Annotated in this window: 53 protein-coding genes (1 of these 53 only partly in view); 19 read left to right on the plus strand and 34 right to left on the minus strand. The window is 39.8% G+C overall.

Going from position 1 to position 57,671, the window contains the following annotated elements; translation table 11 throughout:
- Positions 1-284, minus strand: the beginning of a protein-coding gene (locus ACH30E_RS08650) for a hypothetical protein (RefSeq protein WP_490824471.1). The gene continues 2,551 nt to the left of window position 1, outside the view; only the first 284 of its 2,835 coding nucleotides appear in the window; its start codon is at positions 282-284; its stop codon lies off the left edge, out of view.
- Positions 285-415: 131 nt separating this feature from the next.
- Here ACH30E_RS08650 and ACH30E_RS08655 point away from each other — a divergent pair, with 131 nt between their 5' ends.
- The 3 genes from ACH30E_RS08655 (at position 416) to ACH30E_RS08665 (ending at position 3,413) form a co-directional block, all read left to right on the plus strand.
- Positions 416-892: a hypothetical protein gene (locus tag ACH30E_RS08655; RefSeq protein WP_490824472.1), complete on the plus strand. Its 477-nt coding sequence runs from the start codon at positions 416-418 to the stop codon at positions 890-892.
- A 167-nt stretch (positions 893-1,059) separates the two neighbouring features.
- Positions 1,060-1,440: a BlaI/MecI/CopY family transcriptional regulator gene (locus tag ACH30E_RS08660; RefSeq protein ID WP_294995332.1), complete on the plus strand. Its 381-nt coding sequence runs from the start codon at positions 1,060-1,062 to the stop codon at positions 1,438-1,440.
- Positions 1,440-3,413 carry a M56 family metallopeptidase gene (locus ACH30E_RS08665; protein ID WP_490824473.1) on the plus strand — a complete coding sequence of 658 codons (1,974 nt, stop codon included), beginning with the start codon at positions 1,440-1,442 and terminating at the stop codon, positions 3,411-3,413. The genes ACH30E_RS08660 and ACH30E_RS08665 overlap by 1 nt, the downstream gene beginning before the upstream one ends.
- A gap of 148 nt (positions 3,414-3,561) precedes the next feature.
- Here the strand turns inward: ACH30E_RS08665 and ACH30E_RS08670 are convergent, their stop codons facing one another.
- The 3 genes from ACH30E_RS08670 to ACH30E_RS08680 all read right to left on the minus strand — a co-directional run bounded on the left by ACH30E_RS08670 (position 3,562) and on the right by ACH30E_RS08680 (position 9,324).
- A complete protein-coding gene (locus tag ACH30E_RS08670; RefSeq protein ID WP_294995338.1) occupies positions 3,562-4,593 on the minus strand; it encodes a PorP/SprF family type IX secretion system membrane protein in 1,032 nt (343 codons plus the stop codon).
- A 332-nt stretch (positions 4,594-4,925) separates the two neighbouring features.
- Positions 4,926-8,603, minus strand: a complete 3,678-nt coding sequence (locus ACH30E_RS08675) for a PKD domain-containing protein (RefSeq protein WP_490824474.1) — start codon at positions 8,601-8,603, stop codon at positions 4,926-4,928.
- A 100-nt stretch (positions 8,604-8,703) separates the two neighbouring features.
- Positions 8,704-9,324 (minus strand): WbqC family protein, encoded by a 621-nt coding sequence (locus ACH30E_RS08680; RefSeq protein ID WP_490824475.1) that lies wholly within the window; start codon positions 9,322-9,324, stop codon positions 8,704-8,706.
- Positions 9,325-9,611: 287 nt separating this feature from the next.
- Between ACH30E_RS08680 and ACH30E_RS08685 the strand changes: the two genes are divergently transcribed.
- A complete protein-coding gene (locus ACH30E_RS08685; protein WP_490824476.1) occupies positions 9,612-10,181 on the plus strand; it encodes an LEA/WHy family protein in 570 nt (189 codons plus the stop codon).
- 404 nt (positions 10,182-10,585) lie between these two features.
- Here the strand turns inward: ACH30E_RS08685 and ACH30E_RS08690 are convergent, their stop codons facing one another.
- Positions 10,586-10,990 (minus strand): copper chaperone, encoded by a 405-nt coding sequence (locus ACH30E_RS08690; RefSeq protein WP_294995349.1) that lies wholly within the window; start codon positions 10,988-10,990, stop codon positions 10,586-10,588.
- 135 nt (positions 10,991-11,125) lie between these two features.
- On the minus strand, positions 11,126-11,758 hold the full coding sequence (gene pyrE / locus ACH30E_RS08695) for an orotate phosphoribosyltransferase (protein ID WP_294995352.1): 633 nt from the start codon (positions 11,756-11,758) through the stop codon (positions 11,126-11,128).
- 70 nt (positions 11,759-11,828) lie between these two features.
- Between pyrE and ACH30E_RS08700 the strand changes: the two genes are divergently transcribed.
- Complete coding sequence (locus tag ACH30E_RS08700; RefSeq protein WP_490824478.1) at positions 11,829-12,242, plus strand: NUDIX hydrolase; 414 nt, start codon at positions 11,829-11,831, stop codon at positions 12,240-12,242.
- A 54-nt stretch (positions 12,243-12,296) separates the two neighbouring features.
- Here ACH30E_RS08700 and ACH30E_RS08705 read toward each other — a convergent pair whose 3' ends face one another.
- From ACH30E_RS08705 to thrS, 6 genes are all read right to left on the minus strand, one after another.
- Complete coding sequence (locus ACH30E_RS08705; RefSeq protein ID WP_490824479.1) at positions 12,297-12,749, minus strand: hypothetical protein; 453 nt, start codon at positions 12,747-12,749, stop codon at positions 12,297-12,299.
- Between the two features lie 85 nt (positions 12,750-12,834).
- The gene (locus tag ACH30E_RS08710; RefSeq protein ID WP_294995374.1) at positions 12,835-14,265 is read right to left on the minus strand and encodes a type III PLP-dependent enzyme domain-containing protein; all 1,431 of its coding nucleotides are present in this window, start codon (positions 14,263-14,265) and stop codon (positions 12,835-12,837) included.
- 148 nt (positions 14,266-14,413) lie between these two features.
- The gene (gene rplT, locus ACH30E_RS08715; RefSeq protein ID WP_133475825.1) at positions 14,414-14,758 is read right to left on the minus strand and encodes a 50S ribosomal protein L20; all 345 of its coding nucleotides are present in this window, start codon (positions 14,756-14,758) and stop codon (positions 14,414-14,416) included.
- Between the two features lie 87 nt (positions 14,759-14,845).
- Positions 14,846-15,046 carry a 50S ribosomal protein L35 gene (rpmI, locus tag ACH30E_RS08720; RefSeq protein WP_133475824.1) on the minus strand — a complete coding sequence of 67 codons (201 nt, stop codon included), beginning with the start codon at positions 15,044-15,046 and terminating at the stop codon, positions 14,846-14,848.
- Between the two features lie 247 nt (positions 15,047-15,293).
- Positions 15,294-15,884, minus strand: a complete 591-nt coding sequence (gene infC / locus ACH30E_RS08725; protein ID WP_294995377.1) for a translation initiation factor IF-3 — start codon at positions 15,882-15,884, stop codon at positions 15,294-15,296.
- A gap of 61 nt (positions 15,885-15,945) precedes the next feature.
- Positions 15,946-17,883 carry a threonine--tRNA ligase gene (gene thrS, locus ACH30E_RS08730; protein WP_294995379.1) on the minus strand — a complete coding sequence of 646 codons (1,938 nt, stop codon included), beginning with the start codon at positions 17,881-17,883 and terminating at the stop codon, positions 15,946-15,948.
- A gap of 228 nt (positions 17,884-18,111) precedes the next feature.
- On the opposite strand from thrS, the gene ACH30E_RS08735 reads away from it, so the two are divergent.
- Positions 18,112-19,371, plus strand: a complete 1,260-nt coding sequence (locus ACH30E_RS08735) for a hypothetical protein (RefSeq protein ID WP_294995381.1) — start codon at positions 18,112-18,114, stop codon at positions 19,369-19,371.
- A 19-nt stretch (positions 19,372-19,390) separates the two neighbouring features.
- On the opposite strand, the gene ACH30E_RS08740 is transcribed toward ACH30E_RS08735, so the two are convergent.
- The 3 genes from ACH30E_RS08740 to ACH30E_RS08750 all read right to left on the minus strand — a co-directional run bounded on the left by ACH30E_RS08740 (position 19,391) and on the right by ACH30E_RS08750 (position 23,854).
- Positions 19,391-20,710 carry a DUF389 domain-containing protein gene (locus ACH30E_RS08740; protein WP_490824480.1) on the minus strand — a complete coding sequence of 440 codons (1,320 nt, stop codon included), beginning with the start codon at positions 20,708-20,710 and terminating at the stop codon, positions 19,391-19,393.
- Positions 20,711-20,836: 126 nt separating this feature from the next.
- A complete protein-coding gene (locus ACH30E_RS08745; RefSeq protein WP_490824481.1) occupies positions 20,837-23,188 on the minus strand; it encodes a TonB-dependent receptor in 2,352 nt (783 codons plus the stop codon).
- Between the two features lie 84 nt (positions 23,189-23,272).
- Positions 23,273-23,854, minus strand: coding sequence for a DUF3347 domain-containing protein (locus tag ACH30E_RS08750; protein WP_490824482.1), 582 nt, complete (start codon positions 23,852-23,854; stop codon positions 23,273-23,275).
- Positions 23,855-23,939: 85 nt separating this feature from the next.
- Here ACH30E_RS08750 and ACH30E_RS08755 point away from each other — a divergent pair, with 85 nt between their 5' ends.
- The 3 genes from ACH30E_RS08755 to ACH30E_RS08765 all read left to right on the plus strand — a co-directional run bounded on the left by ACH30E_RS08755 (position 23,940) and on the right by ACH30E_RS08765 (position 28,463).
- Positions 23,940-25,904 (plus strand): ABC-F family ATP-binding cassette domain-containing protein, encoded by a 1,965-nt coding sequence (locus tag ACH30E_RS08755; RefSeq protein ID WP_490824483.1) that lies wholly within the window; start codon positions 23,940-23,942, stop codon positions 25,902-25,904.
- 353 nt (positions 25,905-26,257) lie between these two features.
- Entirely contained in the window at positions 26,258-27,364 is a 1,107-nt protein-coding gene (locus ACH30E_RS08760; protein WP_490824484.1) for a hypothetical protein, read from the plus strand.
- 136 nt (positions 27,365-27,500) lie between these two features.
- The gene (locus ACH30E_RS08765; protein WP_490824485.1) at positions 27,501-28,463 is read left to right on the plus strand and encodes an Ig-like domain-containing domain; all 963 of its coding nucleotides are present in this window, start codon (positions 27,501-27,503) and stop codon (positions 28,461-28,463) included.
- A 19-nt stretch (positions 28,464-28,482) separates the two neighbouring features.
- On the opposite strand, the gene ACH30E_RS08770 is transcribed toward ACH30E_RS08765, so the two are convergent.
- From ACH30E_RS08770 to ACH30E_RS08785, 4 genes are all read right to left on the minus strand, one after another.
- Positions 28,483-29,583, minus strand: coding sequence for a Gfo/Idh/MocA family protein (locus ACH30E_RS08770; protein WP_490824486.1), 1,101 nt, complete (start codon positions 29,581-29,583; stop codon positions 28,483-28,485).
- Between the two features lie 137 nt (positions 29,584-29,720).
- Positions 29,721-30,176, minus strand: a complete 456-nt coding sequence (locus ACH30E_RS08775) for a hypothetical protein (RefSeq protein ID WP_490824487.1) — start codon at positions 30,174-30,176, stop codon at positions 29,721-29,723.
- A 381-nt stretch (positions 30,177-30,557) separates the two neighbouring features.
- Positions 30,558-31,448 carry a hypothetical protein gene (locus tag ACH30E_RS08780; protein ID WP_490824488.1) on the minus strand — a complete coding sequence of 297 codons (891 nt, stop codon included), beginning with the start codon at positions 31,446-31,448 and terminating at the stop codon, positions 30,558-30,560.
- Positions 31,449-31,652: 204 nt separating this feature from the next.
- Positions 31,653-32,810 carry an acyl-CoA dehydrogenase gene (locus tag ACH30E_RS08785; RefSeq protein ID WP_490824489.1) on the minus strand — a complete coding sequence of 386 codons (1,158 nt, stop codon included), beginning with the start codon at positions 32,808-32,810 and terminating at the stop codon, positions 31,653-31,655.
- A 334-nt stretch (positions 32,811-33,144) separates the two neighbouring features.
- On the opposite strand from ACH30E_RS08785, the gene ACH30E_RS08790 reads away from it, so the two are divergent.
- The gene (locus ACH30E_RS08790; protein ID WP_490824490.1) at positions 33,145-35,709 is read left to right on the plus strand and encodes a TonB-dependent receptor; all 2,565 of its coding nucleotides are present in this window, start codon (positions 33,145-33,147) and stop codon (positions 35,707-35,709) included.
- 141 nt (positions 35,710-35,850) lie between these two features.
- Here ACH30E_RS08790 and ACH30E_RS08795 read toward each other — a convergent pair whose 3' ends face one another.
- Positions 35,851-36,660: an N-acetylmuramoyl-L-alanine amidase gene (locus tag ACH30E_RS08795; protein ID WP_490824491.1), complete on the minus strand. Its 810-nt coding sequence runs from the start codon at positions 36,658-36,660 to the stop codon at positions 35,851-35,853.
- A gap of 181 nt (positions 36,661-36,841) precedes the next feature.
- Here ACH30E_RS08795 and ACH30E_RS08800 point away from each other — a divergent pair, with 181 nt between their 5' ends.
- The 3 genes from ACH30E_RS08800 to ACH30E_RS08810 are packed head-to-tail and all read left to right on the plus strand — an operon-like array spanning position 36,842 to position 39,447.
- A complete protein-coding gene (locus ACH30E_RS08800; RefSeq protein WP_490824492.1) occupies positions 36,842-37,447 on the plus strand; it encodes a hydrolase in 606 nt (201 codons plus the stop codon).
- Positions 37,448-37,498: 51 nt separating this feature from the next.
- Complete coding sequence (locus ACH30E_RS08805) at positions 37,499-38,839, plus strand: M24 family metallopeptidase (RefSeq protein WP_490824493.1); 1,341 nt, start codon at positions 37,499-37,501, stop codon at positions 38,837-38,839.
- Between the two features lie 5 nt (positions 38,840-38,844).
- Positions 38,845-39,447 (plus strand): methyltransferase domain-containing protein, encoded by a 603-nt coding sequence (locus tag ACH30E_RS08810; protein WP_490824494.1) that lies wholly within the window; start codon positions 38,845-38,847, stop codon positions 39,445-39,447.
- Between the two features lie 131 nt (positions 39,448-39,578).
- Here ACH30E_RS08810 and ACH30E_RS08815 read toward each other — a convergent pair whose 3' ends face one another.
- The 10 genes from ACH30E_RS08815 to ACH30E_RS08860 form a co-directional block, all read right to left on the minus strand.
- Entirely contained in the window at positions 39,579-40,616 is a 1,038-nt protein-coding gene (locus ACH30E_RS08815) for an agmatine deiminase family protein (RefSeq protein ID WP_490824495.1), read from the minus strand.
- A gap of 60 nt (positions 40,617-40,676) precedes the next feature.
- Positions 40,677-41,552, minus strand: coding sequence for a carbon-nitrogen hydrolase (locus ACH30E_RS08820; protein WP_490824497.1), 876 nt, complete (start codon positions 41,550-41,552; stop codon positions 40,677-40,679).
- Between the two features lie 113 nt (positions 41,553-41,665).
- Positions 41,666-42,394, minus strand: coding sequence for a bacillithiol biosynthesis deacetylase BshB1 (gene bshB1, locus ACH30E_RS08825; protein ID WP_490824499.1), 729 nt, complete (start codon positions 42,392-42,394; stop codon positions 41,666-41,668).
- A gap of 133 nt (positions 42,395-42,527) precedes the next feature.
- Positions 42,528-43,325, minus strand: coding sequence for a hypothetical protein (locus ACH30E_RS08830; RefSeq protein ID WP_294995427.1), 798 nt, complete (start codon positions 43,323-43,325; stop codon positions 42,528-42,530).
- Positions 43,326-43,416: 91 nt separating this feature from the next.
- On the minus strand, positions 43,417-44,223 hold the full coding sequence (locus ACH30E_RS08835) for a hypothetical protein (protein ID WP_490824500.1): 807 nt from the start codon (positions 44,221-44,223) through the stop codon (positions 43,417-43,419).
- Positions 44,224-44,376: 153 nt separating this feature from the next.
- Positions 44,377-44,628: a type B 50S ribosomal protein L31 gene (locus tag ACH30E_RS08840; RefSeq protein WP_294995432.1), complete on the minus strand. Its 252-nt coding sequence runs from the start codon at positions 44,626-44,628 to the stop codon at positions 44,377-44,379.
- A 193-nt stretch (positions 44,629-44,821) separates the two neighbouring features.
- Positions 44,822-45,313: a YajQ family cyclic di-GMP-binding protein gene (locus ACH30E_RS08845; RefSeq protein WP_490824502.1), complete on the minus strand. Its 492-nt coding sequence runs from the start codon at positions 45,311-45,313 to the stop codon at positions 44,822-44,824.
- Positions 45,314-45,673: 360 nt separating this feature from the next.
- Entirely contained in the window at positions 45,674-48,121 is a 2,448-nt protein-coding gene (locus tag ACH30E_RS08850; RefSeq protein WP_294995438.1) for a TonB-dependent receptor domain-containing protein, read from the minus strand.
- Between the two features lie 318 nt (positions 48,122-48,439).
- Positions 48,440-49,591, minus strand: a complete 1,152-nt coding sequence (locus ACH30E_RS08855; protein WP_490824503.1) for a prolipoprotein diacylglyceryl transferase — start codon at positions 49,589-49,591, stop codon at positions 48,440-48,442.
- A 151-nt stretch (positions 49,592-49,742) separates the two neighbouring features.
- Complete coding sequence (locus tag ACH30E_RS08860) at positions 49,743-50,159, minus strand: BrxA/BrxB family bacilliredoxin (RefSeq protein ID WP_294995443.1); 417 nt, start codon at positions 50,157-50,159, stop codon at positions 49,743-49,745.
- A 228-nt stretch (positions 50,160-50,387) separates the two neighbouring features.
- Between ACH30E_RS08860 and ACH30E_RS08865 the strand changes: the two genes are divergently transcribed.
- The 4 genes from ACH30E_RS08865 (at position 50,388) to ACH30E_RS08880 (ending at position 52,972) form a co-directional block, all read left to right on the plus strand.
- Positions 50,388-50,816 carry an Hsp20/alpha crystallin family protein gene (locus ACH30E_RS08865; RefSeq protein ID WP_294995446.1) on the plus strand — a complete coding sequence of 143 codons (429 nt, stop codon included), beginning with the start codon at positions 50,388-50,390 and terminating at the stop codon, positions 50,814-50,816.
- Between the two features lie 130 nt (positions 50,817-50,946).
- Positions 50,947-51,819, plus strand: coding sequence for a TraB/GumN family protein (locus ACH30E_RS08870; protein WP_490824504.1), 873 nt, complete (start codon positions 50,947-50,949; stop codon positions 51,817-51,819).
- A gap of 9 nt (positions 51,820-51,828) precedes the next feature.
- Positions 51,829-52,329 carry an RNA polymerase sigma factor gene (locus ACH30E_RS08875; protein WP_490824505.1) on the plus strand — a complete coding sequence of 167 codons (501 nt, stop codon included), beginning with the start codon at positions 51,829-51,831 and terminating at the stop codon, positions 52,327-52,329.
- Between the two features lie 10 nt (positions 52,330-52,339).
- Positions 52,340-52,972: a DUF8845 family protein gene (locus ACH30E_RS08880; RefSeq protein ID WP_490824506.1), complete on the plus strand. Its 633-nt coding sequence runs from the start codon at positions 52,340-52,342 to the stop codon at positions 52,970-52,972.
- 405 nt (positions 52,973-53,377) lie between these two features.
- Here ACH30E_RS08880 and ACH30E_RS08885 read toward each other — a convergent pair whose 3' ends face one another.
- From ACH30E_RS08885 to pyrR, 4 genes are all read right to left on the minus strand, one after another.
- On the minus strand, positions 53,378-53,815 hold the full coding sequence (locus ACH30E_RS08885) for a hotdog fold thioesterase (RefSeq protein WP_490824507.1): 438 nt from the start codon (positions 53,813-53,815) through the stop codon (positions 53,378-53,380).
- Between the two features lie 2 nt (positions 53,816-53,817).
- A complete protein-coding gene (gene coaD / locus ACH30E_RS08890) occupies positions 53,818-54,285 on the minus strand; it encodes a pantetheine-phosphate adenylyltransferase (protein WP_294995461.1) in 468 nt (155 codons plus the stop codon).
- Positions 54,286-54,417: 132 nt separating this feature from the next.
- On the minus strand, positions 54,418-55,338 hold the full coding sequence (locus tag ACH30E_RS08895) for an aspartate carbamoyltransferase catalytic subunit (protein WP_294995464.1): 921 nt from the start codon (positions 55,336-55,338) through the stop codon (positions 54,418-54,420).
- A gap of 123 nt (positions 55,339-55,461) precedes the next feature.
- Positions 55,462-55,983: a bifunctional pyr operon transcriptional regulator/uracil phosphoribosyltransferase PyrR gene (pyrR, locus tag ACH30E_RS08900; RefSeq protein ID WP_294995467.1), complete on the minus strand. Its 522-nt coding sequence runs from the start codon at positions 55,981-55,983 to the stop codon at positions 55,462-55,464.
- An 81-nt stretch (positions 55,984-56,064) separates the two neighbouring features.
- Here pyrR and recF point away from each other — a divergent pair, with 81 nt between their 5' ends.
- Both recF and ACH30E_RS08910 read left to right on the plus strand, forming a co-directional pair.
- The gene (recF, locus tag ACH30E_RS08905) at positions 56,065-57,156 is read left to right on the plus strand and encodes a DNA replication/repair protein RecF (protein WP_490824509.1); all 1,092 of its coding nucleotides are present in this window, start codon (positions 56,065-56,067) and stop codon (positions 57,154-57,156) included.
- 118 nt (positions 57,157-57,274) lie between these two features.
- Positions 57,275-57,556: a DciA family protein gene (locus ACH30E_RS08910; protein ID WP_294995475.1), complete on the plus strand. Its 282-nt coding sequence runs from the start codon at positions 57,275-57,277 to the stop codon at positions 57,554-57,556.
- The last annotated feature ends 115 nt before the right edge of the window (positions 57,557-57,671 follow it).

Genomic DNA, 57,671 nt, shown 5'->3' on the forward strand with positions numbered 1-57,671 from the left:
CTCACCCGGTCTAATAAAGGATATGGTTTTTTTAATTTTTCTAATAACTGATCATACAAATCGCCTTGTGCATCCTGGAGGTCTGCATACCAGATCAGGCTACCCAATAATTGTTGTCTTACCGAGTCTGACAGCTTTTTAGGAGAAATATCCGCTGCATATAATGCTTTGGCTGTTTCATAAGCATTTCTTAGTGGCAGAGCGTTTCCCCGTGAATTTGCTGATTGAGATAATCCGGACGATGCTATGCAAAGCAGCAGCATCCATGTAATTAAATACTTCATGGTAAGGTTTTACGGCTAATTAAAATCGGGGGGAGAAATCAGAGGGGTGTAATAAAAGTATAAAGCCATTTTGAGAAATACAAGCAAAATATATTAATTTACCAATATATAACAATAAATACCGGAAAATCGTGAATGCAAGAATCGCCAATTACTTGTTATTAATAGTAGTTGTTTTTACCGCTTGTGAAAATAAACCAGTAGAGTCTGAAGTGAAAAATCCACCTATAATTCAGAAAGCTGATACCATCAGTGAAACCAGATCGGTTGTTCAAAAATCGCCAGTGGCCAGTCATTACCAGAAAGTGCCGGATGAACTCAATAACTGGAAATTTGCCGTTGAAGTATACGAAACCAAAAACCGGTTTAAGTACCTGGTTAGAATACAATACAAAGAAATCCGAATCACCGATTCCATCAACATACCTAATATTGGTATTGAACCATCCGTTCAAATACAGGCCGATAACCAACCTTTCTCCTGTACCCTTGGCTTCCCCGACAAAAAAGGAAACTTCAACCCATATTACAGGGCAAGTATAAAAAATGAGCAATTAAGGTTTAAGAAGATTGCGAGTTATGGGGTGAGTGTGAGGGTAAAGAGTTAGGGGTGAATTGTCAATGGTGAATGGTCAATGTGGTTGTTAAGGTAAACAACCACCAAAACAATCTATTCACTATTCACCATTGACAATTCACTCCCCCCGTTTAACAAATTTTTCACCCCTCGTATACGATTTCTGTCGTAAATTGCTTACGAATAAAATCGTAAAGCATGGTCAAACATATAAAACCAACGGAAAGTGAACTTGAAATTTTAAGGGTTTTGTGGGATAAGGGTACCGCTACAGTCAGAGAGGTTCATGAAATTCTGAGTGAACATAAGGATGCGGGCTATACAACCACCCTCAAACTCATGCAGATAATGTTTGAAAAAGGTATCGTTAAACGCGATGATAGCAGCAAAACACATATATATCGTGCTAATATCAGCCGGGAAAATACCCAGCAACAAATCGTCGGAAAAATGATCAGTTCCTTATTTGGCGGCTCTTCCAGTCAACTTGTGATGCAAGCGCTGGGTAACCAAACGCCAAACAAAGAGGAGTTGGATGAAATCCAAAAAATGTTAGATAACCTGAAAAAGCAATCCTGATGCAATCTTTGTTTCAGTCGGCCTTTTTACAAGCACTGGGGTATTCCATTGCCAACAGTTTATGGCAAATGGCATTCTTATGGCTTCTTTATTTACTCATTTCCTCTGTACTGAAACCTTCCGCGGCCCACAAATACCTGCTCGCAGTATGCCTGCAATTCATGGGATTTATATGGTTCGTCTTTACGCTACAATTCTATCATAACCAATATAGCCGTTTACTTCTGGTTGAAGGAAGCGGATTAGACAGTAAAACGATTGCAACACTTGTGCCTCAAGGACAAGGCATACGTTCTCAGGTTATTGAATGGATGTTAAGGGGTGAACAGTTGCTCCCCTATCTCTCTGTTGCCTATCTGCTTTTAATGGTGGTGCTCTGTACCCGTTGGTTTATCGGATATCGATATACTCTTCAGATCAAACAGCAAGGGCTCAGTAAAATACCTGTTGACTGGCGCTTATTTGTAAAGAATACTGCTCAACAATTAGGTATCAAAAGAGAAATCTCCATCTTTCTATCTGAAAAAATAAGCACCCCACTTACTGTAGGATTCTTAAAACCTTTGATACTTGTACCAATTGCAAGCATAAATCACCTAACCGTTTCACAACTTGAAGCCGTGATATTGCACGAAATGGCTCATATCAAGCGTTACGACTATCTGGTGAATATTATACTATCATTGGCCGAGATCAGCCTTTTCTTCAATCCATTTACCCAATTAATGAGCAAGCAGATCAGGAAAGAAAGGGAGAATAGTTGTGACGATTGGGTATTACAATTTCAATACAGTGCAAGCACCTATGCTGAAGCCTTATTGCGTATTGCTCAATTGCAGGCAACACCAGTATTTGCAATGGCAGCCAAGGGCTCAAATGAAAATGAATTACTGACAAGGGTAAAAAGAATGATTGGAGGTCGGGATCAGGTTTTTAATTACCGCAGACAATTACTTGCCTTTTTACTGGTAACCGGAATATTAAGTTCAATCGCCTGGCTAAATCCTGAACACGCACCTAAGCAAGCAAATATTTCGCAGGTTAATGACTCATTACAACAACAAAACAATGCAGTAGATATTCAACCCGTTACGGTTGAACCTATGGCAGTAAAAGTTACCAATCCCCTATTCAATCCTGCTTTTTTCCTTTCAAAAACACTCAAAGCCGAAATGCAGGATAACCTGCAAAAAGCAAAAGAAGAAATTCGCGCTTCACTTAACAGTAAAGAAGTACAGCAGGCTATTCAGGATATACCAGTGGTTTTAAATGATGCTTATACCACATTGAATACTGAACTTTTCAAAGATAAAAACGAATGGAAAAAAGAACTAGCCGAACTGGAAAAAGCAAAAACAGAAATGAAAACGGCTATTCAATCTATTGATACCCTTTCCATTCCCCTGGCAGAAAGGAAACAAGCCAAAGAAGAAATGAAACTTTCCCTTAAAAAGATGGAGCTTGATTTCGAGGAAGCCAAAGATGCCATGAGCAAACTTAAAACCGCCATTCCTTTTAAGCAGGGTCAGGAAGAAATGAAAAAAGGAATTGAAAAAGCCATCACAGAAATTCAAAAATTAAAACTCGATAAAAATTTTAGTCAGATAATAGAGTTATCTGGTCTTTTAAACATCATTGATGGACTTGATATTAAAATTGATGCTGCAGAAGAAACAGAGAATTCGATTGAGAAAAAGAAAGAGAAAAAGCAGGTTGAGAAAAAGAAAATTAAGGTAGAAGAACAAAAAGAAATAGTAGAAGAAGAAATTACTGCAACCCCATTAATTCCTGTGAACCATTTAGAGATAGATACGGAAACACTCTATAACCAATGGTTAGCGGACCAGGTAAAAAAATTACTCATCCGCAAACTGGAGCTTGAGCAATCAAATCAAACAGACAGCAGCTTTAATAAACAACTGGAAAAATTCAGGGAACTATTACTCCAACAAAAAAAGAAAGCCAGGATTTGAGGATCATTATCTTAGCGAGGATGGAACGCAGATTATCATGATTATCAAGATAAATCTTGATAATCTGAATTCAATTAATAGCAGAAAGCCTTTAAAAAGCACAAATCAAGTCTTGCAGCTTGCGGCGTGCAGCCTGAAGCCTCTTTCCTTACCAAAGATTCCTCGGACACCAATCGCCATATTTATTGCCCAACTGAAAGCCGATAAGAATTTCATGAGTTCCTTTACTAACCGTATTCAGACGGGAAGTTTGTAGATCGTAAGAATACCCGATATTAATATTGTGGCTCACATTGATGCCTACCATTCCTGCAAAACCATCCTGGTAGCGATAAGAACCTCCTACCCATAAGAGATCCTGGTACATGAATTTTGCATTTACATCAAAGCCTACGGGTAATGGAGATACGTAGCGGATTAAAGTTGAGGGTAACAGACTAACATCGTCTGATAATTGCATCCGGTAACCTGCGCTAAAGAATAAGTGTGGTACCAGTTTCCCCTTCTCTACATAAACGGTATTGTTAGAAAAAGCTACATTTTGTGGGACGATCTGTTGCGCAGCTAATCCTAAAAAATAATCCTTTGAATACAACCACAAACCTGCACTTATATCGGGTCTGATCTGGTTAATCATACCACTGCTCGCCACTGCAGGATCGACAACGGTGGTGCCAAAATTTAATTTAGATGCATCCAGACTCATATTGGAAAAACCGGCAGAAATACCTGCCGAAAGACTGGTTGTATTTGAAAGTCCCAGGTGATAAGAATAGGTTCCGAAGGCTGCAAAACGATTCAATGGTCCGGTTTTATCGTTCAGCATAGTAAACCCAACTCCATGGTGCGGTTCTGCGGCACGATAACTTTGCCAGTAAGCCTGTCCTCTCGGATTTTCGCCACGAGCGCGTATGCTAGTAGCCGTTTCCCAGCCGAAATCATCTTTTTTAAGTGGACCATGAATGGTGAGGTAAGTAGTTACCGGAGCATCCTGAATACCCACCCATTGCATACGGTGTGATGCTTTTACATCCCAATAATTTTCAATACCTGCCACAGCCGGGTTAATGATATAATTATTCATGATATACTGCGTATAGTAAGGACGCTGTTGCGCCTTTACCAATATTGGTAATACCATTATGAAAAAACCAAGCCAATATCTCACTTTACAGTTCATATTATTCTGTGCTATTAACAGTTGTATGGAGGGTTAGGGGTTAGGGATTAGGTGTTAGGTACTAGGTAATAGGTGCTGGGTAAATAATAAGGTACTAAAACCCAATACTATCCCTTATACCTAACACCTAGTCCCTAGTACCTAACACCTCCTCATTCCCTCCATAAAAGCCGTTATTTATTTTAAAAATATACTAATAAGTCTAATTCACCACCAATCGACATCCGGTTTAACATACTGAACGTTATCAATGGTACAATTCCTTTCTCAGCCGGCACCATCCCTACAAATCCGACATCCACCATCAGCTATCATCCATCTTTATTCCCCTCTTACCGTATAATGGTAATTGATCCTGTTACCTGGGGTTTATTGTTTTTCGGATTGATGATATAATAGTAGGTGCCTATCGGCAAAGGCGAACCAGACACTTTACCATCCCAGGGTTTGCTATATCCCTGAGATCTGAATACAATTTGTCCATACCTGTTATATACTTCCACTGTTGCACCAGGATAACTTTCTAAAAACCTTATGTTCCATGTATCGTTAATGCCATCACCATTCGGTGAAAATGCATTGGGTATTTCCAATGACTTCAACAGTTTTACAAAAATGGTATCGCTTGTTGTACAGCCACCTTCTCCGGTAACGGTTAAAGTGTATCTGATATCTGCCAGTGGTTTTGTTATGGGAGAGAAAGCAGTGTCTTTATTCAGGTAATTCGGTGGAGTCCATAAATAACTCAATTGGTTACCATAAACAAAGGAAGGTTTCAACTGGGTTTCTCCCCCTTCCAGCACTGCGGTACTTTTAGTACCCATTATTAATACCGGTAATGGATATACGGTAAAACTTGCTGTTGCAGTATCACTCCCACAACCTGCGGCACTAAAGACATACAAGCTGGTATTGAACACACCAGAATCCTGATAGGCCCTTACGGGGTTTTGGATAGTAGAATTTATTCCCTTTGCAAGATCCCACTCCCATCGAACCGGTGGAGCTAATGATGCATTAGCTGACAGATCGGTAAAAGATACAGGCTCATCAAAACAAACGGTTGCTGGATTAACACTATATGCCGCTTTTGGATTTGGATGTACTTTTATCGTTTTACTTACCTCGCTCACACAGGTATTACCTCCCGAATAAGAAACCATTCTAATGGTAAAATCCTGTCCGGCTGCATTATTCGATACGTACTTATGCGTATAAGCTTTATTGGTTGTAGGATTATCATCTGTTTGCACCTGTGTTGGCAGGTTAACACGATCCCAGTAAATTTCAGATTTGGTAACGGATCCGAAATCTACGGTTGATTTATTTTGAATAAGAATAGGAACCTTATCGCAAAGCACTGTATTCTGCTGTACTTCAAAATCTGCTTTAGGAACAGAACCATTTACGGTAAATGTTTGTGAAGCAGTATTGATACATCCGTCTTTTGAGGTTACCTGCAGCAACACGGTATAATTATCTGATTTATTATACTTAACGGATGGATTTTTCAGGGTACTACTGGAGATATTTGGTCCTGGACTAACCGAAGGCGAGGCTGCATTAAAGTTCCAGAGATAGGTAAACTGCGCTTCTGAACCGTCTGCTATCTTACTGGTATCAATAAATTGGGCTGATGCATCGTTCAGGCACACTTCAGGCAGTATGAATCCAGGTTGTGGTAAAGGATGAATGAAAACTGCCGTAGAAGGTTTGAATACATCACTTTTGCAGCCTGTACTTGTTTCTACTTGTAAACTAACATTTTTAATACCTGTACTATTGTATTGAATAGTTTGAGCTGCATTACTGTTTACCGTTATCGGCCCTGCCCCATTATCGAGGTCCCAAATCCATTTGGTAATGGTACCTACCTGTGAGGTAGAAGCATCTGTAAAGCCCACACTTGTATTCAGGCACAAAATGGGAGATGCAGTAAAAGAAGCTATCGGTTTTGAGGTAATAGATATTGGTTTGGTTGTTTCTTCCGAGATACATCCGATATCTGAAATCGTTCTGAGTTTCACATTGAATACACCTGCTTGGTTAAAAACTGCACCTAATAAACTGGTCGTTATATCTAGATTCGAACCGTTTCCAAGGTCCCATAACCATCGTACACCCGAGTTGGCGGGAGTTGAAAAACTCACCGGATCATTCACGCAACCGGAATGTGTCCAGGTAAAATCTGAACTGGGCTTTCCGTTTACTTTAACAGGAATGGTATAAACCTGATCAGTGCTGCCACACCCATCAGGTGTTGAGGAAGTAGTATATAATTTAATCGTATCACGCACTGCAGCGGTATTGGCTGTACTAAAAGTGAATGTTTGTCCGGTGCTGTAATAATATACCTGTTGTCCATTTACTACCGGCACGCTATCGGCTACCGGAGCATTGTTTGGACCGATGCCTGCATTTGGACTAATACCCGGTGCAGCAGAAAAATCCCACCGGATGGAAGTTGGTTGAAAGGATAAAGGAATGGAAAACTTAACCGGTGTATTTACGCAGGTAACAGCCGAATCGATACGTGAATATGGATTTACAAATGTAGCCTGACGACTAAAATCTTTCACGTTAGTACCTCCATTATATCCATAAGATTCAACACTTCCATACCCGTATACAATTGCCGAAAAGCCAGTATCTGCAGTAACCCTGTGCACAGGATTTACTCCTGAAGAAGCCGATAGGTCTTGTTGCAGATAACTGTAATTAGTACCAGGAATATCTATAAACCCCGACACAGGGGCATTATCAATTTTTACTGAACTGATATAATTTTTACTGATGATTATATTTACGTAATGTAGTTGTACCTGAGTTTGACCAGAAGGCACAAAATTTCTGTGCGCCGAGAAGAAGGTAATATCATTCAGGGTTTGTTCAACCGGATTAAGGATAACCATTTCGGGGTCAGCCAAACAACTGGTTGCTGCACCCGAGCCAGTAGTACAACCTGTTTTACAGGATTGTGAACTGATATATTGAACTACTGATATAGGCTCTGAAGCCTGAATCTGTATAGGGTTAGCACTATTATAGCTGTAAAAATTTCCAAGTGGATTAAATGTAGCAGCAGTTAAAGTAGTAGTAACACCATTATCTGTAACCTGCACTGTGGTAGATGCATTTTGGACAAAAATCCGGTAAATATCATAAGGCCTGTTGATGAATGGTGCCGTTACAAACTGTTTACCCCAGGCCCGTGTGGGAAATATTTGCTGATAAATATTATCGCCTCCGCTTGCACCCGTACAATCGAAAGTACTCCAGGTAGAAGAAGAGAAAACTGCAATAGGCTTACAGCCACTACTGCCACCTGCTGCCACGGATCTGATTTTAGTTCCCGATAAATCTGTTAGTACTGTTGCCTGGTACTGGTATACATCTCCCGCAGAAGCCAATGTTATTTGGAATGGAACACCAACCGCCCTTGAACCACCTGCTGCAGTGGGTGTAATTTCAATAGTGGTATTATCCTGGGTAGCAATAACTGTAATCTGTCCAACTCCTCCAACCGTACCACCACTATTTGGATTACTACTTGAGGTTGATCTATAATTAGGTGCTATATATTCAGCCCCCAGAACCTGAGTGGGAATAATAAGACTGGCCCCACTTCTTGCACTTCGGATGATATGCGCATAAACCACTACCGGATCGTTACTGTTTACCTTAATAGCGGCATTAGCTTTTATTCCGTCTGACATGTTCAGGTAAACATCTGAATTGCTGGCATCAACACCTGCACCAGAACCTAAGAAGACACGAGTAACCTGATTAGCGGTAACTGTAAAATTTAAAGTAGTGGTTGGCCCCACTTTTACTGTTCCGGTTGTATTTACTTCAGAAGTGATATATAGCCCCATTACAGAGCCGGTTCCGTCAATATGAGAAGGATAGGCAATCCAGAATTCCTTTCCCTTATTAGAAAACTCCTGTGCAAATAAACAGGTTGCGAACATGCAGAAGCAAAAAAACAGGAGCGGTTTTAGTTTAGTCATCACTGATTATTTGGTCATACTTCTTATAGTATGACCCGAATTTGGGTTACTGGTTAAAATTAGGGCTAAAACCTATTTGAGAAAAGATAATTTATTGCCATTAAACGTTGCCTGACAATAAATTCGGTGAATTCGGTCCTTCACAAAAAAGCAGGTCAAGGATACTGAGGTTCGGCTGAAAACCTATCCGGTCAGCAAACACCTGTTGATAGTGGATATTCTTTGATGATTGCTGGAAGTTCCTCGGCAACCATTTGCTTCGGTAATCAGTAATCTCGGCTGGGTAAGCAGGCAAAAATTCAGTTGTCTCACTAAACCGGGCAGTTGGTTTTAATTGCTTTACCAACCATTCCATCAAATCGCGATTCATGTCTAGCAGAAAAACAGGTCGCCGCTGGTAAAATGCTTCGAGCCAATCCCGGTAATATTCAAAAAATGGTGATCGGTTATAACAAGATTCAATGGTACGCCAATGTTGTAATTGCCAGGGTAAAGTATAGCTGATTCGAACATCTTTCAAAAGCTGCTTTTGATCCCGCCCTTTCTCCAGTGGAACCGATAAATGTACCAGTCCATTGCTCCCTGCCAATACCATTCTATTACGAAAACTCATCTTTTGGAAGCTTTCACATACCTCAAAATTTATATTTGAAAATTGAAACAAAGTTTTAATATAATCAACTGTTCCAAAATATTGATATTCAATAATTAAAAGACTCATTTATTGATAATTATTTTCTTTTATTGGATTACTTTAAATAAGCTTATTTGACTCCATAATTTAATAAACTTTTTAACCAAATAAACATTATATTATATTACTAATCAAATATTTATACTATAAATATTCAGCTAAATAATATAGTAATTATTCTTTGAGATAAAACAAGGTAAATACTAATAATTATAGTAAAGGTTTGGGGGGATTAATCATCACGCACACCCAATTTCCATCACCCAGCCTACCCTATTAAACACCTAAAGTTAATACAGGGCAATTAGGGCAAAATGCACAAAACACCCACAGCCCCATTCTATGATCTAACAGGATTGGTTAAACATTTAGGGAATTATGTAAATGGAAAATGTCTGATTAGCTTATCACTTATATTGCATCAAATTGAACTTGTGAGAACCCTTAGCTTATTTTGCCTCCTTTTCATTCTTCTGGCTTCCTGTCAGAAACCACAGGCCTTCGATTACCGGGCCGTTAAAAATGTAAAACTGGAAAAACTTGGATTTGATAAATCTACCCTGGCCATGGACCTGGTTTATTATAACCCAAATGGCTTTGGGGTGGACTTGCGAAAAGTAGATTGTGATATCTATATCGACAACCACTACCTGGGTAAATACAAGCTCGATACCCTCATGCATATACAACGCAGAGCAGAGTTCATCCTTCCCTCAAGGATTCAGGTTGATATGCAGGGCGTATTTAAGAATATACTAACCGTGCTCTTTAATAAAGAAGTATTGGTAAACGTAAAAGGCACAACAAGAGTTGGCAAAGCAGGATTCTTTAAAACCATTCCCTTCAACTATGAAGCGAGGCATAAGATTGAGTTAGGGTTGTGAAGGAGTAGTTCGATGACCGAATGTATTGCTTCAAGCTGCATGCTACAAGCTTCAAGCTTTGCTGGGTGCTTGCGAACTGGAAAATTTAAAGCTATTTCTTAAAGAAATATATGGTCGCCGGAAATGAACTATCTGTTATTAATAGAACACAGATTATCATGATTTTCAAGATCGATCATGAAAAATCTTGAAAATCATAAAGATCCGTGTTCCATCATACGCGACACCTACAGCTCGCAGTTAAATTTCCCTGGACAACAATGAAACGAAAGTCCGCCCTTCCTTCGTCAGTATATCGGGAAGATGATGGGCTATTTGGATAAACACCTCCAAACCACCTTTCTCGCGGACTTTCGGACTCTCGGACTCTCAGACTTTCGGTCTTGTCCTCCCGGACTCTCCCTCTAAAATATCGGTTTCACATGACAAGGCTTTCTCGGCTGAGGGCCGCCGCCATCTTCTGAGCGTTTACAGGCTGGAGGTAATTTCTTATAGGCATCTTCTGTGGCTTTGCTACTATCGGCATCAAAACCAGCATTGTTCAATGCAGTACGTATTCCATCAGCGCTTGCTCTATCTGGCAGGAACTGTACTTTTATCTCCCCTTGCAGAAGGTTAATTTTCCATTGCATCACGCCGCCATCCGTTGCCCCTTTCTCGAGCAAAAGGTATTTATCTACGACTTCCTTACACTCCCAACATTTCAAATTAGGCGACTTAATTGTCACCCATTCGGCCTTTGGTTGCTGCGCATTTACTGATATACTGATAACAATCAGTAAAAGACTAAATAAAAACTGTTTTTTCATTGTTTCACATTTAAATCCGCTGATATTGCCCGGTTATAAAAGAGATACTCAAAAACCCCTATAGGCTGCACAGAAAAATGTTAAGACTTCACTATCCCTCCACTTCATCATTCGATATTGGTCATTCGATATTCATTATTCCCTCCCCCAACCCGCCGGATCCTTCCGCCATTGCAGCAATAATTGTTCTGATTCAGCAGATATCTGTCCTTTTTCAACTGCCAGACTAATCAGGCTGGAATAATTAGTCAGTGATTTATAAGGAACCCCTGATTTAGCAAATGCTTCCTCTGCATGTGGAAAACCATAGGTAAATATTGAAACCATGCCTACTACTTCAACGCCGGCAGCTTTTAGCACATCTACCACCTGCAGACTGCTCTTTCCGGTAGAAATAAGGTCTTCTATTACCAATACTTTTTGTCCGGGGTTATAAAAACCCTCTATCTGATTACCCATTCCATGTTCTTTAGGCTTTGGGCGCACGTATACATAAGGTAATTTCAATTGATCTGCTGCCATAGCTCCCCATGCAATACCGGCAGTAGCAACCCCAGCCAGCATTTCCGCCTCAGGAAAGCTTTCAAAAATTACATTACACAACTCACTTTTAATAAAGTCGCGAACATAGGGGAAAGACAATACCTTACGGTTATCGCAATAAATCGGACTCTTCCATCCACTTGCCCAGGTAAAGGGTTGTTCCGGACTTAATTTAACGGCTGCTACCTGTAACAGCTTTTCTGCAACGGCTTTTTCGTTTGTCATGATGCGAAAGTAAACCCAATTAGTTAATTAGGAAATTTGAAAATTTGAAAATTAAGTCCACATTTGGGTTATGCAAATGAAAACGATCGTTGCGGCAGGCGGATTGGTTTATAATGAGTCCAATGAATTATTGATGATATTTCGCCGTGGCAAATGGGATCTGCCAAAGGGTAAGCTCGATGAGGGGGAGTCTATCCCTGATTGTGCAGTAAGAGAAGTACAAGAAGAGACCGGTTTAACTGAAATAACATTGGGCGAATTTATGCGCATAACACATCACCAGTATTTTGATAAATGGCTGAATGAAACCGTTATCAAAGAAACCCACTGGTACCGCATGTCAGCAAGCAGCAACCAACCCCTGATCCCTCAAACCGAAGAAGATATCGAATTAATACGCTGGGTAAGCAAGCATGAGCTACCAGTATTACTGGAAAATAGTTATGACACTATTGTGGAGGTGGTGAATATGAGTGAAATGTGAATTGTGAATTGTCAATAACCTATTCACAATTGACAATTCACAATTCACATCACACTACTCACATGCATCCTTCCTCCTGGTATCTACCAGGTAATGAATTTTCCAGCCTTGTTTGCTCCTGATTAGTTGGAAGGAGTTTACGCCGCAGTGACTAAACTTCCCATTGAAATAGAATTTATAGGGAGTCCAGACAGAAGCGAGTGGTCCATCTACATTAACTGCAGCATAGGTTATTCTTTCGTCTGCGGCATTCTTGGGTAAGCTGCCGATATTGTGTCCGAAATCTGTTACTTTATCCGTTTTAGCAGACATATTACCTTCCTTATCACGTACCAGGGTTTGCAGGATATGGTTTTCACTGAAACAATTTACAATGGTTGCAGAATCTGCATTTCGCATGGCTGTAAAAAGTTGATCGATTACCGCTTTTACAGAATCTGTGGCCGTCTGAGCCTGCGAGGTATACCCTGCTCCAATTAATACAATGATCAGGAAGATTTTTTTCATGCTGTTTATTTTGATACTAAAGTAATTCAAAGCACTTGCTATTAAAAGCCTTTCATAAAAAAATCCCGCTGTCGCGGGATTTATATTATCTGAGATAACCCAGTATTTTCAACATACTTTGTGCGGTTTGTTCTTTGGCATAAACCCAGTCGACCAATTTTCCATTCTTATCATACTCTACAATTACGTGTTTAGGAGATGGAATAAGGCAGTGCTTAATACCACCATAACCACTTATCTGATCCTGATAAGCACCGGTATGGAAGAACCCTACATAAAGAGGCTCTTTGTTTATTTCTGCATCTTTAACATCTGCACTCTGTAATTTGGGTAAGAATACTTCGTTGATATGTTCTTCTGAATCGTAGTAATCATGACTATCACAGGTAATACCTCCTAATACGACCCGATGGTATTCATTATCCCATTTATTCACAGGCAACATGAGGAACTTTTCACCGATACCCCATGTATCCGGTAAAGTAGTAATGAAAGATGAATCGATCATATACCAGCACTCACGGTCGTTCTGGATTTTTTGTCCCAGTACACTGTAAATATGTGCCATGCTCTCCCCTACGGTAAAGCTTCCGAATTCAGTATAAATATTCGGCATAGGCACTTTCGCCTTTTTGCAGGCTTTCTTGATATTACTTACGATTTCATTGATCATGAATTGATAATCGTATTCAAAACCAAGCGAGTGTTTGATGGGGAAACCGCCACCAATATTTATTGAATCCAGTTCCGGACAGATTTTCTTGAGCTGGCAATAGAGGTTGATGATTTTATTCAATTCAGACCAGTAATAAATATCATCCTTGATGCCTTTGTTCAGGAAGATGTGCAGCATTTTCAACTGGAACTTCTCCTCATTACCTTCAATTTCATCAACATAAAACTCAAGGATATCTTTTGCGCGAATACCCAGTCTGGAAGTATAAAAAGGGAAGTTTGGTTCTTCCTCAGCAGCCACACGTATACCTAAACGGAATGGTTGTTTTACGCTGCGTTTGTATGCCAGTAATTCTTCTTTATTATCAAGTATAGGAATTACATTTTTAAACCCAGAGTTAATCAGTTTGGCTATACGTGAAGTGTACGACTTCTGTTTATAGCCATTACAAATGATATAGGTCTCTTTATTAATTTTTCTACGCTGGTATAAGCGATTGATGATTTCAATATCGTAGGCGTAAGAAGTCTCCAGATGAATATTATGCTTCAGTGCTTCTTCTACTACAAAAGAGAAATGGGAACTTTTGGTACAGTAGCAGTAAAAATATTCGCCTTCATACTTGTGCTTTTTGAAAGCATCGGCAAACATTTTTTTCGCTTTGTTGATCTGCATACCAATTTTAGGCAGGTAAGTCAGCTTAAGCGGAGTTCCGTACTTTTCGATGATCTTTTTAAGATCGAGTTCATTGAACTGGAGGTAGCCATTATCATTTACTTCAAATCCTTCTTGTGGGAAGTGGAAGGTCTGGTTCACCAGTGAGGTGTAGGTATTGTTCATTAGCCGGGTTAGTGGTTGTTTAGTGTAAACAGAAAATTACCCTTTTATTAAACTACAAAAATAGTTCTTTGTACAGTTCTGCAAATAAAAAAACCGGGAAGTAAAGTTACTTCCCGGTTATATTTTTTGATCAGGGCTCCTGTCTCAATTATTTTACTGAGTTTACCAGGGCTTTGAAACTAGCTGGCTCATTCATAGCCAGGTCTGCAAGCACTTTACGGTTAAGGTCAATTCCTTTAACTGCCAGTTTGTTGATAAACTGACTGTAGGTTAAACCTTCTTCTCTAACCGCAGCGTTAATACGTGCGATCCAAAGCTGACGGTACTCACGCTTTTTCAACTTACGGCCAACATAGCTGTAAGTCATCCCTTTTTCAACAATATTTTTGGCTACGGTATATACATTTTTACGTTTACCGTAGAATCCTTTTGCCTGCTTCAGGATACGTTTCCTGCGGGCTCTTGATGCTACTGCATTTACTGAACGTGGCATAGTATCTTTTTTTTGCTCCAGTCCGCCTCGGGCGGATCCGGTGGTTTTTAAATGGTTTGAACTCCCTTCCGGGAAAATGGCGGTTTATTAACCTTTCAGACGCAATAAGCGTAGAACGAAATCTTTGTTAGGTGCTCCAACAAGACCTTTCTTGTTTAGTGCTCTTTTACGTTTTTTAGACTTCTTGGTTAAGATGTGCCTTTTAAAAGCTTTCTGGAAGGTGATCTCACCACTACCGGTCACCTTAAAGCGCTTCTTTGCGCTGGAGTTTGTTTTTACCTTTGGCATTTTAATAATCTGCTTAAAGATTACACCCTGCTGGCGGCCCCGAACAGACGGGACACTTGTTGAGCCTTACGGGAAAAATTTGGAGTGCAAAAGTAAGGAAAACAGAGGAATAAGGAACAGAGAAACAGAGGAATTTTAAAGTGAGGAGTTGATTATACTAAAAATACCGATGAAATTCACCGGTATTTTTAGTATAATCAGTTGAAAAACAACAACTTACTTACTCTGTTCGATGTTTCTCTGTTCCTTATTCCTCTGTTTTTACAGCCTTTTTCTTGCCCGTTTTAGGGGTAAAAATGGCGAACATGCGTTTTCCTTCGAGCTTAGGCATACTCTCTAATGAGCCTGCTTCTGCTAATCGTTCAGCGAATTTGAGTAGTAAGAGCTGACCACGGTCCTGGAACATGATGGCACGTCCTTTGAATTGTACGTAGGCTTTTACTTTATTTCCTTCTTTCAGGAACTTTTCGGCGTGTTTTGCTTTGAAATCGAAATCATGGTCATCGGTACCTGGCGTAAAGCGGATTTCTTTGATCTCGCTCTGCTTGGAATTGGCCTTCATTTCCTTTTCTTTCTTCTTCTTCTCGTAAAGGAATTTTTTATAATCAATTACTTTACATACCGGAGGGTCGGCCGTTGGAGAAATTTCCACGAGATCCAGTTCCTGCTCCTGGGCAATTTTCAATGCTTCCTGAGTAGAGTATACACCTACTGTTACATTGTCGCCAACCAAACGCACTTGTGGTACCCGGATTCTTTCGTTGATACGATGTTCAGGCTCCGGTTGCCTGTTAAACCTGGGATTGAATCTTCCGCCCCCTCTTGGTGGTAATGCCATTAAAACTTGTTTAGTGAATAATTGTTTTGTTGTTAAAGATATAGCTATTTATGTATTCAGATTATTCTCCGCTTTTTCTATGAAGAATTTCTTCCTGAATCATGCTGATAAAATCATTTAGTGGCTGAGCCCCCAAATCACCTTTACCCTGCCTGCGAACCGATAACTGCTGTTCTGCTGCTTCTTTCTCTCCTACTACCAGCATATATGGTACACGACTCAGTTCAGTGTCGCGTATTTTTTTACCTATCTTTTCGCTTCTGTCGTCAATATCAACCCTTACACCTACTGCTTTAAGCTGGTCTTTTACCTGGTTGGCATAATCCATAAACTTATCACTGATTGGTAATATTTTTACCTGCAATGGCGCCAGCCATACCGGGAACTTACCTGCATAATGTTCTAACAGGAATCCGATAAAACGTTCATGTGTACCCAATGGTGCACGGTGAATAATCAATGGCACTTCCGGTTGGTTATGCTGATTAACATAATTCAGTTTGAATTTGTTGCCTGAATTAAAATCTACCTGGTTAGTCGCCAAAGTAAACTCTCTTCCTATCGCACTCCAAATCTGCACATCGATCTTCGGTCCATAGAATGCTGCTTCATCAGGCACTTCCACGAAAGGAATATTTGATTCGATCAACACTTTTCGAACCATTTCCTCTGTTTCTTTCCAGAGTTCAGGTTCATTTACATATTTGGCTCCCAATTTGGTTGGTTCATGCAAACTCAGGCGCATCACATATTTATCGATACCAAATATTTTGAAATACTTGATGTACATCTCATTCACCGCCCTAAATTCAGCCGCAAACTGTTCTTTGCTGCAATAAATATGCGCATCATTCATGTGCAGGCAACGAACGCGCATCAGTCCAAACAACTCCCCACTCTGCTCATACCTGTAACAGGTACCATATTCCGCAATACGGAATGGAAGGTCTTTATAGCTTTTTGGTTCCGCATCAAATATTTTATGGTGATGCGGACAGTTCATGGCTTTCAGGTAATATTTGGTACCATCCAGTTCCATAGGTGGAAACATACTATCAGCATAATAAGGCAGGTGACCACTGGTGAGGTACATGCTCTCTTTAGCGATATGCGGTGTTACCACACGCTTATATCCGGCTGCTTCTTCCGTTTGTTTGGCCAGCTTTTCCAGCTCTTCAATAATAACAGTACCATTAGGTAACCACAATGGCAAACCCGCACCCACATCATCATCCATGGTGAAAATACCCAACTCTTTACCCAGTTTACGGTGGTCGCGCTTTTTAGCTTCTTCCAGCATCAACAGGTACTCATCCAACTCTTTCTGGTTTGGAAATGTTACCCCATATAGACGGGTAAGCATTTTGTTCTTCTCGTCCCCTTTCCAATATGCACCAGCAATATTGGTGAGTTTGATGGCTTTTATAAAACCAGTATGAGGAATATGCGGTCCGCGACAAAGGTCGGTGAACTGACCCTGCGAGTAAAAAGTGATAGACCCGTCTTCCAATCCCTGTAAAAGATCCAGCTTGTACTCGTCCGACTTTTCGGTGAAATAAGCTACTGCTTCAGGCTTGGATATTTCTTTGCGTTGATAAGGATTGTTTTGTTTGGCCAGCTCATTCATTTTCTTTTCAATCGCCACCAGATCTTCTTCAGAAATATGATTACCGCCAAGGTCTATATCATAATAGAAGCCTTTGTCTAAGGCTGGTCCTACCCAAAATTTAACTCCAGGATAAATAGCTTCCACCGCTTCTGCCATCAGGTGGGCAGAAGAATGCCAAAAGGTATTTTTACCATCTGCATCATCCCATGTCAATAATTTCAAAGCACTATCCGTCGTAATTGGACGTGTGGCGTCCCAAACTTGTCCGTTAACACTTGCGGCCAATACTTTCCTGGCCAAACCTTCACTGATTGATTTAGCAATATCGAGTGCACTTACACCCGCTTCATACTGTCTTACTGCCCCATCGGGAAAACTAATGTTGATCATCTGGTACTTGCTGTAATTCTAAGGGATGCAAAAATACGGAAAAGCCTCGGTTTTTTAGCTACAAGCTTCAGGCTGCAAGCCGCAAGCTTTTGAATAACCATACATTTTACGACTATGCTACTTGTTTTCTTGAAGCTTGTAGCCTGCAGCTTGTGGCTTACAGCTCCTATCTCTTATTTAACGCTTCTTTATCAGCATACACTATATTGCGGTTGTAGTTTTGCACGAATGAGACTGAAGTTTACCCTAACCCCTCTCTTACTGGTTGTTGCTTTTGCCGCAGGTGCCCAAAACCTGACCGGTATCTGGCGTGGTTATTTCAGTTCATCCAATGGTCTTTACAGAGAAGATGTACGCCAGGAATTTTATAAATATGAAGTACAGATCGACCAGCAAGCGAACAACGGAGTAAAAGGTGTTACCTACTCTTATAAGAGCACCATATTTTATGGAAAAGCCCGCATGCAGGGTATTTTTACTGTACAAACCAAAAACCTAATCCTAAAAGAAACCGGACTTGAAGAGCTTAAAATTGGGGATAAAAGCGAGCCATGTCTCATGACCTGTTACCTCGAATATTCCAAAATTGGCAAACTTGAAGTATTACAAGGTACATTTAGTTCAGTAAGCGAAAAAAAGAAGACCGATTGCGGAAGCGGAAAAGTTTATCTCGAAAAAGTAACAGAATCGGATTTCGAACTTGAACCTTTTTTATTGAAGAAAAAGCCGGAAACGACGGCGGTTAAGAAAAAAACTATTCCCGTTACCACTCCTGCAAAACAACAACCCAAAAAAGAACTTCCGAAAACCACGCTGAAAGACAACACTGTTAAAGCACCGGTTAAAACCAGTATAAAGCCTCCTGCCAATAACACAACAAAAACACCCGCTAAAACAAATAATACTGTAGCTGCCACAAAGAAAGCACCTGCAAAAACAAATACAAAAACAACGACTAATCCACCAAAAACCAATAACACCAAAGTAGCGGATACAAAAACAAGTACGCCTCCACCCCCGCCTGCAGCTTCCACTTTACAAAAGCAGGAAGCTACGGTTACCATGCGTAAAACAGATACACCAATAGTTAAATGGGAAAAACCACCTGCAAGTTTTCAAGGTCCAATACCCAAAGTACTCCTGGAAAGAGAAAATAACCTGGTTAAAACCATTGTTACAAGTGAGCATAGCCTGGTGGTAGAGATATTCGACAATGGCACTATTGATAACGATACCATTTCACTTTACCATAATAACAAACTGGTCATCAGCAATGGCAGACTCACCTATACACCCCTGCGTTTAAAAATTGATTGTTCAAATGAGCAATCAAGACATGAACTCATTCTGGTAGCAGAAAACCTTGGGGAAATAGCACCAAATACAGCTTTAATGGTAATTACTGCGGGTAAAAAAAGGTATGAGATATTCCTTACTTCCAATGAGAAGAGAAATGCCAAAGTCGTTATAGAATATAAACCCGATTAGCACGGTTTATAAAGACCTGCTATTCCCTTTCTTCATACCATACTTTTATCGTATCAGCCTGTATTCTTTTGGTTAACCACTTTTGTATTTTTTCTTTTTCATCCGGAAGCATTTGTTTACCGGCAACAATAACGGCCATCCAGTTGTTTCTTTCTGTTGAATCAGACACTTGCAGTGCTTTCTCTAATACCAGAGAATTAACCGATTCATTCAATGCCTTTAACTCTTTAAATACCTGACGGCTAGTTTGCTGTTGCACCTGAATACTATCCAATACCACCTGTAGTTGTGTTATACGTTGTTCGCGCTGAAGAAGTGCTTTATTTATACCATCTCTTTCTTTCATATCATCACCTTGCTGCACCGATGCAAAGCCCTGTTTAATCTCTAAATCACAATCAGATAAACCATAAATGGTTAACCTTGACTTCAATGATTCAATCTTTTGTGGCAGAATGGGTAAACCGCCATATACAAGGGTAATTTTTCTTTGTTTCGGGTCGATGTTTTTTTGTAACAGGTAATCGTCTTTTATATCACCCTCTGCCGATATAAACCGGTTTGCATTCTGAACAAATCGACTTTCCGATACCAGTTTATAACCCAGATAAATACTCGGCAATAAGGTAAGCATTACTACCACACCTATAATTCGTTTGGCTTTTACTTCATATCCTTTATCTGCAAAATTTTTATACGGGAATTTGAGAAAGCGCATAATTATTAAAGTGGCCAGGGCTATAAATACCGTGTTTATAAAAAACAGGTAAAAAGCCCCAAAGAAAAAGCGGAACTGCAATGTTGCCAGTCCATACCCGGCCGTACAAAGCGGGGGCATTAATGCGGTTGCAATTGCAACACCTGGTACAACATTTCCTTTTTGTTTACTTGCCAAAGCCAAACTACCTGCAAGCCCACCAAACAAGGCAATCAACACATCATAAATATTGGGAGATGTCCGAGCTAGAATTTCAGAATGCGCATCACTGATAGGTGTTATCAGAAAATAAAAAGTAGAAGTAAGTAAGGCTGTTCCACCCGCAAAAAGGTAATTGAACAAGGCTTTCTTCAGCATTGCCAGGTCATTCACTGCCATACCAAAACCCATCCCCATAATCGGCCCCATTAACGGAGAAATAAGCATTGCACCAATAATCACTGCGGTGGAATTTACATTCAATCCCAATGAGGCAATAAAGATGGCAAAAATCAATACCCATAGATTAGTCGAACGGAACTCAATTCCTTTTTGTATAGCACTACTAACTTGTTCAAAATCCTCACGCTCCACCCCTAACCGAAAATAATTCAACAACTTAACAAGGCTTCTTGAATTCATACGGATACATTTAGCAGGTTAATGAAATGCAATATCAATGATACGGAATTGTTGGGGGTGAATGTTCAATTGTGAATGGTCAATAGGAAACAGGTTATTCACAATTTACCATTGACCATTCACCTCTTAAAATTTCACATTCCACGTAACTGCCGGAATTACCGGAAACAGAGACACTTGTTTGGCTTTTACTTCCAGGGTACCATTACTGGCATCACCTTGCTGGTCGAAATAGAGGAAATAAGGGTTTAGTCTGCTGTAGGCATTGTATAAACTGAAGACCCAGTTGGTGGTATATTTTCTTACTTTTTTAGGCGTAGGTGTATAGGTGAATGAGAGATCCATACGATGGTAGGCTTTCATTCGATAGGCGTTAATACGACTGTACTCCTGCGTAAGTACACCTCCCACAAAATAGAATCGCTCCGGTAATGAAGTGGCATTGCCGGTACCATATACAAATACGGCTGAAGCTTTCCATTTTTTCGATAATTCATAGGTTGTAACCACCGACATATCATGCCTCCGGTCGTAGCGACTCGGGTATTTTAGTCCATCGTTCAGGTCCGGGAACCTGCGCCAGGTCCAGCTTAGCGTATAACCTATCCAACCGGTAAGTCGCCCTTTCACTTTGTTGATGAACAATTCTGCTCCATAACTCCATCCTTTACCAAAAACGAATTCCTCTTCCGGATCTTTTAAAGATGGTGTATATCCTTCGCGATATTCGATCTGGTTATTCATGGTTTTGTAATACAGCTCCAGTGAGGTTTCGAACATACCGTTATTAAAATTCAGGAAATATCCTACTGCATATTGCCATCCGGTTTGTGGTTTAACACGTATGGTGCTTGGTACCCATAGATCTGTAGGCAATGTTGTGCCTGCATTGGTTACCAGGTGTATGTATTGTATGTTGCGTGTAACAGCCGCTTTAAATGAAGACAACTCATTGAATGCATAACGCAGTGTAGCCCTGGGTTCAAGTCCACCATAAGCTTTAACCGTTTGTCCGCTGCGGTAAACGGTACTGTCTAATTTATTCCCATTAGCATCCCTTTCATAAAAAGTATATTTACCCACCTGTTGAAACACGCTGTAACGCAATCCCATGTTTAATTTCAACCGACTATTGATTTCCCAGTCGTCTTGCAGGTAAACCGCATATTCATTGGCGAATTTTTTCGTAGCATTATTAGGCTGAAATACAACGGTATCCTGATTTCCACTCAATACATTGGGTAAAAAAGTATGGAAAATATATTGTGCTCCGAATTTTAGTTTGTGTTCCGGACTTGGATAAAAATCTACATCGGTTTTGAGGTTCAGGTCGCGGATACCGGAAGAAAGATTGATATTGAAATCGTTCTGACGTCCGGTAAGTTGAAATTTATAATCATTATAAACAGCCGTAGTATTCGCAAATAATTTTTTATTGAATACATGATTCCACCTTAAGGTTGCGGTACTATTACCCCATGGAATATCGATAGCAAAAGAGCGTTTACTGTTGTTGAAGTTAAACTGATCGCGACCAAAATAACCACTCAGATAGAGTATATCTTTTTCGGAGAAACGATAATTCATTTTGGCATTCAGGTCATAGAAATAATAGCCTGACCCGTAGAATTCATTGTCTTTTTTGATAAAAGGCTTGGTAAGCATATCGATATAAGTTCGACGTGCCGAAAGCATATAAGATGCTTTATTCTTTTTAAGAGGTCCCTGTATTGAAAAGCGGGAAGCAATAAGGCCAATGCCAGCATCTACCTGTGTTTTATTGATATTACCTTCTTTCATGGCCACATCTACTACAGAAGACAGGCGACCACCATACTGAGCAGGCATCCCCCCTTTTATCAGGGTAACATTTTTAATAGCATCTGCATTAAAAATGGAGAAGAAGCCAAACAGGTGTCCGGTATTATAAACAACAGCATCATCGAGCATGATGAGGTTTTGATCTGACCCTCCTCCTCTCACATAAAATCCGGCATTACCTTCTCCCGCATTACGTACACCGGGTAATAATTGTAATGTTTTCAACAGATCAACTTCTCCCAATAAAGCTGGAAGGGCTTTAGCGGTATTTACACTCAGCTCTATTTTACCCATCTGGGCTGTTTTCACATTATTATCCCTTCTGCGGCCAATAACCACTACATTATTGATGACAGCCGCATTGGGTAACAGAAGAATGTTTTGCTGCTGGTCGTTCTGGAGGTCAATATTGATTTCCTTAGACTGATAACCAATAAAAGAAACGAGTATTTTATAAGTGCCTTTATTGAGGGTAATGGAATAGAATCCGTACTGATTGCTCTGTACACCCCTGCCTTCCCCGGTTACGAGTATATTGGCTCCAATCAACGTTTCTCCGGTTAGTGAATCTTTGAGATAACCATTTAAGGTCACTTTTTCCTGAGCGGAAACAAGGGTAAACAGAAAAATGAAAAAAACTAAAAAGGAAGTACGCATCTTAATTATCCGAGCTCTCATCCATTTAAAATCCCTGCTCCGGATTTTAATCAGGAGCAGGGATAAGATAAAATGTGTTAATTGTTAGAATTTCCTGAAATCAATAGAATCTTTTACCTCACCACAGATCAACATTTTCTTTGGCAGGTAAGGATTCCTGATTTCTGAAGAGTTACTCAACCAGAATGCACCGGCATCATTAAATGCCATTGGACAAAACTGGTGATATACCACGGTGCGATCGTATTGCACAGTACGTACCAGATCGTATAATTGCTCACTTACAGTCTGGAAGGTTTTACGACGCTCTTCTCTATCTGTTTCAGATACCAGCGATTTAAGGTCCGAGCTGATACTAACTGCAAAACTATGCGCCGTTTTAAGGGCAGCAGAATCGTTTTTAAGGTCTTTAAAAGCCACTGCCGCTTCAGCAACATCGCTGATAAGTCCTACAGCTTCGCTGGCAATAAGGGTATCGTTTTCTGCAATAAACTGGTCTTTCAGTCTGAAATAACTGTCCAGCATCTTACCAAATGCCAGGTTAAAACTATCAGAATGGGCACTTGCTGCCAATGTTTTTGGTGTTTCAGCAACATTTTTTTGCTCATCATTGCTTCCACAGGCTGCCAGAAATACAATACCAGCCAATACCAGAACCTTTTTCATAGGATAAAATTTTGCACAAAATTAAAGCAAATTGCAATGGCAGCAGTTTGCAATTACCTTTGCGCTCCTAAATCGTTGTTAAGAAATGTTGATCGGCTTACAGAATGTGACTTTTGAGTTCGGTGCTCGTGTTATTGTGGAAGATGCCACCTGGCATATCCAACCCGGCGACCGTATTGGTTTAATCGGTTATAATGGCACCGGAAAATCGACCCTTTTAAAGGTACTGGTGGGAGAATATACCCCATCAAAAGGAACTGTTGAAAAAGGAAAAGAAACAACCATTGGATACCTGCACCAGGATTTGCTGAGCTTCGATACCAACGACACCATAACCGAAGTTGCTCTTGGCGCTTTTGAAAGGGTGCGTCAACTGGAAAAAGATATTGAGCGTTTGGGTATTGAACTTGAAAAAGATCCCGAAAACAATGACCTGCTCATTCAATACACCGATGCCCTTCATGAGCTTGATGTATTGGACGGATACAATATTCACCACAAGGCAGAAGAAGTATTACATGGACTCGGTTTCAGTAATGAAGACCTCTCCCGCCCCTACAAAGAATTTAGTGGTGGATGGAGAATGCGGGTACTGCTCTGTAAAATGATCTTACAGAAACCTGATGTACTCCTGCTCGATGAGCCTACCAACCACCTCGATCTTCCTTCTATTGAATGGTTGGAAAAATACCTGATCCACTACCAGGGTAGTGTTGTGATTGTGAGCCACGATAAATTTTTCCTGAACAGAATGGTCAACAAAATCGTAGAAGTTTACCAGCAGGAACTACATATTTATTCTGGCGACTATTCCTATTATGAAACTGAAAAAGCCTTGCGCATAGAAATGCAGCAAAAAGCTTTTGAAAACCAACAGGATTATATCCGTCAGCAGGAAAGATTTATTGAACGCTTCAAGGCCAAAGCAAGTAAAGCTGCTCAGGCACAAAGTATTCAGAAGCGACTGGATAAAATTGAAAAAATTGAAGACGTAAAACTGGAAAGACCTGACCTACGCATCAACTTCCAGCTAGATAAAGTGCCGGGGAAAGTATTGGCTGAATTGAAAAATGCGAGTAAAAGTTTTGGAAAGATAAAAATCCTTGAAGCAGCCAATGCAGAAATTGAGCGTGGTGATAAAATTGCACTGATTGGTGCAAACGGAAAGGGTAAATCAACCGTGTTACGCATGGTAGGTGGCACAGAACCATTTGAAGGTGAACGTGTATGGGGACATAATGTAGAAGAAAGCTTCTATGCCCAACATCAGTTGGAAGCGCTTACTTTAACCAATACTATACTCGAAGAATTACAACAATGTGGCAGCAAAAAAACCGACGTAGAACTACGTGCTTTACTCGGAGCTTTCTTATTCAGTGGTGATGATGTAGACAAACGTATTCGCGTATTAAGTGGTGGTGAAAAGGCACGTGTTGCACTGGCAAAAACCATTGTAAGCAAAGCCAACTTCCTCATTCTTGATGAACCTACCAACCACCTTGATATGCATTCGGTAGAGTTATTGGCAGAGGCATTGAATAAATACGAAGGCAGCATTATACTCGTAAGCCACGATCGTTATTTCATTTCAAAAACAGCTAATAAAATCTGGGAGATTGTTGACCACCAGATCAAAGAATTTAAAGGCACTTATCAGGAATGGGTGGAATGGAATGAGCGGATGGAGAAGATGAAGAATAATAGCCCGGAAGTCAGGAAGACCGAAAGTCCGAAAGAGAAGGCGGTTGAGGTTGAGGTTAAAAAAGAAACAGTAACTGCAAATAATACCTCCAACCAGGCTATTGATAGGGAGAAGCAGAAAGAATTACAGAAGCAAAAACGCAGACTTACCAACCTCGAAGCAGAACTGAATAAATGCAAGGAAGAAAAAGCCAGACAGGAAGCTGCATTGGGCGATCCTTCCAACTATTCAGACCCTAAAAAATTCCAGGAACTGGAAGCGGCTTATAAAAAAACACAGGCCAAGTGGAATGAGTTGAATAAAGAGTATGAGGAAGTGTTTGAAATGGTGATGGAGATGGAGGGGTGAGAGAAATGCAAAAGTCAAAAGTCAAAAGTTAAAAGTTAAAAGAGTTCCATGTTCAATTATTTGAACTGTTTAGGGTTGTGGAGGGTTATGGGGTTTGCCGGGAAAATGTTTTATTCGCCATTTGTAATCTTTTTCCTGTCAATGGAATAGAGTGTATACGACCAGTTTAACCATCGAAACCTGGTTCACCCACCCCCTCTTTATCCACCGATTAAACCGCACTTTTTGCCCAATATTTTAATTTGCACTGGCATTTCTATTTGTTTGGTGTAACTTACTTAGGCCTATTATGGCAACCCAAACCGGCAATATTTTTTGTTGCCCTATCACCAATCACCCAACAATAAGTAACAATGAAAAAGAATTATTTCTACTTCGTTACAATTTTGGCAGGTATCGCTTTAATAGCGGCCACCAAACCATTTATCAAATCGCCTTATGGATTCAGCAAAGGAACACCTGACATTAAATCTGTGAGTGCCTTAACTTTTGGCAAGGATGGTGTACTATTCATTGGCGATTCGAAAAGCGCCACCATTTTTGCAGTCGACACAAAAGATGCAAAAAACAATACTAGTGCAGCTGCGATTGATGTGAATGGCATTGACCAAAAAATTGCGGAAGCCCTTGGTACCGTGAAAGAAAAAATTACCATAACAGATATGGCGGTAAATCCCCTTTCGAAAAAACTTTATATCGGCCTTCAGCATAGTGATGGTACACCGGTGATTGTAAAACTGGAGGGCGAAAAAATAGAAGCGGTTGGTTTAAAAGATGTCAACTTTTCAAGTATTACCCTTAATGACGTAGCGGCTGAAGATGCTAAAGATGCAAGAGGTCGTTCTTTACGCGTGTCGGCTATTTCCGATATGGGCTTTGCAAACGGTAAAGTATTGGTAAGCGGACTCTCGAACAAAGAATTCAGTTCTTCTCTTCGCAGTATTCCTTTTCCTTTTACCAATCAACAGGATATGGCATCATTGGAAATGTACCATGGCGCGCATGGCCGTTTTGAAACCACTTCTCCTATCCGCACGTTTACTACCGGAAAAATCAATGGTAAAGAATATATTATTGCGAGTTATACCTGTACACCGCTCGTTCTTTATCCCCTGGATGAATTAAAATCGGGCCAGCATGTTAAAGGAAGAACCGTTGCAGAAATGGGCAGTGGTAATACTCCTATTGACATGACAACCATAACCAAAGGTGGCGAAACTTATTTGATCATGGGTAATACCGCCCGTTCTGTATCGGAAGTAAATTATAAAGCCATTGCAGCATTTGAAGGAACGATCACAGAAAGAATTGCTACAACTGCAGGAACAGCATTTGTATTATTACCCAATTTAACCAAAGTACAACAGATGGATAAACTGGATAATAATAGTGTAGTCATCATGCAGAAAAAAGACAATGGTTCATTGGATCTTACTACTGTAAAGAATGATGCATTGTAATAATAGTCAACACAACCAAAATAACAGGTTATGCAAATTGCGTAACCTGTTATTTTTTTGCCTAGTTTTTCTATTCTCCTGCAAGGAAAATTCGAAAAGCATTACCATTGTTTGGGAGGCTAATAAAGCAAAGTCAGTGTTCATCCCAAAACATCTTTTAAAGGATGTTTCCGCATCAGACGTTGAAACCAAAGTAAGGGTCAGAAAAGAATATGACACTACTACCCTGCTCGGATATTACCATTTTCAGGAAGGATTAGTTTTTGAACCCCTGATCCCATTTCAACAGGGCGCCAGCTACACCATATCTGTGATGGATAAGCAACTTGAACAATTTCATATACCGATAAATAACAATCATACAGCTCCACAAGTGGTAGCCATATACCCTCAAACAGATACCATTCCTGAAAACACCTTGAAATTATATATTGCGTTTTCTCAGCCAATGCGCGAAGGAGAATCATTGAAACATATCAAACTCGTCAACGATAAAAAAGACACATTACCAGATACTTTTCTCGACCTCCAACCAGAGTTATGGAACGAAGACAGAACTGTTATAACCATTTGGTTCGATCCGGGCAGAATAAAACGGAACCTTCAACCCAATCTTACATTAGGCGCACCATTGCAAGCCAATTCAACCTATCAGTTGGTGATTTCCAAAAACTGGCAAGATGCTGAAGGAACACAAATGAAGCAAGATTTTACCCAATCATTTGTAACCGGTATTCGTGATAGCCTTTCACCGAATCCGCAAAAATGGAAAATAGATGCACCCAAATCGCAATCAAAAGACCCTTTGTATATTCATCTAGACAAGACACTTGATCATTTTTTATTACTAGAATGTCTACAAGTTACTGATCAGCAAGGAAAGATCATAAAAGGGAGGTTCGGTGTTAGTGAACAAGGCAAATCCTGTTATTTTATCCCGGAACAAAATTGGATTGCTAACAAGTATACGCTGCTCATCTTATCAAAACTGGAAGACCTGGCAGGAAACAATCTCAATAAAGTTTTTGACCGCGACATCACAAAAACCCAGCAGCCTTCCACACAGGAATATTATACAAGGTATTTTGTGATTGACTAATATCGCAAAAACAGTCTTCCTATTTCAGCATTACAGTTTTACCTGTTTTGGCGGATAATTTGGCTGCTTCTAAAATTTCCATGACAACCATATTGTTTTCGAGTGATGAAAGATCGTAAGGCTCTAATACTATTTCTTTGCTGATAACCATGGCAAGTAATGCAAAAGGATCATTATAAGGAGATGGACGTTCCTTTAACTGGTATGATGATTCTTTAAATCCATCATAGCCTTCTGCCATTCTTAGCCTTAAGTTATTTCTGTTGTCGGCATAAATCACCCCGGTAGTGCCATATACTTCCATATCCTTTCTACCGATGGGCCAGTTCCAGGATGCTTGTATAGTTGCTTTTGCATTATCATAAGTGAGCAGTATCGTTGATTCATCATCAACCATCGGATTGTTTTCTTTTTGTAACTGTTGGGTTACAGCAGTTACTGAAACAGGTTTTTTACCATTCAATAGCCATGTACTGATATTTGCACCATAACAGCCAAAATCAGTAATAGCCCCACCGCCATTTTTGATGGGGTCGGTTAGCCATTCTAAAAATTCTTTGTTCACACCAATTTTTACAGGGCCTCTATGTCCGTCTCTGATAACCAATTGGGTGATTTTACCGATGCTATCCATTTTAACCCAGTCGTTGGTTGTATGGACTGTCGGGTACCAGCTTGTTTCATAATTCGTGAGCAGGTGAATCTTATATTTCTTGGCCAGTGCTTCCATTTCCTTTGCATGTTGCATACTTACAGCGAGCGGTTTTTCCACCATTACATGAATTCCCAATGGAGCACAAGTTTTTACCACTTCAAGGTGTTCATAAATGGTACCAAAAGCAGTAACCGCTTCAGGTTTTGTTTTGGCAATCATTTCTTTCAATGACGAAAAAACCAGGTCCATAGAAAAGCCATGCTGTTTTGCATAACGTTCTGCCAGTTCTTTATTCGTTTCAACAATGCCTACAATGGTAATTTTCTCATCTTTTGGTCTGCCTAAAATCCAGTGTACATGGGTATGTGTTAGGCCTACTACGCCCACCCTGAGTGGAGTTTGCTGACTGTATGTTTGAAAGGTAAAGCCTATCACAAATAGTAAAGCGAAAACAAATCTGCTCATGGCATGCAATATTTATCTTACAAAATAGCAAATTATCAACTGATAGTCAATTGCGCTGTTTAACAACTGTCGATGTACTGCTGAACTCAGTGTACTTATATTAGTTATCTGTCAGGCACGCTTAGGAGAAAGAAGTTTTATTTCACCCGCCTATACGTTAATGTATTTCCCCTTGCCATATATTGAAGCGATAATGTTTTTTCATTCACCCCCATTATATACCAGCATAAATCAGATTTAGCGCAGGTGATATAGGCAAACGCTTCAGGTTCCCCTTCGTTATCCTTATCGGACTCATTTACACATTTGTCAGCTAAAATAAAATCCTCTTCATCCCAATCCGTCATGCCACCAGCTATTTCTTTTCTTTTATGCCCTTCAAAAACAAGATAATTGGATGTATCTTCTTCAAGCTGCCATTTACCTTGAAGAAGTTGCAAGACATCATTATTTACGCTGCCAGACTTTTCTGATTGAATGGTTATTTCGGATGAGGTATCTATACCTGTATTATTTTGGTGCTCATTTGAATGATTACCGGCACAGGAATAAATTAAACTAGAAATGCCAAAGGCAAACAATATTTTGTTCATTAATACTATTGAATGGGAATTTACACAATAGGCTATTTATAATCAGTAAATTATAAAAATAACGGGAACTATTTCAGTCAAAAAAAGTATTTCTGTTTTCCTTCTCCGCAGGGTCTACTTTTTGAAGTGTTCCCCGCAGATGTCTCTCGAAGAGGACTCTGCGGCCAATTACACAGCGGAAAGTTAATAATTAATTTGTACGTTAAGCTTTTCTGTGACCGATTAGTAAGCTTAAAAGTAAATGATACCCTTTGGCTGTGTAACACGCAGAGTCCTCTTTGAGAGACATCTGCGACGAACTTCTTTCGCTATGGATACCCTGCGGAGAATGAATATTTCTTTTACTTGAATATCACTCATTGAATAAATGTAGTTGTATTTCTAATGATTCGGCGATTTGTATATTTCTTTTATTTGCAATAGCATATTCCTGGCTTGCCTCTTCAGCCTTCGCAAAATTTTTGTTCTCAATAATGTATTTTCCCGAAGTTCGTAAAGCGTATTATAGTACTGGAAAACAATATCTTCTTTACCCTTCTTGAATTTAATTAACTCAGGATCATGTTTTACTGCAGCTAAAAAAGAATCTCTATTTTTAAGTAAAGGATAGAATTGGGATGATAAAAACTGGTCTCTTAGTATTCTCAACTGAGGGAAAATATTATTCGTATAAAATTGCTCAACATCTTTGAGACCATAAACAATTGACGCATCATATTCAATCAAAGTATCTGCCAGGTGTTTTTCCCGGATCAGTCTGAAATTTCCTCCATTTTTCAGCTGACTGATAGTTCTATCGTGGTACGAATAAGTATTATTATAGGTAAGTTCATAAGCCAACCTATAAAACATTTCGTAGTTGATATTTGTCTGACCTTTCTCAATTTCGGCTCTCAATGTATCTACCTGATTGAGTATTTTCGTCCAGTCTGCAAGATCGTTATCTCCATCTGCTGTATCACTTGCCAGGTCTTCACTAAGTGAGTGAATATATTTTTCTTCTCGCTGGTGTTCAATATAATGTTCTACCTGCAGTTCGGCTAACGAGCCACAAAACACTGCTAGAAATAACATAAAAAATTCCCAGAAATAAGACTTCCAGTTTCTTTTTCCGTGATTATGATGTGCATGGTGATGAACTTCCATTGTTGTTGAATCTTGCGTGATTATTTGAGATGAGGTTTCCTGAGACGGTGCAATTTCACCTGGTTCTTGAGATTGCCGAATATCCGATGTTTCGTGCCCGGATTTTTTTTCAGTGTTTTCAGACATACGATATTATGGTAAATTAACTTATACTCTTTTGCAGGCCAGATTTTAAATGCGGCCTTGCAAAGGGGTAATTAAATATAAAATAAAAGATTATTCCGGAAATATCTTCTGAAGAAGTAAATAAATTAAATGCTTTTTTTTATTAAGGCATAAAAAAAGTGAGCAGTTATACCACTCACTTTTTTGAATTTCTAATGTTAACTTTTACTTATTCAAAATACTCCTGCTAATCACAATCCTTTGCACTTCACTTGTTCCCTCGTATATCTGTGTAATTTTTGCATCGCGCATGAGCCTTTCTACATGGTATTCTTTTACAAAACCATAACCACCATGCACCTGAACAGCCTCTGTGGCGATCCACATGGCGGCTTCGCTTGCAAATACTTTGGCCATTGAAGAGCTAAGTGTATAGTCTATTTTATTGTCTTTTTCCCAGGCAGCTTTTAAGCAAAGTAAACGTGCAGCTTCAACCTTTGTAGCCATATCGGCTAATTTGAACTGAATTGCCTGATGATGCATAATTTCTTTACCAAAGGCTTTACGCTGTTTGCTGTATGCCAGAGCCAGTTCGTAAGCGCCACTTGCAATTCCTAAAGCCTGTGATGCAATACCAATTCGACCACCGGCCAGTGTTTTCATTGCAAATTTGAAACCGAACCCGTCTTCTCCTATCCTATTTTCTTTGGGCACTTTTACATCGGTTAACAGAATGGTATGTGTATCGCTTCCGCGGATACCCAATTTATTTTCCTTAGCCGCCACTGTTACACCAGGCCAGCTTTTTTCAACAATAAATGCATTGATGCCCTTACTACCTTTCGCAGGATCGGTTTGGGCCATTACCAGGTATACAGATGCTGAAGAACCATTGGTGATCCAGTTTTTTGTTCCATTCAATAAGTAATAATCGCCCATATCTTCCGCAGTGGTGCGCTGACTGGTAGCATCACTTCCAGCCTCGGGCTCACTCAGCAAAAATGCGCCAATGTATAAATCACCATCTTTACGTCCCTGCGCCAATGGTGTGAGGTATTTTTGTTTCTGTTCTTCACTGCCAAAAGCTTCCAGTCCCCAGCAAACAAGGCTGTTGTTTACGCTCATACACACACTCACACTCGCATCAATTTTACTGATTTCTTCCATGGCCAGTACATAACTCACTGTATCCATACCAGCACCGCCATATTTGGGGTCAACCATCATACCCATAAAACCAAGTTCAGCTAATTGCATTATTTGTTCTTTGGGGAATTGTTGTTTCTCATCACGATCAATAACACCGGGTAAACATTCGTTTTGGGCAAAATCACGAGCCGCTTTCTGGATCATTAAATGTTCTTCACTGAGTTGAAATTGCATACTTTTTTAGGTTTTGGCGCTGCAAAAATAAGCTAACAATCGTTAGGAAAGCACAATTTTGGAATTTTGATCATTGATTTTTTAATTTTTGATTTGGGCGGATAATACACCTAAAAGATAAAATTGCTTGATACATTAACCGATTGAAAATGGACATTAGACCATAAATCAAACAATCAATGATCAAAAAATCAAAATTTCACACCTGAAATGTTAAACAAACGGCCATCTTTCTTTGTTTTCCTTATTGAATGATAACTTTGTATTATAATTCACCCCCTCTCTGAGCATTTAGCAAACCTTTTTGTTTTCTTTTTTCACCAAACAAATTAGCATGTTGAAACATTTACGACTCGTAATGATGGGATTTTTTTGTATAGCCAGGGTATTAGTATTTGCTCAGGATGAAAACGATATGGATATCAACAGTATATCTATTAAAGTTGCCAGTAACCGTATTTTCGGAAAAATAACCGATGTAATCACCACAAAACCACTTGAAGCAGTTTCGGTACAATTATATTTAAAAGATAGTAAAGGAAATGATAGCCTTGTTAATGCCCTACTCACCAAAGCGAACGGTGATTTTCGATTTACCAATCTTCCAAAAGCCGATAGTTTCAAACTTGTTATAAGCAGCCTGGCGTATGCGGCGAAAAATTTCACTGTTTTATTCACGCCAGACAATGTGCGAAAAATTCCTGAAACCGCATTTTTTGAAAAAGATCTTGGAAATATAGCATTGGAACAAGATGCCACCACCCTTACAGCAGTTGTTGTAAAATCAACCGCAAAGCCGGCACTGGAAATGGGGATCGACAGAAAAATATTTAATGTTGAAAAAAGTCTTACGGCTACAGGAGGTACTGCAATAGATGTAATGAAAAATATTCCTTCTGTTTCTGTTGATGTGGAAGGAAATGTTCAACTACGAAACAGCCAGCCGCAGATTTTTGTAGATGGTCGCCCAACCATTCTCACCCTTGATCAAATTCCATCAGATAATATTGAAACCATTGAACTCATTACAAACCCTTCTGCTAAATTCGATGCAGCAAGCTCAGGTGGTATCATCAATATTGTTCTTAAGAAGAATAAAAGAATCGGATTGAATGGTGTAGCAAGTATTGGTGGAGGTTATCCTGATATCTATAATGGCAACCTGGCCCTCAATGCACGGCAGGGTAAGGTTAATTTATTTGCAAGTGGTAGTATTAATCAGTCAGGTGGTATTGCACGGGGCGAGTCGCTCAGAGAAAACAGGGTCAATGGTGTTGCAGATAATTACTTCAACCAGTATTCCAATAATGCCCGACTCAGGAGGTTTAATTCTATTCGTTTCGGTCTTGATTTCTTCCTTGATAACCGTAATACTATTTCATTTACACAGGGAATTGTAGATGGCAAATTTACCAACCGGGAAGTACAGGATCAGTATTACTTCAACCAACAAAAAGTATTACAACGCACCGGTGATCGTTTATCAGAAAACAGGGCTGGGTTTAACAGGTATAACAGCCAACTTAATTTCACCCATAAATTCCCAGAGAACGGCAAGGAACTTACCGCTAATATCAATTACAATTATGGTAATGGCAGTAATCTTTCCAATATCAGGAACGCTTTTTATAACACAGATGGTACACCTTATGCCCCCGAGGCACTGGTTAGAAATAATGGCACCAACCGTAATAAACAAGTTACCTTCCAATTGGATTACAGCGATCCAATCGGCGAAAATGCAAAACTGGAAACCGGCTTGCGCTCCTATATGAATGATGTAAGCAGTTCTTTTAACGCTTTTGCCATCGGTAATGGCATTGAAACAAAACTACCCCTGAGTAACAATATCAGGTATAAAGAATCTGTACATGCAGGTTATATTACTTACTCTAATAAAATAAACAGTTTTTCTTACCAGGCTGGTTTAAGGGCGGAATATTCTGAATTTGAAGGAGAGCTATTAGATAGTGCAAGAAAATTCGGGTACACTTACCCGAATAGCTGGGACAGGCTTTTTGACGGGTTCTTCCCCAGTTTGTTTCTTACCAAAACGATCAATGATAATACAGATATCCAGCTTAACTATAGCCGTAGAATCAGGAGACCAAATTTCAGGCAACTGAATCCATTTGTTGATATTACAGATCCGGTAAACCTTAACCAGGGTAACCCACAACTACAGCCTGAATTCACCAATTCTTTTGAATTCAATTATAATACCAAATACAAAAGTGGAAGCTTTCTGGGTGTTTTGTATTTCAGGAATAACCAGCGAGATATCACCCGTTTCAGTGATACCATTACTGCTGCGCAATACCAGCAACTGAACAATGCTGCAGTTGATCCGAATGCAATTCTCAATACATTCATCAATGCCCAATACACCAATCGCTGGGGAGCCGAGTTCACCCTTCAACATAAAATCGGGGCAGACTTCGACCTTACGCCAAGCATTAACCTGCAGTACCGAAAAGTGAAAGCAATTGTAGGCAAACTTGACCTTAGCAATCAGGGTTTTAATTGGGAATCTAAACTGATTGCCAATTATCGTTTTCCTACCAAACAAACTTCCTTCTTTAAAAACCTGAGCTTGCAAATGGTGGGCGAATACGAATCTATGGAAGTTACCGCACAGGGTAAATCGCTCGCGCAATACAGCATAGACATGGCTATCAGAAAAGATTTCCTGAAAGACAAAAAAGCCTCACTTACATTTGCTTTGAATGATGTTTTCAATACCAACAGAAACGGGAATATCTTCGATACAGACCTGTTTTACCAACAAGGCTATAACCGCCGAAACGTTCGCAATTTCCGACTAACTTTCTCATACAAATTCGGAAGCGCCACGTTTAAGTTGTTTAATAACAGAAACAATAGAGACGAGGAGGATTGATAGGATGGCTGATGTCTGATCGCTGATGTCTGATTTCTGATGTTGGATTTACTTTTTGTTGTATGATGTTTATTCAACTAAATATCCGCCATCAGACATCAGACATCAGCCATAAAATCTGCCATCTGACATCCCAAAATTTCAATAGTATTTTTTCTGCAGGTTATACAAAACACTCTTATCTATATCGTTCAGCCTTTTTGTGGTGTCTTGGAGGAAATGGCGTTTGAAGGCCTGGATGGCGGCGGTGGTGTCTTTTACATCGTAACCTATGATGCGTAATGCCTGAATATGATTAAAGTTGGTAGGAACAGAATCACGCACTTCATCATACCATAATCCAAATCCTTTCTCAGCAAGTTTCTTCCAGGGGAAACGGTAATTGGGATCGTTTTTGCGGGTTGGTGCAATATCACCATGACCAATAAAATTAGCCGCAGGAATATTGTGTTCTTTCTTTAAGCGTGTTAATAAACTGATTAAACTATTGATTTGTAAACTATCAAAAGGTTCAAAGCCATTATTATCAAGTTCAATACCAATTGACGAGGAATTTATATCTGTCATATTACCCCACTTACCTACCCCACCATGCCATGCCCGGAGATAGTCGCTGAGCATGTGATGCAATACCCCAGTTCTACAAATTACATAGTGAGCACTAACAGATGTTCTGGTTAACGTAAATGTTTTTAATGTCTGTTCACAGCTATTCTGAGCAGTATGGTGAATAATAACAAAGTTTGGTTTGCGCATATTAAAATTGGTAGTACCTACCCAATATGGCGGCAATCCCATTGAATCAGACTGAAAGGTTTCTACAGGCGCTACACGCAAAGCTTTTGCGTATTCCTTTGCTTTCTGGTTATACACTTTATTGGTGGCTTTATAAGGGTTTCTGGAACAGGCAATCAATACCAGGAGAACAATCAGTAAGAGATAGTTTTTCATGTAGTTTCTTGAAGCGGAAAAATACGAAGAAAGCAGGGAAGTTTAATAGTCCGAAAGTCCGGAGTCCGAAAGTCCGAGAGAAAAGAAAGAAAATATTTATTTTACGGAATAGTTTTAATCTATTAAACTAAAAAACCTCCGGACTTTCGGTCTCCCGGACTTCCGGACTTAATAATCAACTATGTCTCTACATCTCGGCAGATCTACTTTTGGGAACCCGGCTAATAAAGGGAATGTGTTGTCTCGTGATGAAGCAAACACGCTTTTTCATGAATGGGTACTTAACCCTAAACTAAAACTACACATGCTTCAGGTAGCGCACCTGATGAAATGCTGGGCGGCTGAAAAATTACAGGCCGATGAAGCCACTCAATGGCGCTGGGAAATGGCAGGGCTGTTGCATGATGCCGACTGGGATCAGTGGCCTGATTTACACTGTAAAAAAATTATTGAAGAGCTTGAAAGCAGGCAGGTAGACCCTGAGATCATTCATGCCATCGCATCGCATGGCCATACCCATTTTGGGGTAATACCTGAAACCGATATGGATAAGATGTTATATGCGTTTGACGAACTTTCCGGCCTCATACACGCCTATTCATTAATGCGACCAGGTGCTTATGAAGGTATGGATGTAAAAGGCGTGAATAAAAGATTAAAAGAAAAATCATTCGCCGCCAATGTATCCCGCGATGATATCCGCGATGCCTGCGAAAGAGCCGGTATTGAACTAAATGACCTGATTGCGTTCATCATACCAAGACAAGCGAGGAAAACAGAGGAATAAGAAATAAGGAATAAGAAACTCAAAGATCAAAAAATCAAAGATCAAAAACTTATGAGAAAACTATTACTGCTAATGCTACTGGTATGCTGCTTTGCAGGGTTGAAGGCCCAGCATATTTTGCCTTTGAAAGATCAGGCAAGGGTGGTTGATGAATTGCTGGCAGACAGACTGAACAATTTATTACCAGCATTGATGAAGGAAGAAGATATTGATATGTGGCTGGTTATATCACGTGAGTATAATGAAGATCCGGTTATTAAAACCATGTTACCCGCAACCTGGCTTTCAGCAAGAAGGAGAACCATTTTGGTGTTTTATCGCAACCCATCCGGCACATTTGAAAAATTAGCCATTGCCCGATATAATGTAGGGAACGAAATCAAAGCATCATGGGACATGACAAAATTTCCCGATCAGTGGGACGCTTTGATTGATCTGATTCAACAACGAAACCCTGCAAAAATAGCCTTAAATTATTCAGGTGATTTTGGGCATGCTGATGGACTCACTTTCACAGAACACAAAGAATTACTGGCAAAATTGCCGGCTGCTACGGCTAAAAAATTGGTGAGTGCAGAAAAACTGGCGGTGCGATGGCTCGAAACCAGAACTGCCCGCGAAATGCAACTCTATCCTCAATTAATACAAATTACACACGACATTATACAGGAAGGTTTTTCGGGTAAAGTAATCATGCCGGGCGTAACTACTACTGATGACGTGGTATGGTGGTTCAGACAGAAAATACGAGACCTCGGACTGGACACATGGTTTCACACATCTGTTTCTATTCAACGCAATGACCCGGAGAACTTTGATCACCTCCGCTCCTTTTCGAACAGACCGGCTGATGAGATAATAAGAACAGGTGATTTGTTACATGTAGACATCGGCATTACCTATTTAAGACTAAATACAGATATCCAACAACACGCCTATGTATTACAGCCTGGTGAAAAAACACCACCAGCCAGCATTGTTAAGGCATTTGAAAGAGCCAATCGTTTACAGGATATACTTACCAGCCAATTCAAAAATGGCAAAACGGGAAACCAGATTTTGAAAGATGCGTTGCAACAGGCCAAAAATGAAAACATCACCGCGTCCATCTATACACACCCCATTGGATTTCATGGACATGCTGCAGGCCCTACCATTGGTATGTGGGATCAACAAGGTGGTGTTCCCGGATCCGGAGATTTTCCATTACATGAAAACACTGCCTATTCTATTGAGCTGAATGCAGCAACAGATATTCCTGAATGGAAAAAGCCAATTCGTATTATGTTGGAACAGGATGGTTTTTGGGATGGAAAACAATTTCGTTATATCAGTGGCAGACAGGTTAAACTACTGATCGTACCATCTCAAGCTGCACATATAGGAGATTAACAAGCATGAATAATTTTTTATCCGCAGACTATTGGAACGACCGATACAAACAAAATGAAATCGGTTGGGATATTGGCTACCCCTCTACGCCATTAAAAACATATATCGACCAACTCACCAATAAAGATATCAGCATTCTGATACCCGGCGGAGGCAATAGCTACGAAGCCGCGTATCTATTGGAAAAAGGTTTTACCAATATCACTGTTATCGATCTGGCACCCCTGGTTACCGATAACCTGAAAGAAAAATTCAAAGAATATGGTGAGGCTGTCAAAATTATCTGCGGCGATTTCTTTGAATTAACCGGAACCTATGATCTGATACTGGAACAAACTTTTTTCTGTGCTATTGATCCTTCATTACGTACTGCCTACGTTAAGAAAATGCATGAATTATTAAAACCCAATGGACAACTAGTCGGATTACTATTCAACCGCGATTTTGATGGTGGTCCTCCCTTTGGTGGAAATGAAGAAACCTATAAAACATTATTCTCCCCCTACTTCAACTTCAAATTAACACCCGCCTACAACTCAATCCCACAAAGAGCGGGAACAGAGGTGTTTGTTAATTTGAAAAAAATATCTCACAAGTCGGATGGCTGATGTCGGATGGCTGATGTCGGATTTATGATGTAGGATATGAATATTGAGTGAAATCTGATTAATTTATCCCCCCTCCAACAAAAAAAAATCTGACATCCGACATCAGCCATCAGACATCAGCCATCTAACATCTATTTCGGTTCTTGCTGACTTAGACAATGAAAGCTTCCCAGTCCCCAGATAATATCGGTTGAATCAATACCTACTACTTCCCTATCCTTAAATGCTTCCGCAATTATGCCGAGAGCTTTATCGTCTTTATCAGAACGAAAAGTTGGTACGATAACATGTTTGTTGCTTATATAGAAGTTAGCATAAGATGCCGGCAAGCGCTGGTCTTCATATATTACTTCATCTGGCATAGGCAGTTCAATGATGTTTAACTGCTTACCATTTATTAAACGCATGGCTTTTAACTGTTGCAGGTTGGTTTGCAATAAAGCATAGTTTTCATCCTGCTTATTTTCTTCAACAACTGTAATTACGGTATCCGCATTTACAAAACGAACGGTATCGTCAATATGACCGTCGGTATCATCTCCGATAATTCCCTCGTCTACCCAGAGCACCTGATCCATACCGTAATAATCTAGCAGGTATTGCTCTATCTGCGCCTGATTAAGGTTTGGATTTCTATTAGGATTAAGAAGACAGCAGGTAGAGGTTAATACAGTGCCTGCACCATTAAATTCAACCGAACCACCTTCCATGATGATGCCAGGATTGTACACTGGTATATCGAAATGTTTTCCGATTAATGTAGGGATGATATCATCGAGATCATAAGGAGGGTATTTACCGCCCCAGGCATTATAGTTCCAGTCAACAATTACTTTTCTCTGTTCTGCTATGGGATTAATGAGAAAAGCAGGGCCATGATCGCGGCACCAGGCGTCATTGGTGGGGTGCATAAAAAATTCTACCTGCAACATGTTAACACCTGCATTTTGTAAATGGCCAATGGCAAATTGTTTCATTGCCTCATTGGCTACATTGATGCGCACTTTTTCACTTTCAGCCAGGTACCTGATGAACAAGGCATAATTTGGATAGATAGTATCTATTTTACCAGGCCAGCTAGCTTCTTTATGAGGCCAGGAAAGCCATGTAGCTTCGTGTTCAGCGAATTCAGGGGGAAAGAAATAGCCGAGAGATTTTGGGGTAGTCAAGATGGTAGCTTTTAAATAAATGATTTATTGCCACTGAAGGCACTGAAATACACAGAAAGATTAGTCCTCATCGATGTATCGTTTAGTAATGGGTTGGTAAGAGTCTATTCTGCGATCACGGAGGAAGGGCCAGTGTGTTCTGTATCGATCGGTTTTTTGGGTATCGATTTCTACAACGGTTACTTCTTCTTCTTCATGCGAAGCTTTATACAATAGAGTTCCGAATGGATTACTTACAAAAGAACCGCCCCAGAATTTCATGGCGCCGTTTTGTTCGAAGCCTACCCTGTTAACACTAACAACATGTACACCATTTGCTACTGCATGACTTCTTTGAATAGTTTGCCAAGCATTGTATTGTTCGGTGTTGGTTGCTTCATCCTGACTAGTTGCCCAGCCTATAGCGGTTGGATAGAATAAAATTTCAGCGCCCATTAATGCTGTAATCCTTGCTGCTTCAGGATACCACTGATCCCAACAGATCAATACCCCTAATGTTGCATATTTTGTTTTGAAAACTTTATACCCCAGATCACCAGGTGTGAAATAAAATTTCTCATAATAAGCCGGATCATCTGGTATATGCATTTTACGGTATTTGCCGAGGTAAGCTCCATCCGCATCAATAACAGCCGTTGTATTATGGTACAAACCCTCCGTTCTTTTTTCGAACAAAGAAGCGATAATCACTACGTTCAATTCAGCAGCAACTTTAGCTAAAGTTTCGGTTGATTGACCGGGAATGGCTTCTGCCAGTTTGAAATTTTCATAATCTTCTACATCACAAAAATATAAACTGGTAAAAAGTTCCTGCAGACAAACGATTTGTGCGCCTTTTGCGGCTGCATTACGAATACCCGCAATGGCTTTCGCCATATTTTCTTCTTTCGATGCCGTGCAACTCATTTGCACAAGACCTATTTGGATTTTTGACATAATTTTTTAAACTGCAAGCTTCAAGCTACAGGCTTCAAGCTCTATGATATAATTTATATTTTCAGTTCTAAAAGCTTGCAGCATATAGCTTGCAGCTTGTAGCTATTTTACATTTACGTGCTATGTTTAATAATAGCGTCGAAACTACTGATACCGATAATCTTCTCCGTAATATACCCTTCTGCATACCCTACTCCTATTCGTTTACCCAGCATCATCGCACGGGCTTTTACTGTTTCCAGAAACTGTGGTGTTGAAATATAGGTTTGGGGTTCATTGCCTCCGGTACTGTTAAATTGAGTGGTATAAGCCAATACAGATTCGATTTTCTTATCCATGTACTTTGTAATGTCTACCACAAAAGAAGGTTGAATAAACCGATCCTGAATATAATGAAATACATAAGTGGGTCGCCATGCTTCCTGAGCCTGTCCACCTACGGTTGTTTCTATCTTTCTTAAACCTGACAGAAAAGCTGCATCTGCCACAAGTTTAGCGCTTCGGCCATGATCGGGATGCCTGTCTTCCGGGGCATTGGCCAATACTATTTCCGGGCGGTATTTACGTATCATTTCAATGACTTTACGCTGATTGGTTTCATCATTCTGAAAAAAGCCATCTGCCATACCCAGATTTTCGCGAATGGTTACACCCATAATTTCAGCGGCTGCTGTAGCTTCTGACTTTCTTGTTTCGGGGGTACCTCTCGTACCAAGTTCTCCTCGGGTAAGATCAACAATACCTACTTTTTTCCCCTCGGCCAACGCCGCCATCAGGGTTCCGGAACAGCCTAATTCTACATCGTCCGGATGAACGCCAAATGCCAGTATATCCAGTTTCATGTTTATTTTTTAACGTCGCAAAGGTACAACTTGAATTTTACTTGAACATTATGCACAAAAAAGCCCCGGAAAAAGGAATCCGGGGCTTTGAGTACTGGAATGAACAGGTCTTCCAGTTGCTATGTGTATTAGATTAATAATAACTATAAACAATCTCAGTTTCTGGTGCACCTCCAGGAGTTCTCCTCATGATTCGTTTAGAAGGCGAGTTGTTAGAGGCATAGTCAAACTGATAATAATATACCTGCTCCGCTCCAGTTGTTTCATTTCGTCTGGTAACTTTTCTGGCATTGTTTTTCATGGTACTTATACCTGTCATATAAAGAAAATTACGGAAAGCGGTATCTACATTAGTTCGCTGATCATAATCCTCATAAATAGTTGTTACCAGTTTTATTGCTTGTCCTAAGGGATCAATCTGGTATTGTGTTTCTGTTTTCAGGTTACCACCTGGGTAATAAGTATAATCGGTTCTTTCCGTATAGGCAAAACCAACACCTCCCTGTAAAGGTTTTTCATAAAGTTCAACTGATTCCAGCAGATTGTCTGCAGTATAATTGTAGATTTTATAATTTGTTTTTACGCCGTTTTCATATCTGCTTACTGCAGCTACTATACCATTGATATAGGTATAACGGTATTCGTCTGCGTTTTCAATTTGAACAGAAGCAGGTTTTCCATTGTTATTGTAGCTGAAGAAATAATTCTCTTTATAAGTTACGGTTCCACCTGATTCGTAATAGGTTGAAATTTTATTGAGTTTTCCATCTTGTCCATAAAACAAAGAGTCATAGATACCCACACCTAAATCTACTTTTGCCAGTTTACCAGTTAAATTATTTACCGGTGCAGGATTAGGTTTATTCGATTCTTTTCCGCAGGAAAAAAAAGCAACCACTAACAGTGGCAACAAAAATTTACTTTTACTCATTTTATTCGTTTTCATTTTATTGCTGACACAGCTCATGGAAATTTCGTTTCAGCAGCAGGCTATTTTTCCGAAATTTTAGATGAACGGCAATTTAATAGTATGAATAGATACAAGATCCCTCCTGCCAATTTCCACTTCCATAATATTCATACTTACGGGTTAAGGGTAATGTTGAACTGTGATAAGTGTAGGAGAAAATATAAGTAGATATTTCACCTGTCTTTTCATTTTTAGCCGTGCGTGTAAGGGCATTATTTTTCAGGAATGTTTTACCGAAATAATAAGGCAGTTGTTTAAGCACGTCTTCCGGATTATAACTTTTGTCATAATCTGAATAAGTAATGGTCATTTCTTTAACGGGCCATCCTGAAACCGGATGCACGGAAAATGAAGTTTCTGTTTTCAGGTTACCATCAGGGTAATAGGTATAGGTAAACATATCGAGAAAATCCTGGTCATTGGGGTTACTCAGTATATCGGCATAAGTATGTGTGGAGGTTAGTTGTCCCTGGTTGTAGGTAAAACCTTTATGTCTTGTTTTTATTCCTCCGAAGTACAAACCCACTTCAGAAAGTAATCCATTTTCATAACTGTAGCGATATTCTTCTCCTTGGTCACTATATACACGGCTTGGTTTACCCAACATATCATAATCGAAGAAATAGGTTAAGCTGGTTCCTGAACCCGGCACCCATACCGATTTATATTTGATCAACTTTCCTGATGCATCATAATAAAGAGAATCATAGGCTCCGCTATCGTAGCTGATCTTAGCCAGTTTACCTTTTACCGGCTCTTGCGGCAATTGCGGAATTGGTTGCAATTGGTCTGATTTCTTTGAGCAGGCTGATACTAATAATATTCCGGCCATCAACCTGCCCCATTTATTCCACCACATAAAATTTAATTTTAAATATTATGGTGCGAAAATATCCTGCGGTTAAAAGGCGCTAAATAGCATATTGATGTGGTTGGTGACAAGCGGAAAATTTGGGTAAAAAAAAGTCCCGCTTGCGGTACAAGCGGGACTTTAATATGATTGAAGTTGAAATTATTTCTTCTTCTCGTAACGTTTTTTGAATTTGTCGATACGACCTGCAGTATCTACCAGCATGTTTTTACCAGTATAGAAAGGGTGTGAAGTATTTGAAATCTCCAGTTTAATAACCGGATATTCGTTACCATCTTCCCAAAGAATGGTTTCTTTTGAAGCTGCAGTTGAACGGCTCAGGAATGAATAACCATTACTCATATCCTTGAACACAACAAAACGATAATTTTCTGGATGGATACCTTGTTTCATAATTATTTGTTTTAGGTGGTACGGATTTGGCCGTACGCTTATTTTTAAAGGAATGCAAAGGTAAGCAGGAAGCAGCAAATTGCCAAATTAAGGCAGTATTCTTAGTCCGGAAGTCGGCAAGTCTGAAAGTCCGAAAGATGGTTGTATCGGTGCCTATTTCTTGCGGACTTTCGGACTTTCCGACTTACATCTCCTAGCTCTTCATATTAATAAACTGCAAAGGAATACCGAACTCCCCTGTCTTACATTTTGCTATAACATCCTGTAAATCATCGATTTTCTTGGCTGTAACACGGATAATATCGTCCATAATAGCTGCCTGAACCTTTAAACCGCTGTCTTTGATCATTTTAACGATTTTCTTGGCATCGTCCTGTTTCAGACCATTCCTAACCGGCACCTCTTTTTTTACCACTTTCCCACTGGGATAGGCATCTTTTGAGAAATCGAAGGCGTTCCCATCAATCCCCTGTTTGATGGCTCTACCGATTAAAACATCGATTAACTGCTTCATTTTCATATCACTTTCAACTTCCAGGGTTACAACGAAGTCCTTTTTATTCAATTCAACAGAAACCGGAGAATCCCGAAAATCGAAGCGACCCGCGATTTCCTTTTTTACGGTATTAATGGCATTATCCAAAGTTTGCAAGTCTACTTTGCTGGCAATATCAAATGAAGGCATAGCGATTAATTTATGTAAAGATAAGACGGGGAGTTGGAAACTACGTTAGTCAGGAAGTCCGGAAGTCCGATAGTCCGATAGTCCGAAGAGGCATAAATCCATTAATACTTCTTTCGATTTTCCGGACTTCCGGTCTTTCGGACTTCCGGACTTTCGATCTTCCTCCAAATAAATAGGCCCCGATAGAAATCGGGGCCGCCTTCTATATAATGCACATGAGAAAAAAAACAAATTTAATGTTGCTAAATTGACTTTATCCTGCTACACAAAAATGTCAAAATTGGATGAGCGGAATCATTTAGGTTCAAATGGAAAATTAAATATAATATCCTGTTTAAAATCCGCCCATCCACCGATGAATTAATTTCCTCCACCTAAATTCACACGATTCTGTTCTTCATTAGCACCACCTCTTTTACGTTGCGCAGCAGTTTTCCCTTTGCTGAAACGGTAAGTAAAACTCAGGTTTACCATTCGGCTATCTCTATTTTGACGAATACTTACATCAACATTCTGGTATTTGCTGTATCCACGGAAGATTTGTGTATATAATACATCTCTTACAACCAATCTGATCATGCCTTTGTTTTTTAATACCTGTTTTGTGATACCAATATTCATGGCACCCATTGGTTTTGCTACCAGTACACCTTCTACACTTTTTGAACGGTAGAATCCACTTACTTCAGCACCCCATCCTTTAGAGAAGGTAAACTGATTGGAGATATTAGCCATATACGCTGTTGCGCCAACTGATATATCACCATTGTTTACAAATCCCTTAAAGTGATTATAAAACACATTCACATAGACATTTGTTCTAAACCACTTGGTTACAGGCATTCCAAGGCTTACTGATGCTCCCAGGTTTTGTCTGCGTGCGATATTTCCTTTCTTCACAAAAGAAGTATTGGTGCTGTCTACCTGCTCTAACACATCCTGTAAAATATCATTGGTATTGCTATAGTTCAGTGAAGTATTCAGGAAACCTTTATAGGTATGGTTCAACTCGATATTATGACTGAACTGCGGACGTAAATATGGGTTACCAACCTGGTAGGTATATTTATCCAGGAAATAAAAGAAAGGATTCAGGTCCTGGTAGTTCGGACGATCGATACGACGACCATAACTTAAGGCAAACTGATTTTTTTCATTTGCTGCATAACCGATGTACATGGTTGGGAAAACCTGTGTATAGTTACGTTTGAATACTTCACCGGTAGTAAGCTGGTTGCCGGTAATATTGGTATTCTCAGCACGCAAGCCTAACTGACCACTCCATTTCTTATTGAATTGCTTATTGAAATTTACATAGGCTGCATTGATATTTTCTTTGTAGAGAAAATGATTGCTGCGTGTATTGTCGTTTACAAATTGTGCACCATCCCAATTAGCATATTGTGCATCATTGTCGGTATTCACATAACTACTCTTTACTCCTGCCTCAAATTTCATTTGACCTTTCATTGGTTGAGAATAATCTGCCTTAAAACTATAGATATCGATGTTGGCAGGAAGAATTCCCCTGAGTATTTCATTGGGTGATTTTACATTGCCATTGTGATCATAAAATTCATTGCTCAATACCTGCCTGTTATTTTGGCTATAGTTGATATAATCAGCATCAATTGTTAATTCTTTACCAGTGCTATCGAACACATGACGAAGGTTAGCATTAACTCCAACATTTTTAAATTTCAGGTTAACATCGTTGATGGCCTGTGTACGTGTTACCAGAGAACCAGCAGGGTCTTTGATAAATGTGGTATTCTTAGTATACTCATCCCCCACATTGCTATAGCCGTTTACAACCAAGCCCATGGTGGTTTTTTTATTCATAAAATAATCGAATCCTATTTTATAGTTGTAACTATTTGAATTACGACTACTATAAGCAGATTGATCAAAAGAGCTTAGAAGGGCTCCTGTTGTCTGGTTCCTGAAATTCCTGTCAATTTTCAGATCTCCAAAGTTTTCGTTATAGTTATAACTGGCATTACCAAAAATATTCACTTTGTTCTGTCTGTAATTCAGGTTAACACTATGGTTGGTTTTTGGAAGAACACCTTGCGTGTAGCCGGTGGTGATACTTGCATTATAACCCATTACTTTAGACTTCTTGGTTTTGATATTGATGACACCTGAATTTCCGGAAGCATCGAAACGAGCTGGTGGATTGGTCATCAACTCAATGGTTTCGAGGTTCGAGCTCGACATATTACGCAGCATATTAGCCAGATCCTGTGCGCCCAGGTAAGTAGGTTTACCATCTACCAATACAACCACACCTTGTTTTCCTTTCAAACTGATATTGCCGTCTTTATCAACAGAAATACCCGGTGATTTCTCCAACACATCTAAAACCGTTGCACCGGCGTTGGTAGGAGAAGCATCTACATTAATGATTGTACGATCGAGCTTTTGTTCTATCATTGGTTTTTTAGAAGTTACCACTACCCCTTCCAGTTCTTTTGAAATATTAGTAAGGGTAATTGGTTGAATAGTATAAGATTGACCATTCGCCAAATCAAATAAAGGAGAATAGAATTTGTTATAACCAACAGACTGTACCATTACCAGGTATTTACCTGCTGCCAGTTTCTCCACTTCAAACTGACCTGCTTTGTCGGTTACAGCCATTTTAACGATGGCAGAATCTTTTGCACGTAAAATTCCTACTGAAGCAGCTTCAACAGGTTTTTGTGAACCACTCACCGCGCCGTTTACTTTGGCTGTTTGCGCCTGTGCAGCCACTGATCCAGTTAACAATGCGATAACTGCCAGTAAATTTTTAATATTTCTCATAATTATGTCTTGTTATTTTAGTTCTCGTTGTTGCTAATTACAGAACAAAACTATGTACTATGTTTAGCATAGTACATAGTTTTATAATGAACGGTGCTAAACAAGGATGAGTGGAAAACAGGGGGAAAATGAGAAATAAGGAATAAGGAATAAGAAATATGGAAGTGGGATGGCTTAAAGTAGAGACTATTAGGGGCAAAAAATAGAGTGCGATATATATAATTGATTGAAATTCAATTAGATATATCGCACATCGTTAAATTCACTACTGACTATTTACTACTCAACATTCACAATTCACCATTCACAATTCACGTCTTATTTCTTTTCGCCAAACCAATCTTTCGCCTTAATCATCAGCACGATACCGGTAAGTACCATTACAAATGAGATCAGTTCGGCCTGGGTGGGTTGGAATGGGAGGTCTTCGTATTTAGTGTTGACACGTATTTTTTCGATGAAAAATCGTTCAAGGCCATTTAAAATGAGGTAGAGACCGGATAATTGTCCGGCTACCTTTAATTTTTTACGGTAAACCCATAAAATGGCAAAAAGGAGCAAACAGGCAATTATTTCATATAGTGGTGTAGGATAAACTGCCGGAACCAATTCATTACAATAAGGACCGGTGCATCCGGCAATTGGTTTGCCTTCGCCGATTACATTATGAGGGTAGTTATAGGCCCATAACCAATCGGGTAACCAACTGAATGGTTTAGGATTTGTATTAATAATACCCCAATCTCCATCGCCACTTACCTGACATCCGATACGGCCAAATGCATAGGCAAACATCATGGTAGGCGCCATTGCATCTGCGAGATGGATCACGGAGATTTTTCGCTTGCGTGCATAGTATATTATCGCAGCACCAGCACAAATTAATCCACCATAAAATGTAAGTCCGCTGAATGAAATAAGTGCCCCGATCGGGTCTTTTACAAACTCGTTCCAGTTTTCAAGGTTGTGAAAAATTTTTGCTCCAAGAAAACCAAATAAAGCTGCATACAGTACAATATCTCCTACCCTGTCGTGTGGCCAGATCCGTATAATACGTTCTTCGGGTTTAGCGAGTTTCTGCTTGTTTTTTTCCCACCATTTCAAACCGGCAAATACAATGCCCACCAGTATTCCAAGCGGCAGGCTGCCATTTGTGGAAAGTATAAAAGATTGTGGATCATTTAGCGCTGATTCAATAACAAATGCACCCAGTATTTTAAATCCGAAAACAAAACCCAGTAAAAAATTTACCAATAGCTCTGCTATGCCTGCCGGTGCACCCACCATAATTTTTTCTTCCGTAAAAGAAAACTGTCCAAGGTTTTGTTTCCGTTTTAATTCAAGGGTAAGTATCCAGGCGGAAAGTATAAAAGAAAGCGCAACGAAAAAACCAAAACTGTTCACGAGTTTTAATCCACCCAACTCAATTCCAAACAGATCTTTAAATGCGTAATATAAATTAGGGTACATATTTGTCTGGTGTAATGATCAATCAATAAAAGACAGTTGCAATGATAGTCAGAAAATATGAAACTGTTTTCCAGAGGGGTATCCAAAAAAAAGGCTCCACCAAAGTGGAGCCGTACTTACTAACCCATCCTCGAACAAAACTAAGGGAAAATTAATTGCAATGTTCATCAAAAACAGAAATAAGGTGCTGTGCTATCACCTGGGCCGGACGACCTTCTATCTGATGACGCTCTACCATACTTACCAGTTGACCGTCTTTAAACAGTGCTATAGCTGGTGAAGATGGCGGATAAGGCAATAAATGCTGACGAACCTGGTTTACCGCTTCTACGTCGAACCCGGCAAAACTGGTGGTTAAATGATCCGGTCGCTTGGCCGAATTTTGCACTGCCATTAACACGCCTGGTCTGCAAGTGCCTGCTGCACAACCACATACAGAATTAATAACCACTAATGTGGTTCCTTTTTGCTGTAACTTATTGTCCACATCAGAAGCAGATAATAACTCCTCAAAACCACTATCTGTTAACTCCGCTTTCATGGGTAACACAATCTCTGCTGGATACATATTCGCTTGTTTTTAATTGTAGAATACAAAATTAGGATTAAAAGTTGTAACACTAAACAATTAAATAAGCGCCATAATGGCGCTTCTAAATAGTAAAAACAGTCATAATGTCGCTTACCATAAACTCCAAATAGTCATTCTGACCACAAAAATGCACTTTTAAAGCGTTGGTACAGGCTTTGAACAAGGTATTTCGAATTCAATTTTAAAACATAAAAAACACTGAATATGACACTCGTAAAACACAACACCGCTCCTTTCGCTAGCCTGTTCGATGAATTATTGAACAATTTCCCTTCAACCTGGGGTAAAGATGCTAACCTGGCTTATGCAACTGTTCCGGTAAACATCCATGAAACAGCAGATGGTTATCACCTTGAATTGAATGCTCCGGGTAGAAATAAGGAAGACTTTAAGGTGAATGTAGAAAATGGTTTATTGACCATCAGCTACGAGAAAAAAGAGACGACTGAAGACAAAACGTACAAAACAATTCGCAGGGAATTCAATTTCCGTTCTTTCAAACGCAGCTTTAACCTGGACGAGAAAATCAATGCAGATGCTATCCAGGCCCGTTATGAAAATGGCGTATTGAAAGTATTCCTGCCAAAAAAAGAAGAAGTTAAACTGTCTCCTAAAGAGATCAGCATATTATAAGAGGTTTTTCATAGCGTGCCACCTGGCACGTATGCAGTTGGTTTTGGTTTCGCCCCGTGTTTCTACACGGGGCTATTTTTTTTGAAGCGTAATATTTATGCTAAACTTGCGACAAACAAATAAAGACTTCATGTTGCGGAGCAAATGGCTTTTAGGCCTTTTTTTATTGATTGCAGGGTTTCCCTTGGCATCTCAGGCCCAAAAAAAGCCGGCAAGTTCACTTTTATGGCAAATAACTGGTAAGGGGCTAAAGCAACCCTCCTATATTTTTGGCACATTTCACCTGATGTGTAAAAATGATTTTACTATTACCCCCACACTCGAAGCCAAACTAAAAAGCTGCAAACAATTTTATGGTGAACTCGACATGGACGATCCAGGTATGCAGTTAAGCCTGATGAGTAAAATGCGGTTAACTAAAGGCAGCCTTAGTGAACTTATGGGAGAATCAACTTACAAAGCAGTCAGCGACAGCTTCAAAACAATAACTGGCATGCCACTTATGTTGTTTAACCAGCTTAGTCCATTTGTACCTATGAGTATGTTGGCGATGAGCAGTATTACTTGTAAGGATAAAGTGCAACCTGAAATGGCATTTGTAATGTTGGCCAAGGAATTTAAACTCACTATTGCCGGACTTGAAACCATCGACGACCAGATCAATGCTATTAATGCGGAGCCGCTTACTTCGCAGGTGAAGGCTTTTAAAGAATCTGTTTTAAAATATGACAGTGTAAAACAGATGATGGATAAAATGTCGGCTGTGTATAAACAGCGGAACATAGAAAAACTCTACCGCTTTATCATGGATAATGGAGATAGCTCAAACTTTGAAACTGCAATGCTGATAAACCGTAATAACAAATGGATTCCGGTAATGAAAAAAGCAATGACAGCAATGCCTAGTTTTTTTGCAGTAGGTGCTGGTCACCTGGGAGGCAAACAGGGAGTGATTGCCCTATTAAAAAAAGAAGGTTATACACTCACACCGCTATTGTACTAATTTAGACCAATGCCTGGAGAGAAAGAATTTATAGTATTGTTAAACGAGCACCAACGCATCATCCATAAAGTGTGTAATCTTTATATGGATGCGTATGCAGACCGTGAAGACCTCTTTCAGGAAATTACCCTGCAGGCATGGAAAGCCTATGCCGGTTTCCGTGGCGACGCTAAATTTTCTACCTGGCTCTACCGGATCGCCTTAAATACTGCCATCACTTTTTTCCGTAAAGAAAAAAGAAAACCAGATATCTACACAACTGAAACGGTACCGGAACTAAACAATATTGAAGCACACGATCCAATAGAGGAACAGGTTAAAGCGATGTATGCAGCTATTGGAGAGCTTTCAAAAATCGATAAAGCCATTGTAATGCTCTACCTGGAAGATTATAATTACAATGATATTGGCGACATGATGGGCATCACTGCAAATAATGTGGCCGTGAAAATGAACAGGATAAAATCCAGGTTAAAGGAATCAACTCAAAAATATATGACCCCCGCATAAATGAAGTGTTATGGAACTTGATGAACTAAAATATCAACTCAATCAAAAGCTGGCTACGGACCATGCCAGCCGGAGTGATGCTGATATAGCAGCCTTACTGAAAAGGAAGACAAATTCAATCATCGGTAAACTAAAACGTAGCCTGATTATTGAAATGATACTATGTGTGCTATTTATAGCAGCCATGTTATATATCGTTTTTTCTACCAGCTATTGGTCGATCCGCCTGTATTTTGGCGTATTCAGTATTTTGATGTTTGCATTTACCTTTATCTTATACTATTTATACAAAAGAACAAATCACCTCACCAACTCTTCACAACCGATAAAAGCCAATTTACAGTCTGTTGTTTCATTACTGGAAGAATTCGTAAAACGTTATTTCCAATTTTCCATGGCTCTGCTGCCGATATGTTTTGTTTTTTCACTGATACTTTCCAGTATGCAGCCAGTCTCCATACCTGAGGTAGATAAATTTGCCCAACATTTCTTTACCGCCAGATGGCAGGTGCTCACTTTCTTTGGTGTTTACATGATTGTACTTGCATTAGTACTCTACTTTTTCACTAAATGGTACCTCAAGAAACTATATGGCAATTACCTCACAGAATTGAAGAAATGCGTGAGTGAGTTGGGGGTGTGAATTTAGGCTGCAAGACACAAGCTGTAAGCCACAAGCTGCAGGCTGCAGGCCATTTTTGTCCCGGGAAATTTAACCGCGAGCTTTTGGTGTCGCGAATGATTGAACACGGATTTTCATGATTTTCAAGATCTATCATGATAAATCTTGAAAATCATGAAGATCTGTGTTCTATTAATAGCAGATAGTGTATTTATGGCAACCAACTATTTCTTTAAGCAACTGACTTTAAATGTTCTCCCCTTCTTTAATCCAATTAAGAGCAGAAAATCTACAATAAGCACCCATCAAGGCCTTCAGCTTGCGGCTTGCAGCTTGAAGCCAATATTCCCCGGACAACAATGACTACAAGATGTTGAAATAAGAAATAGGTAATTAACGCTGACAAATTCAAAAAGCTCGGAGTAATTAAGCTTTTTCCCTGCTTTTTAACACAGCTACTGTAAGGCGGCTTATACAAACCAGCTTCTCTCTTTCATCATAAATTTTTATTTCCCAAACCTGTGAGCTAGCTCCAATATGTATAGGTTTGGCAATACCGGTAACCAGTCCGCTTCTTACACTACACAGGTGATTGGCATTTATTTCCTGTCCAACACAAATAGCTTTTAAAGGATCAACCGTTAAAGCAGCGCCCACACTACCAAGTGTTTCAGCAAGTGCAACGGATGCTCCACCATGCAATAAACCATAAGGCTGTTTGGTTCTATGATCTACAGGCATGGTAGCCTTAATATAATCGTCGCCTATTTCAGTAAATACCATTCCAAGATGTTCACCCATGGTATTTTTCCCGAGAGGTTGTACGTCGGATATAGATAAGGAAGGGTTAAACCAGATGGACATAATTATTTTTTAATAGACCGTATAACGGCTTCAGGTAAAAATGGAGATGCATCCCCTCCATTTCTAAGGATATCACGTACAATGGTCGATGCTACTGAAGTATATTTTGGTTCACCGGTAAGGAATATCGTTTCTATATTTTTATCCAGTGTACGATTAGCATCAGCAATGGTTTTTTCATATTCAAAATCGCTCACGTACCGAATACCGCGAAGAATAAATTTCGCCCCAATCTCTTTACAATAGTTTATGGTAAGTCCTTCATACACCACACTTTTCACTTTTGGCTCATCATGGTAAATTTCCCTAAACCATTCCATTCTCTGCTCCGGACTGAACATAGGCGATTTGGCAGCGTTGATACCAATACCAATATAAATCTGATCAAACAACGGCAAGGCCCTGTTAATAATATCAACATGCCCCAACGTAACCGGATCGAATGTACCAGGGAATAAACATATACGCATGGTAAAGGATTATGACTACGAAGAAAAGGAAGAAAACAGAGAAATAAGAAATAAGGAATAAGAAATTAGAAAGTTTATTCCAAACTGCTCCCTTTCTCATTTCTTATTCCTTATTTCTTATTTCTCTGTTCCTCACGCTCCCGCGAGCAAATACAGCACCGCCATCCTAACCGCTACCCCATTTTCAACCTGATTTAGCACAATGGAGAATGGCCCGTCGGCTACATCGCTGTCGAGCTCTACGCCACGGTTAATCGGTCCGGGGTGCATGATTACGATTTCTTTGCCCAGGCTTTCCAGCAATCTGCGGTTAATGCCATAGGCCAGGTTATATTCACGAAGTGAGGAGAAAAGCGGTTGATTTTGCCTTTCCAGCTGGATACGCAATACATTGGCCACATCACACCATTGTAACGCTTTCTTGAGGTTATATTCAACCCGCACGTCCAGCGCTTCCTGTATATATTTCGGAATAAGTGTGGGCGGACCTGCAATGGTTATTTCAGCACCCATTTTGCGAAGCAGATACATGTTACTCAATGCCACCCTGCTATGCATAATATCTCCTATGATGGCAACTTTTAGTCCTTCTAGCTTCCCAAGTTTTTCCTTCATGGAAAAAGCATCTAATAATGCCTGTGTAGGGTGTTCATTGATACCATCGCCTGCATTTACAATGGCTGCAGGAATATGTTTTGCCAGAAAGTGGGGAGCACCAGATGCGCTATGTCGCATTACTACCATATCCACTTTCATGCTCAGTATATTATTCACGGTATCTAAAAGGGTCTCACCTTTTGCCGCAGATGATGTGGTAGCTGCGAAATTAAGGACATCGGCCGAGAGCCTTCTTTCAGCCAACTCAAAAGACATCCTTGTACGCGTCGAATTCTCGTAAAACAGGTTTACGATGGTCACATCGCGCAATGAAGGCACTTTCTTAACTGGTCTTTGTAAAACTTCTTTGAATTGCTCGGCAGTGGTAAGAATTAATTGAATATCGTCTCTTGTGAGATCTTTAATACCAAGGAGATGTTTGGTAGAGAGTTTCATTAAAAAGCAAAGATAAAGTAAAAATAAATACCAAGAGGGATTGTTGAATATCAGATGGCAGATGTCAGATTTGAAATATGTGCTTGCTATAAATCTGACATCTGCCATCTGACATTCAAAAATCTACACCAAAACAACCTCATCCACCTCATCTCTTTCCTTCCAACAAACTTTTACTTTCTGGGAGATGATGGTGTCGATGGTTTTGCCGGTGAAATCGGGTTGTATGGGTAGCTCCCTGCTGAAACGCCGGTCGATGAGCACACAGAGCGATACTTTGGATGGGCGCCCAAATGCCAATAAAGCATCCAGCGCAGCACGTATGGTTCTTCCGGTATATAACACATCATCGATCAGGATCACGTGCTTATTCTCCAAACTAAATGGAATGTCCGTCGTATTGGCAATATGCAGGCTTTTGCGAACATCATCCCTGTAAAAGGTAATATCCAGTTTACCATATTCAATAGTGTCCTTATTAACCAGGGATGCTAATTCTGTAACAATACGATCACTCAAAAATATGCCACGGGGTTGCAGTCCAATAATAACCGTATTGTCCAGCGTTGCGTTGTTTTCCAGGATCTGATGGGCCAGTCTTTTAACCGTTAATGCCAGTTGCTGACCAGATAATATCGTCTTCAAGCCAAATTTTTAATAAAAATAATTGCTTTCATTGATACGACACATGATTAATTCCGAAAGAGGTGTGTTAATTTGCCGCCTATGTTCCGTCTCAACCAACTTTCCTTGCTTCAGTTTCGCAATTATCCGGGTCAAACCTTCGACTTTGGTGAGAGGATTGTAGGTATTTGCGGGCCAAACGGAACCGGTAAAACAAACCTGCTGGATGCCATTTATTACCTGAGTTTCTCCAGAAGCTATTTTTCCCGTCCTGATTTGCAAAATGTACAGCACGGTAGTTTGGGTATGCGCTTACACGGACAATACACCGTTGAAGCGATAGATAAAACGGTTACTTTGATTGTACGTGAAACAGGAAAAAAGGAATTACAACTGGATGGGGAGCCCTATAAAAAATTCTCTGATCATATCGGTAAGTTACCGGTTGTAATGATTGCACCTGATGATGTAGAACTGATCAGCGGCCCTGGAGAAGAAAGAAGGAAATTCCTGGATACTGTTATCTCACAGATCGACCCACATTACTTACAACAGCTTATCGATTACAATAAAATTTTACAACAGAGAAACAGCCTGCTAAAGCAGGTGGCCGAAACGGGCTTACAAGATGAAACCTTATTCACTATCTTAAACGATCAACTAAGTAAATCAGGTACCGCGATATTTGAGACCCGTAAAAATTTTCTCCAGAATTTTTTACCACTCGCCTACAGTATCTATGAACGAATTGCCCGTAGCAACGACGGAATAAACTTATCGTATCAAAGTCCATTGTTACAAACAGACTTCCCCACCCTATTGCAACAAAACCGGCTTAAAGACCTGGCACTGCAAAGAACCAGCTCAGGTATCCACAGAGATGATATAATACTTCAGATGGGTGAGCAATTGTTTAAAAATGAAGCGTCCCAAGGACAAAGAAAAAGTTTACTCTTTGCCCTCAAACTTACTGAATGGCAGATATTAAAGGAACAAAAAGGTTTTACACCGATTCTATTGCTTGATGATGTATTTGAAAAACTGGATGACCATAGAATGAGTCAGCTTCTCCATTGGGTCTGCGCCGAAAGTGATGGCCAGGTATTCATCACTGACACTCACCCGGAAAGACTAAAACAACAATTGGAAAGCATTGGGATGGGATTTCAGATGATCAGCTTGGAGAAGGGGTGAATTGTCAATTGTGAATGGTGAATTATAGATACAAAGGAGATTGATGCCAGTTGGATATAAAACCTATTGACAATTCACAATTGACAATTCACAGTTGACTTTTCAGTACCTTTACACCATGTCTGAATTCCATATCGGCGATGCCATCAAAGGCTTTTTGCGTAAGAGTAATTTAAAGAACGGTGTTCGTGCTGTTCAGATAGAAGAGATATGGGAACAACTGATGGGAAAAACCATTGCAAGGTACACAGACAAAATTCAGATCATCAATCAAAAACTCTTTATCACCACCAGCGTCGGCCCTTTAAAAAACGAACTCCTTTACCAGAAAACCCAGATTATTGAACGGGTCAATGAAGCATTTGGAGAAACCGTGATTAATGAAGTGGTTATACAGTGAGATGTGAATTGTCAGACGTGAATTGTCAATTGTGAATTGTCAATAAGGTTTGTAAAGTTGGCATTATTCTTATTTTGTCTCTTTTATTCACCATTGACAATTTACGCCCACATTC

It is taken from the genome of Sediminibacterium sp. FW305-C-61 (assembly GCF_058231065.1).

Coding starts and splice junctions, on each gene's coding strand:
- ACH30E_RS08885 (WP_490824507.1), bottom strand. CDS start 53,815: ATGTCCATCTGGTTTAACCCTTCCTTATCTATATCCGACGTACAACCT.
- ACH30E_RS08755 (WP_490824483.1), top strand. CDS start 23,940: ATGTTGATCGGCTTACAGAATGTGACTTTTGAGTTCGGTGCTCGTGTT.
- ACH30E_RS08735 (WP_294995381.1), top strand. CDS start 18,112: ATGAGACTGAAGTTTACCCTAACCCCTCTCTTACTGGTTGTTGCTTTT.
- ACH30E_RS08895 (WP_294995464.1), bottom strand. CDS start 55,338: ATGAAACTCTCTACCAAACATCTCCTTGGTATTAAAGATCTCACAAGA.
- infC (WP_294995377.1), bottom strand. CDS start 15,884: ATGGCATTACCACCAAGAGGGGGCGGAAGATTCAATCCCAGGTTTAAC.
- ACH30E_RS08775 (WP_490824487.1), bottom strand. CDS start 30,176: ATGAACAAAATATTGTTTGCCTTTGGCATTTCTAGTTTAATTTATTCC.
- ACH30E_RS08700 (WP_490824478.1), top strand. CDS start 11,829: ATGCAAATGAAAACGATCGTTGCGGCAGGCGGATTGGTTTATAATGAG.
- ACH30E_RS08785 (WP_490824489.1), bottom strand. CDS start 32,810: ATGCAATTTCAACTCAGTGAAGAACATTTAATGATCCAGAAAGCGGCT.
- thrS (WP_294995379.1), bottom strand. CDS start 17,883: ATGATCAACATTAGTTTTCCCGATGGGGCAGTAAGACAGTATGAAGCG.
- ACH30E_RS08710 (WP_294995374.1), bottom strand. CDS start 14,265: ATGAACAATACCTACACCTCACTGGTGAACCAGACCTTCCACTTCCCA.
- ACH30E_RS08795 (WP_490824491.1), bottom strand. CDS start 36,660: ATGAAAAACTATCTCTTACTGATTGTTCTCCTGGTATTGATTGCCTGT.
- ACH30E_RS08780 (WP_490824488.1), bottom strand. CDS start 31,448: ATGTCTGAAAACACTGAAAAAAAATCCGGGCACGAAACATCGGATATT.
- ACH30E_RS08850 (WP_294995438.1), bottom strand. CDS start 48,121: ATGAGAAATATTAAAAATTTACTGGCAGTTATCGCATTGTTAACTGGA.
- ACH30E_RS08690 (WP_294995349.1), bottom strand. CDS start 10,990: ATGAAAAAACAGTTTTTATTTAGTCTTTTACTGATTGTTATCAGTATA.
- ACH30E_RS08810 (WP_490824494.1), top strand. CDS start 38,845: ATGAATAATTTTTTATCCGCAGACTATTGGAACGACCGATACAAACAA.
- coaD (WP_294995461.1), bottom strand. CDS start 54,285: ATGCGTATATGTTTATTCCCTGGTACATTCGATCCGGTTACGTTGGGG.
- rplT (WP_133475825.1), bottom strand. CDS start 14,758: ATGCCACGTTCAGTAAATGCAGTAGCATCAAGAGCCCGCAGGAAACGT.
- ACH30E_RS08835 (WP_490824500.1), bottom strand. CDS start 44,223: ATGTGGTGGAATAAATGGGGCAGGTTGATGGCCGGAATATTATTAGTA.
- ACH30E_RS08860 (WP_294995443.1), bottom strand. CDS start 50,159: ATGTATCCAGCAGAGATTGTGTTACCCATGAAAGCGGAGTTAACAGAT.
- ACH30E_RS08845 (WP_490824502.1), bottom strand. CDS start 45,313: ATGCCTTCATTTGATATTGCCAGCAAAGTAGACTTGCAAACTTTGGAT.
- ACH30E_RS08790 (WP_490824490.1), top strand. CDS start 33,145: ATGTTGAAACATTTACGACTCGTAATGATGGGATTTTTTTGTATAGCC.
- ACH30E_RS08705 (WP_490824479.1), bottom strand. CDS start 12,749: ATGAAAAAAATCTTCCTGATCATTGTATTAATTGGAGCAGGGTATACC.
- ACH30E_RS08820 (WP_490824497.1), bottom strand. CDS start 41,552: ATGTCAAAAATCCAAATAGGTCTTGTGCAAATGAGTTGCACGGCATCG.
- ACH30E_RS08770 (WP_490824486.1), bottom strand. CDS start 29,583: ATGAGCAGATTTGTTTTCGCTTTACTATTTGTGATAGGCTTTACCTTT.
- ACH30E_RS08805 (WP_490824493.1), top strand. CDS start 37,499: ATGAGAAAACTATTACTGCTAATGCTACTGGTATGCTGCTTTGCAGGG.
- ACH30E_RS08880 (WP_490824506.1), top strand. CDS start 52,340: ATGGAACTTGATGAACTAAAATATCAACTCAATCAAAAGCTGGCTACG.
- ACH30E_RS08830 (WP_294995427.1), bottom strand. CDS start 43,325: ATGAGTAAAAGTAAATTTTTGTTGCCACTGTTAGTGGTTGCTTTTTTT.
- pyrE (WP_294995352.1), bottom strand. CDS start 11,758: ATGACAAACGAAAAAGCCGTTGCAGAAAAGCTGTTACAGGTAGCAGCC.
- ACH30E_RS08675 (WP_490824474.1), bottom strand. CDS start 8,603: ATGACTAAACTAAAACCGCTCCTGTTTTTTTGCTTCTGCATGTTCGCA.
- ACH30E_RS08875 (WP_490824505.1), top strand. CDS start 51,829: ATGCCTGGAGAGAAAGAATTTATAGTATTGTTAAACGAGCACCAACGC.
- ACH30E_RS08840 (WP_294995432.1), bottom strand. CDS start 44,628: ATGAAACAAGGTATCCATCCAGAAAATTATCGTTTTGTTGTGTTCAAG.
- ACH30E_RS08685 (WP_490824476.1), top strand. CDS start 9,612: ATGCACAAAACACCCACAGCCCCATTCTATGATCTAACAGGATTGGTT.
- ACH30E_RS08865 (WP_294995446.1), top strand. CDS start 50,388: ATGACACTCGTAAAACACAACACCGCTCCTTTCGCTAGCCTGTTCGAT.
- ACH30E_RS08665 (WP_490824473.1), top strand. CDS start 1,440: ATGCAATCTTTGTTTCAGTCGGCCTTTTTACAAGCACTGGGGTATTCC.
- ACH30E_RS08740 (WP_490824480.1), bottom strand. CDS start 20,710: ATGAATTCAAGAAGCCTTGTTAAGTTGTTGAATTATTTTCGGTTAGGG.
- ACH30E_RS08750 (WP_490824482.1), bottom strand. CDS start 23,854: ATGAAAAAGGTTCTGGTATTGGCTGGTATTGTATTTCTGGCAGCCTGT.
- recF (WP_490824509.1), top strand. CDS start 56,065: ATGTTCCGTCTCAACCAACTTTCCTTGCTTCAGTTTCGCAATTATCCG.
- ACH30E_RS08870 (WP_490824504.1), top strand. CDS start 50,947: ATGTTGCGGAGCAAATGGCTTTTAGGCCTTTTTTTATTGATTGCAGGG.
- bshB1 (WP_490824499.1), bottom strand. CDS start 42,394: ATGAAACTGGATATACTGGCATTTGGCGTTCATCCGGACGATGTAGAA.
- ACH30E_RS08680 (WP_490824475.1), bottom strand. CDS start 9,324: ATGAGTCTTTTAATTATTGAATATCAATATTTTGGAACAGTTGATTAT.
- ACH30E_RS08855 (WP_490824503.1), bottom strand. CDS start 49,591: ATGTACCCTAATTTATATTACGCATTTAAAGATCTGTTTGGAATTGAG.
- ACH30E_RS08760 (WP_490824484.1), top strand. CDS start 26,258: ATGAAAAAGAATTATTTCTACTTCGTTACAATTTTGGCAGGTATCGCT.
- ACH30E_RS08910 (WP_294995475.1), top strand. CDS start 57,275: ATGTCTGAATTCCATATCGGCGATGCCATCAAAGGCTTTTTGCGTAAG.
- ACH30E_RS08670 (WP_294995338.1), bottom strand. CDS start 4,593: ATGAACTGTAAAGTGAGATATTGGCTTGGTTTTTTCATAATGGTATTA.
- rpmI (WP_133475824.1), bottom strand. CDS start 15,046: ATGCCAAAGGTAAAAACAAACTCCAGCGCAAAGAAGCGCTTTAAGGTG.
- ACH30E_RS08800 (WP_490824492.1), top strand. CDS start 36,842: ATGTCTCTACATCTCGGCAGATCTACTTTTGGGAACCCGGCTAATAAA.
- ACH30E_RS08660 (WP_294995332.1), top strand. CDS start 1,060: ATGGTCAAACATATAAAACCAACGGAAAGTGAACTTGAAATTTTAAGG.
- ACH30E_RS08745 (WP_490824481.1), bottom strand. CDS start 23,188: ATGCGTACTTCCTTTTTAGTTTTTTTCATTTTTCTGTTTACCCTTGTT.